Genomic DNA, 57,671 nt, shown 5'->3' with positions numbered 1-57,671 from the left:
TCTAAGAAAGGTTGGAATTCACGGAGCTTAGGCTCATCTGACTGAAACTGCTTCAGATTATCGTTGCTTATCGAGCTAATCTCTGCGGAAATAAAGGACACTGCCGTCGATATGCTTGAAGTCATATCCAGAGCGCGGCTGTTGTTTGCTTGATTAGTCGCATTTGTGCTGTCCTCCGATATCTTCAATCTGGAGTAAGCGGAGCAGATCATCGCTCTCTGTTGAATAACTTCCATCGCTTCCAGACAGCTGAGCAAGGTGGTTGGTCCTTCGTACAGTTTACCTTTGTAGCAAGTAACGGTGACTAGATCAGCCAATATCGACTCCATTTCTTGACGCCACGCGGTTTCATGTTCAAACAGATCCTCTAATCGCCAAGTCGCCTCAAGCGGCACTTCAGAACGAAGCAAGCGTTGTGACATGTGAACATCCCCTCTCTTCCTGATTTAACCAACTTCTATCATAATCGGAAATGGCCAATAAGGACAACCTATACTACATAAAATCGTGCATGAATGACCACAATAACCATGATATTCATGCTGTCGAGATTATACAGCAGCCAAGGAGAACACCAGATGAAACGAATAATTCTAACTATAACTCTTATCATTGCGATGACGATGGTAACAGGAGTCCAGCCAACAGACGCGAACGGGGGTACATATCACTTCGGCTTCAAGAAAAGCCGCAATGGTCAGCTTCCCTCCATTGATGAAGAAGGCTTTAAGCCGATTATCCAGAAATACGGCGCCGTCTTTATGGGGGACAATCAGCAGAAGACACTGTTTCTTACATTTGACAATGGATATGAAAATGGCTTCACCTCCTCGATCCTGGACACGTTAAGGGATAAGAAAGTGCCTGCTATCTTTTTCGTAACAGGCCACTATGCCAAGACGCAGCATGACCTGCTGAAACGGATGAAGTCAGAGGGACATCTGATCGGCAACCATTCCTGGAGTCATCCGGATATGACGACCGTTTCTGATGAGCGAATGAAAGAGGAATTAGATAAAGTATCCGCTGAAGTTTCACAGATTACTGGACAGAAGCAGATGAGATACTTGCGTCCGCCGCGAGGAATATTCAGTGCGCGAACGCTTGATGTCAGCAGCAAGCTCGGGTATACGAATGTATTCTGGTCCTTAGCTTACAAGGATTGGGATGTTCATGACCAGAAAGGCTGGAGATACGCATACGATAACGTGACAGCACAGTTTCATCCCGGCGCGGTCATTCTGCTTCACTCCATCTCGAAGGATAATACGCTCGCTCTCGGAGCCATCATTGATGAAGCGCATAAGCAGGGCTATGAGTTCGCATCTCTAGATCAACTGTCTGCTGGTCATCAATTAACTCCATCCACTCCTTAAAATGAAGTTCAAACCAAGAAAACGGATGATGTCCCACGCCTTGAAGGGCTGGTCAATCATCCGTTTCGTCATGTGAAGCTGCTTAGTACGTCTCTAGAAGTCGACGCTCTCGTGTTCCGTCAGTTACTATAGCTTCGCTATAGGAATAACTAATCTCAAGCATATCGGATATCCGTTCAGGTTTCTGGTTAGATTGAACTGGAATGTTGACTGGAATATGCAGCTGCTGATCCCCAGGCATCACTTGCTGTTGATCTAGCGTCACCTTTTCCAGGTCAGACCTCTGGAACCCCCCCGTTTGCATTACAAGCGTGATTTGCATATCTACTGGCTTGTTGCTATAGTTCTTCACACTCATTGAGCATTCTCCCAACCACGCGGAATCAGCTTCTGAATACTTATACTGACAGGAAGCAATCTGTTTATCGAATCTTAACGCATTAATACCAGATGCGAAATTCTCTTGATAAGCGGTCACGAGCTGTGCCGGAAGGTACGTGATGACTAGGAATGCTAGGAATGTGATAAGACCTCGACTGCGATCCAATGACTGATACAGCATGCGCAGAAACACAATGATTCCTATGAGTATCGGTAATCCAGTCAGCATGATCTGCCCATTTCCAATATCAAACACAGTCTTGATTCCTAATGTCTGATACACCATTTCCAACCAAGAATATCTGTGCGGAAAGCGAATCATCAGGAGCATCAGCACTGTAAGCCCAATCAGTGCATTTCTAAGCTTGCGCTTGTCGCGAATAAAAGTCTGTTTACGCGGAATTAAAGATTCAGGATAATGATTCATCATATAGACTATTCTCCTTTCGTAAGGATGGATATACGTAATCGTCAATTATCTTTATTAGAATAATAGCAATTTATATGATATATTACATCATTTTCCACACGAAATCCCATAACTTATTCAGCAGGATGAATTGCCATGTAATCGGCAAAATGTTGTACTGAATACAACAATACTTACAATAATCCGCGATAATAGGAATATAGTTGTACGTTATACAACATAGTTGATCATATAGTATTCACAATTACATACTGCTTGGAGAAATGAAAGTTATGCATTAATTAACAAATATCTATTTATTTCTTTTAAACTGTCATTTGGCTGATCGATGTGAAGTTATGCTTTATACGAAATAAGAGTTGTAGACACACCCAGAACGTATTACACTCGAACATAACAGCATGTCAGTCTAGCTTTAGATAATAAGCACTAATCTCGTAGTTCAACCACTACATAGAATCGTACTATTATTGCGAAGGGATGGTATGTTAATTGAATCAAGATGCGTTAGCTTATCTCAAGCGAATTGGATACATAGGACCAGTCGACAACAGTATCGCTGCACTACAACAGCTTCAAGAATGTCATGTGCAGGCCGTGCCGTATGAGAATTTTGATATCATAAATCGTGTCCCGCTATCACTTGAGGTCACTGATCTATTCAATAAAATTGTGGTTCGCGGCCGCGGCGGATACTGCTTCGAGCTGAATGCCCTCTTCGGCTGGCTGCTGCAGGAGCTTGGCTTCAAGGTGACGAATTATTTCGCGCGATTCTGGCGTGATGAACCGAATACACCTCCTAAGCGCAGACACCATGTGCTCCAGGTTGAAGCAGATGGACAGCTGTTTCTATGCGACGTAGGCGTAGGAGGAGTTGTTCCGCGCAAGCCGATACAACTGACCGAGCGTCTCGTTCATGAACAGGGCGATGAGCTGTACCAAATGGAACACGATGATTACTTCGGATGGGTACTGTGTGAGTATAAACATGACGAATGGAAATGGCTCTACTCCTTTACAGAAGAGCCGCAGCTCCCGAAGGATTACATCATGGCATCCTATTGGTGCGAAAACGCGCCGGATTCGATATTTACGATGGACGCGATGGCAGCGATTCGCACACCAGATGGAAGAAAGTCGTTGGCAGGCCGTGAGTTTCGTCTATTTACGGCTGAGGGAGTGCAAGTGTTTACACCAGAGACAGAGGAAGAATACCAGGAAGCGCTGCGCGAACATTTCGGCATCCATTTATAATAACGATAATAAGCCAATCTATCCGCTCTACTAGAGAGATTGATTGGCTTATCTTGTGTCAAACATATTCTAATTGCAGTTTGTCACTCGTCTACCCACGATAACAAGATCACGCTCGATCCCGTCTAACACCGCAACGCGCGGCAATAACCCCCACTGCTCGAATCCAAACTTCGAGAGCAACGCTAAACTCGGTTCATTATGTCCAAACACGAAGCCCAGCATCGTCTGTATACCGATTCGCGGGCATTCCTCCAGAGCATGACGCATTAACATGCTGCCGATCCCCATCCCACGGTGAACCTCGCTAATGTAGATGCTGATCTCCGCAGTCGCATTATAGGCTGGTCGTCCGTAAAATGGCTGATAGCTGAACCAAGCTGCAATCACTCCATTCGACTCTACCACCCATAGCGGGTGCTTGTCCGACGAATGCGCGTCAAACCACGCTAAGCGATCGTTCGTCGTGATCGGCTCCAGATCTGCCGTTACCATACGACTCGCAATCGTTGAATTATAGATATCGACGATTGCAGGCAGATCGTCAAGCATAGCGTCTCGTATAACAAGCTTGTCTGTCATGTCAAGCAACCCCCTCTGACTGTAAATGATGTGTATTACATTGTAATCAGTTATTAGCATTATGCATTAGTCATTTATTCGAATCTATCGTATTCCCACTATCTCAACCTTAATTCGATCTGGATCCTCAAAGAATACAGCATAATGCCCTTCTCCTCCAGCATGAGGATATCGGTCTTGATACAACAGTGTAACACCTCTAGCTTCAAGCTTCTTTGCGATAGTGTCTACCTGCTCCTTGGATTCCACTTGAAAGGCCAGATGATTAAGCCCTGTACGTTTGCGGTGATACGGAATGTCTAGGTATTCGCTCTCTGTCTGAACAAACACAATATATGTACTGCCGTACTTCCAGCTTATCCCTAGCGGCCACTGCTGGTAAGAGGTATAACCGAGCTCTGAAAGCAACCATCCCCAGAACTCAGTTGTACACTGCAGGTCTGATACGTTAATCTCAACATGATGCAGCATTGCTCCCCCAACTTTCCTGTGTCATTATTTTTGCTGCAATCCATTCTCCACGCTCTTGTAATCGCTGCATCCATATCATCGACTTCCATCACGACCTATAGGGTGCTCTTCCGGCGAATGCGCGTCAAACTTATTAGCATTATACGTTAGTCATGAATTAAAATACTGCATTCATCCCCTGCTTGTAAATCGATACTGAAACTTTCGCCTGCCTGACAGGTGATTTCATATGTACGTTCTCCAATGATCATTAACAGTCTTTCGGATCCAAAATCGTTTTGGACTCGGAATGAACCGTCCCTCTCAGCCCGCAGTTTAATGTACTCTAGCTTATGTTCACTTACCCTAGCCGATACGAGTACACCCATCTCGCCTCTGAAATCGCGGAACTCAGCTGTACGATCGGCCCATGCCGCTGGGATCGCTGGAAATACGCATATCGTTCCGTCATCCACCTGGAGCAGCATATCTTGCAGAGCACATATAGCGGCGAAGTTGCCTTCTAACGTAAATGGACGGTAATGGAACATGCACACACCCGCATGCTTATAATCGCCATTTAAATGGAACCCGTTCGGTGAACATGTATACCGCCACATTTGCTGCAAATGGTAGAGTGCGGCTTCCCCATTGCCTTGCCATGCGTACATAGCTGCCGCCCATGCAAATGAATAACCTACCCATTGTCCCTTGCCGAGCGCCTCCAAATTGGAGATCGTCTTATCCGCAATCTCGCGATCCCACTTCGAACCTTTCCGATTGAACAGCTTCAACGGATATATAGCCATCATATGTGAAAAATGACGATGGCTTGCGGTAAGAGCTTCCTTGGGGTTAATCATCAGCACGCCGTCAGTGGATACAGCGAGGTCCGGAAGCTTCTCTATCACATTCGCCCATTGCTCTGCTTCAGCCAAGTATCCAAGACGTTTAGCCATATCATGCAGACGTCGGAACAGATACATAAGTAAGGACAAATCAAAGTTACTGATCGGGTCGAGCCATGCTTTCAGGCTATTATCATGGAACTCAGGCGAGCTCGAAAGCGGAAGCTTGAGCTTGCCGTCCTCCCCTAGCTTAAGCCAATGCTGAACGCATTCCGCCGTTTCCTTAAAGTACACATAAGCTTTATCACGAAGAAATTCTGGATCTCCCGTGCTGAGCCAGTAATGGTCGAATGCTTGGCATAACCATATCTGATTCGTGATGCTCAAGCTATACATCGGCCATCCACCCATAGCTCCGCCGGCAATCGTCATCACCGATGGGAGATTGATGCCTGGCGCATCATAGAAGCGTTCCGCAAAACGTTTAGCTTCAGGACGTAAATTCCAGAGGAAATCGATGAAGCTCTCCCCTTCTTCGAGATGGTTCGCTTTCGAATAATGCCAATAGCTGAGCTGGGTATTTAAGTCATGATGGTAATCACCCTTCCACGGCGGGAGCTCCCCTTCATCAGCAGTCCACACACCTTGGAGGGGCATCGGCGAAGCTCCTTTTCGTGAACATGAACCGAACAGATAGTTGTTCAGTACCCACATGTTCTCAGCTTCCGCATCCGGAAGCGTGATCGAACTCTTGCTCCAGTAGCGGGCCCACCAAGCGGCATGCTCTTCGAACGCTGTGTCATACCCTGCCTCCAAGGCGGATACAACCTTCCGTTTCGCCTTCTCAAGCCAATCATCTCCATCATGATTTGCAGCAATAGTATACACGATAGTTCGTTCCCCTGATGTCGCGTTGGACTCTGCAACCACGATCGCATATTCAAGCTCGTGGACCGTTCGTTGGTGGAACCATCGCACGTGCCCGTCAGCATGCATGGTGGCAGCCGAATAGCCAAGACGAGTGAGACTCGAATGAAACACGGGATTACCGTCGTCATCCTTCAGCTCTCCATCATATTCCGGAGGTGTAATATCAAGCCTTCCGGCGACTTCCGAATCGCCAACAATCCGGATATAGCCAAGGCCGTTCATGGCATGCATATAGCTGGATACCTTCACATTGAGATCCCCGAACTTCAACTCGATGTGTGCACATGCTTCCTTTAGAGAAAGACGGCTTACCAACCGATCAGCGGATTGTCCAAAGTTCAGCTCTATCCTTCCAGCAGGCAGTTTAGTGGGGTATGGATATTTCTGATAGATGTCGTCAAATCGCTTCAACAGCCCCTCTTGGTCGCCACGCTTCACGCAATCGATCATTTCTGCATACGTAAAACCATCATCCAGCACCTCCGGAGCTAACCGGAGATCCCATAGATCGCCGCGGTCCAGACTAAAGCGCAATGGCGAGCCGTTCCCCCATAACAGACACCCGGTGAATCCGTTGCCAAGCGGTAGTGCCTCGTCCCATCTTCCAATCGGTTGATCGAATAGAAGATCATATTTGTTGTCCATTCGTATATCCCCCGCATTCGTCTTAATAACAGAAAAGGGCAAACCATCCCAAAAATATTAGGAGGCGCCCGTTCTGTGTTATTTTATCATTCGAACAATATTCTTGTCTTCCGACAATTATAAGTTCTTAATTTACAACTTCTTCGCATTCGCCCCAAGTCGTCACTCTGACGCTGACTAGAGGCTTTGGATCACCTTCGAACTTGCAGCTAAACGATAGCTGGTGTCCGCCAGTCCGCAAGATGGGAGCATCGGCAGAAGCCTGTACGGTTTTTAGTAGATTCCAGTTCTGATCGTAAATTTTACCGATGCTGTCGCTATCACAAACGAGATACTGATTCGCGAAGACCTCCGTATCGAATGTCATATATACACCGTTCGTATAGAAAGTAGGTCGTATAATTGAAGCTTCGTCGTTACCATGCGAAGGAATGACGCGCAGCGTAAACTTTAAGGGTTGATCCGCATATCGGTTAAAATAAGTCCAATCTGCACCCCCTGGTTGCCCTGGTTGCAGCTCAGCTGGGTTGCATACGAGCGGTTTAGAAATATGAACTGGATATAAGCTCCACTTATCTTCACCCGCTGATTCCAAATGCCAGTCGCCTTTCGGATCCTTCAGCCGTTCCCGCTGTTCTGGAGTGAAGGCGCCTAATTGTCTAGCTCTCTCCCACTCGCGCACGGCCGTAAATATCGACTCGATGTTCCCGTTCCGCTTCAGCACAGCCACATCAGCAACTAAAGCAAAGCCTGCATTAAATCCTGCAGCTTTGGATAATACCCATTCGATTTCGTCCGGTGATGTCGCCTCGAACTGATCAGAAGCAGAACGAACAAGAAACCAACCAAGCATAGGAGGAATGAAGTTCCTGGCAAAAAATCGTTGGTTACTAAGCCTCCATTCAAGCTGCCCTTCCCGTGTTGCGGCACCCCAAGGCTCGCCCCAATTAAACCTCGTGAATACATGCCACAGGTAATTTGGAACAACGATACTAGCATCATTAATGACTTCATCGCCCCAGCCGTCATAGCACATTTTCACAAAACGATTAACTCCGTAACCGTCTTGCCCTGTTGCATAGCAGCCTTCCAAACCATCGAATGATATTTGCTTCAAGCCCGTTGTCGTGAACAGATCGCTAATGCGTGCGCAATATTCGTCCTGCAGCTCGATGTTCGGGAAGAATACATCGTACGGGTGATCCCATAATCGACCTATGATCGTTCCCGCTTCATGCACTGCTATGGTCGTTCCATTAACACCACGCTTAACGCCGGTCAGTATCCAAGGCGCACGATCTGTAACTGCACTATATTCAATTAGCTCACTGCCGAGTTGTGCAGTATGTCGGAATAAATTGAACTGGAACGGTGCAGGGTCGTCGACCTCTATGCAATCTGCTTCTAAGTTAACTGTTGCAACAAGCCGCGACGTGCCCGCGAATTGCAGTCTTGCATCCGGTACCGGTGTTACATATGAATCATTCCGGGTCGTAAAGTTAGACAGTGTATGAACACCGACATGAACGCCCTCTCTCTCTGCCATTGCCACAGAAGACTTTAACCCTTCATCCCCGTTCGGGAAGCTCTTCGGTTTTAGAGTGAAATGTCCCCAATTGCTGAAAGGATCGGGATGATATACGTATTGGAGACCAGCTAGTTTGGTATAACGTATAGCTTCGGACATGGTGGCTTCGGAGAAATCCGTAATCAAATAGGATTGGTTCGCTGCGGGCGATATTTTACCCCAAATTCCTTCGATCATCGGGTGAGGCAATCCCTCTCCAAGCTCGATCGCTTCAATTGTCTCAAGCACTTGCTGAAAATCGCAGCCGAACAAGGCAATGCGTGATCCGACAATATTAGCGTCTTCCTCACGAATTGGTTCTACATCAACCACCGGTAAGTTCCATACTGGACGACGTGAGCTTTTCGAACGATTTCTAGCAAATGCCTGCAGCATGCTTCCTTCGCTTGTCGGCCACGCCGCGCAAACATCATATTCGAACTTATTGTCGGATATTTGCTGGTTGTCAGGATCAGGTTTTACGTTCCCATTGCCTGAATAACTTTGCTGCACACCATCCAATCGATCGAGCTCGATTGGCCAGCCTCCTACAGTCTTGATGTTCAAAGCCTGAAGGCCGATCGCGAACTGTCCGTTATGCACGACACCAACCGATTCACCGACTGAACCAACAACCGTTGTAAAATAAGGCCCCCATATGATCGCATCCACATGATCGCCTGCAATACTTTGAATCTCAAATGTCGCATACTGCGACTTTTCTCTCACCAACACATCGACTATAGCACCGCTTTCAGAAAATTCGAAAGTTAATAGACCCTCTACCGTATTGTACGATACTTTCGAAGGCTCCTCCATTCGACCTTCGATGATAGTGCGAATAAGCACTGTAGTGTATGTCGATGATGCATAATTATGATTGCTGGTATCATTCATCCCCATGATGTGACCTTTTTCGTTCAAGTGTACCTTCAAGGCTCCAGCATGTATGGTATACATGGTTTTCCTCTCCCTGTCACATATTTTCTCATTAAAGTGTTCCTCTATGATTGATATGCTTCTTTTCAACAAAACCACACTATTTACTAGATAAATTCAAACATCCTTTCCAATTCCAATAAAATTGGGAAGGATGCTTGATCAAGTCATATGATTACTATTTTAAATTTTCATCATATATTTTTTGTGCTTCGTCTAGTACTTGATCTCCCCCCATCTTCTTCCATTCCTCAACGAAACTATCAAATTCGTCCAGAGGTTTGCGACCCGTAATAAAATCAATATAGTTTTGCAATGTATACTGTTTCAGCTTATCTTGTGTTTCATTGTAGATTGGCTTGTTGAATGGTGCTAATATATCGATGTTTCTCGTTCCCTTGGCGCGTGTATCTTTCGCTAACTGACGCAAGCTTTCTTCTGATGTATACGATGTTTGGAAATCGTAATCATTGAACGAGCCTGCCATTGAGTAACTGCCAATCCCCGCTTTTTTGCGTTCTTTCTCGTCCGTGTATGGAGGGTTGAATGCAATCGTTCCTTTATCACTCTTATTCCAATGAACACCTTTCTCTCCAAAGTTCAGTTTTTCATAAATTTCAGGATCAAATTGGGTAGCTTCGAATATTTGCATGTATTTGATCATTTTGTCGCGATCCTCTTCTAATTGCTTCCCAAACATGACCCCCGAAGCATAGGCTGGATTGTACTGCGACATTCCGTATTTACCATCTGGCCCCTTTATGCCGCCTTCGATTGCAAAATTAAAGCCTGGATGCTTCTTCGCTAACTTATCGTACCACTGTTCTCCACCAAGAAATGCATTACCCGGCAAAAACGCCCACCAGTAAAACTCGATGGCTCCGATTTTGTCCGTAAGTACTTTATCTTCCACGTTCGCTCCCTTATTGACGACAAATTCTGGGTCGATCAATTCGTTTTTATACCAACGGTTCAGAACTTCAAGCGCTTGTTTCGCGCCTGGTTCAATTTCTCCACGGACGATCTTACCATCTTTCTCACGGAAAATATTCGGATAGGCGTCATATGCGCCAAACACAGAACTGAACAAGTTTTCGACATTATCACCTGATGCAGTGATTCCATAAGTATCTTTTTGACCATTGCCGTCAGGATCCTCGTTCCGGAATTTCGTCAAAGCAGCTTCCATTTCATCAAGCGTTTCCGGAGTTTTGGTAATACCTACTTTTTTCAACCAATCTTCCCGAAAAGCGAGCTGCATCCCATCGATACCGATATCCCAGATGACAGGTAATCCGTAGATCTTCCCATCTCTTCTAATATACTTAAATGGGTCCTCGCCAAGATATCGTTTAAGCCATTCCATATATTTCGGCATATTTTGTTCAATTAACTCTTGTGGAATTTCTGCTGCAACGTCCTGTTCGAGGAACTTATTATATTCTGTGAACGATGGCTCTTTCCACCAATCTGGAATTTCACCTGAGGAAATGAGAAGATTCAGTTTTTCTTTCATAGCTTCTCTGGATGTCGCAGTAAATTCCAGATCGACGCCGAACTTCTCTTTCAGTGCATTTAGCCCGACAGAGCCCTCCGTTTGATTTTCATCTAAGTTCCAAAACATCAATTTCATTTTTGGTTTCGATGCTTCTCCATTGTCTGTCGATTGTTTCTTCCCATTCTCGGCCTGACTACTTGAGGAATTGCTGCTGCTACATCCCGCCATGATCGACATCAGCATGACTGAAGACAGCACTCCAAGCAATATACGCTTTTTCATCATTTCAACCATCCCTCTCTATTTTTGAACAATTTTCTATTTTGGGGGGTTACCCTTTAATAGCACCGACCATAACACCTTTGACAAAATACTTCTGAATGAATGGATAGACGATAAGCATTGGAATGATCGAGAACATGACAACCGTGGCTTGCAGCTGCCTTCCAGAAAAGACTGTTTTATTACCGATATTTTGAATGACGCTGTTGATGTCCGCCATGCTGTTCTGAATAATAATTTTGCGTAAAACAATCTGCAGCACTTGTTTATTAGGATCTGAAATGTAGATCATGCTGTCAAACCATGCGTTCCAGTGGCCGACACCTACCCATAGAGCAATCGTAGCTAATACCGGCTTCGATATTGGTATGACGATCAACGTGAATATCCGCAAGTAACCTGCTCCATCAACCCGGGCCGAGTCTTCCAGTTCTTCAGGAATCGAACGGAAAAAGTTACGCATAATCAATACGTTAAACGCACCAATCATACCTGGAATAACAAGCGACCACATTGTGTTAAGCATATGCAGTTCCTTAATAAGCAGATACGAAGGGATCGTCCCCCCAGCAAACAGCATCGTGAACAAAATCATGCTCGTAAACGTCCGGTTGAAAGGTAAGTCTTTTTTTGATAATGGATAGGCGGTTATCGCCGTGAAAAATATAGAAATGATAACACCAATCACGGTTCTCATAATGGTATTCCCGTATCCCGTCCATAGAGCGTCAAACTTGAAGGCCAATTTATAGCTCTCGAACGTGAGTTGCGTCGGGAACAGTATGATCCCTGATGAATAGGCAGCACTGTCAGCTCCTGCACCATCTAATGAAATAACGACCTGCGTCCAAAAGGGGTACAACGTAATAACGACAACACCTAGTAGAATGAGATATAAAAAGACATCGATTATTTTGTCACCCGTTGATTTTTTTACGTTAATCATCTTTCTCACTCCTTCGTCCACCCAGGCGAATTACCATATGGCATGCTCCTTGCCGCCGATCCATTTCACAATCTGATTAACGACAACGATCAGGATCAGAGCAACCACGGATTTGAACAATCCAACGGCCGTTGCATAGCTATAGTTCATCTCAATCAAACCTTTGCGATACACATAGGTGTCAATAATGTCTGCGACATTATAGACTTTAACATTGTACATATTGAATATTTGATCGAATCCCGCGTCCAATATACCGGACATTGATAAAATAAGCATAATGGCTATAACGGGGGCAAGCATGGGGATCGATATATATAACATCCGTTTAAACCGGCCCGCTCCATCGAGTACAGCAGCTTCATACAACTGCGGATCGATGCTCGAAATGGCCGCAAAATAGATAATTGAACCCCACCCGAAGCCTTGAAAAATACTCGTCACCACAAGAATGGTTCGGAAGTACCGATCGTCAGCTAAAAATAACATCGGGTCGCCGCCAAATAGTTTGACAATACCATTGATTGGACCGTCTAGAGAAAATAACGTAAAGAATATCCCAGCCATGACAACCCACGATATAAAATGCGGTAAATACGATACCGTTTGAACCATCTTCTTGAATTTCACATTTGAAACCTCACTCAATAACAGGGCAAAAATGATGGGTACTGGGAAACCAAACACCAGCTTGCTTAAACTGATAACTATCGTATTTTTCAATACGGTAAAGAAATATGTGTCGTTTAAGATTTTTTCGAAATGATGAAGTCCTACCCAAGGACTGCTGATGATACCCTTTGTAATTTTAAAATCTTTGAATGCCAACAGTACGCCATACATCGGGAGATAATGAAATATAATATAATAGAGTAATGCCGGTATTAACATAATCAGCAGCACGCGGTATTGTTTAAACTTCTTACTCCTTTCCCCTCTAAGCGCACGTTTCGTGGTAACTGCCATCATCCTATCGCTCATAGCTCCATTCCCCTCCTCTCTGCAAACGCTTTCTTTCTGATATACAAACTATATCACAGGAAACTTATGGAATAATTATCAAATATTTTAGAAATGATTCGATTTTTTACGAAGTTAAAAAGCCCGTCCGGCTAACCGGCGGGCGAAGTTGAGCATTGGAACATAAGTTTCTTTTGATGCGTTACTATTCAAAATTTTGTGGAATAACGAGGGTCATAACCGTACCATATCCCAGTCGACTCTGGATCGAGATGCCGTACTTAGTTCCGAACCGCAGCTGCAGCCGCTCGTTGACATTTTTGAGACCATAGCCGGCCGATTGCATCGTAAGGATCATATCGATTGTCTCCTGATTCATACCTGGACCGTTGTCTTCGATCGCGAAATTGACCGTCCCTTTATCAAGCCAGGCGCTAACACGTAGAAGCCCCCTTCCTGTCTCCCTCTGTCTGATTCCATGCTTGATCGCATTTTCCGCGAGCGGTTGAAGAATTAAATTAATGGTTGAGTAATCGTGAACCTCATCATCGATCTGATAATCGACATCGAAGCTATACTCGTCCATAACCTGAATAATCTCAATATATGATTTGATATTCTCTAATTCCTTACGCACAGTAATAATATTGTTGCCTTGATTAAGAGCCGTCCGATAAAATTTCGACATCGATGTAACCACATGACTAATTTCAAGCGCATCGTTTTTAAGTGCATTCCAATTGATAAACGAGAGGGTATTGTATAGGAAGTGAGGATTGATCTGCGATTGCAGCGCTTTGAGCTCTGCCTCCTTCTGGATGATTTTACTGCGATAGGATTCATCAATCTGCTCATTTAGTCGATTAAGCATTTTACCGAACCGATTGGTCAGTTCGCCGATTTCATCTCTGGACTCACTTCGAACCTGTAAATCCAGCTCGCCCCTTTCAACCCGCTTCATCATTGTATTGAGTGAGAATATTCGTTTGATAAACGTTTTGGAAAAGATCGAAATAATGATCAGAAGACTGACAATACAAGCAAGGATCACGATTAACGTTGCATTAATAATTGAACCCGCGTTTGGGGATAAATGCGCTGTAGGTACGAAACAATAGATCGTCCAATTAGCCTGTGGTATCTCCTTCTTGACAAGAAACATCTTCGTCTGACCGATGCGAACCGTCCCTTCATCGAGTTTCATAATTTCCTTGGAGTCGAAAACGGTCTGCATTGCACTTTGATTCGCATATATGATCCGGTTATTTACATCCGAGATGACGACACCATACTCATGCGCGAGATCAGTAATACTATTGAAGAAACTGCTCTCATTTATTTGCAAATAGACAATATTCGTGTAGGGCTCTTTTATAAAGCTTGGGAATTTATAAGTGACGAACAGTTTGTTGTCTTCATATTGCCATAGCGGTTCTATCTCCTTGATCGCTTCGTTATACCATGGCTCCTCATAAACACGTTTGTATGAAACTACTGAATCGCCGAATTCCGGTACAGTGCTTTGCGTGTAGAAAGTTATTTTCTGAATCTCCTTGTCTAGGTTCCTCATCATGATGAAATACGGATCTAAGTAATCTCTCAAATCTCGTGAAAGATTGACTAGGTCGATATAATCATTTCTTACGATCTTCTGAAACATCTTATTGTATACAATGGATCGAACCAAATGATTGTAGCGTTCAACTGATTGATCAATACTCTCAGTAACTGTATTCACATTCTTATCAATTCCCTGCAGTCCCTGCATATTGAGCATTTCCTTTGATTGATTGTACGCGTATATACCAAGCACCATAATCGGGATGATAATAATGATTAAATAGGATAGAAATAGCTTTTGATTGAACCTCAAACGATTAAACAGTCCATAGATTAGCCGTTTCATCATTTAGGTCTCTTCTCTGAATTGGGATGGCGTACGACCGAAATGATTTTTGAATAACGAACTGAAGTACGGAAAGTTGCTATAGCCAACATCTTGTCCGATATCGATTATTTTACGGTTTGTTGTGATAAGCAGCTCTTTCGCTTTTTCCATTCGGTGCAAGGTCATGAATTTATTAATACTTATCCCTTTCTGTTTCTTGAATAGATGGCTCAAATAACTAGGAGATAAATAAACCCGCTTCGCCAATATCTCCAATGACAAGTCAGTCTGATATTCATTCTCGATCATTCGGACGACTTCTTCGATAGCTCTGGGTAGCGCTTCTGCATTCGTTTCGCCGAAAGTCTCATTAACCTTCAAAATGCTCAATACGACTTTACGCAAATCACTCAGCTTCACAGTTTTATATATGGCCTCCAAATGCAGCTTGAAGCTATCATTATCCTTTTTCTTAGAGTTATTGAATATGGTTTTGACAATTTCGGTGCACACGTATTTTACATAGGTAACTGTAAAGTGCTCGTAATTTTGTAAAACGTCAAACAATTGCTCGACATGCAGCTGCGCGATATCATATCGGTTGTGCTGGATATTCTGCGTCAGCTCCGTTAGCACCTCATTCACTGCTACAGTCTTATCACCCACAACGAAAGACGTGCGGTTCGCCAGCAGCACCGTACCCTCATCGAAAAAAAATTTGTTTTCCAGCATCGTTTCCATCTCTTGAAATTCTTTGTAGAGCTGCTTCGCATCGTCCACCAGTTTACTAACTACAACACAGATATCACTACCGTACATTTCTTTGAATATCCGGACCAAATGCTGGCCAAATTCCGATATAACTTCCAGCGATTCGTCAGGAAAGGTTTCCAAGAGCAACAGCCCTTGAAATTCATTCAAATGAATAAAATCGACGTTGCGATGAATTAAATCTCCGAGCTGCTGTTCGAAGTCCAGATCAAGCCGATCGAAAAAGCGCTTACGGGAATCCAGCATCAGCATCCGCATGTAGGGATAACTACAATATCCACTGATAGGCAACTTCTGATCTAGTTCTTCCTCCGTCACATCTGTCTTGCTGAATATGATGTCGGTCAGCTGCTTCTGCTTTTCGTATCTGACTTCCTTTATATAGGCAGCTTCCAGCCTTTCCTGCTGAACCTTCAATTTCTGAGCTTCCTCACACAGCTGGATGACCTCGTTCATATTCTTAATAAACTCGCTAACCTGCACTGGTTTTAATATATAATGGATCGCCTTCAAATCGATTGCCCTTTGTGCATATTCGAACTCACCATAGGCGCTCATAAACATCATTTTGATAGGCTTACCAAGCTCACGAACCTTCTCTGCGAGCTGTAATCCGTCCATCCCATTCATCCGGATGTCGGAGAGCAAGATGTCTACATCATGGCTTTCGATAAATGAGAGAGCGTTTTCACCACTATCAGCTTCAAAGATCTCCAAATTCAATCCATATTTATCGACGAGAAACTTTACTCCATCCCGTTCGAACTTATCATCATCGACGACAAGCATTTTTAACATCGAACCTCACCGCCTTCCGCCAGAAATGTATTCACAAAATGAGTCTACCACAAACTAAATCATGGTAAAAAGCGCCAATTTACAATAGGCGATCGTGGAACAAGAACCCTCAGGCTCCCTTAAATATGCAACAAGCCTCCTTTACATTACCACTATACGAAGACTTGGGTTCCCCTAGTCCTCTTGCAGTAACATGTTGGAGGCTTATTATTATGAATAGGCTATTTCTTCTGTTGAGTCAGTCCGAATCCGATTCCAACCGGATCAACCAGGTAGGCTAGATAGAATGTATCGAATTCCATCTTGTCACGGACGATCATCGCCCCATTCTCCACACTCTTGCGAATCGCTGCATCCATATCATCGACTTCCATTACGACTCTTGTGCCATGCGGGAAATCATGTGGAGCTTGAGCTATACCGCCATTGATGCCAGTCTGGTTATCTCCCCCTGTTGTAACAGGATGGTAACCCCAGTTTGGCTCTGCAAAGGTCCATCCAAATACCTCAGAATAGAAACTCTTAGCGCGTTCAGGATCTGAGATGTTCATTTCAAACAATACGACTCTTCCCATCATACAGCCTCCACTAAAAATGGTATTTGTTACCTTATCATTATAAAGAATGTATGTTCCCATCGTCAACTAGCAGCTTTTTCTCAGCTCATGCGCTCTGTACGACTGGGTGAAGATTTACTTCTACTGTTGGAGTCAGACCCGCTCCAAGTCGAACAAACAGCTGCTTCTGTGAGTTAGGTTATTTCGCTCTAGCCTCTCCATCTCTGCAGTGCCTCGTCTCTGTAACACGGTTTTTCCCCTTTATCTCACCTAAACTGCGAGTCTAGCCCGCTGTAACGGGGTAAAAACCTGTTATCTCGCTCTGGCCTCTCCATCCCTGCAGTGTCTCGACTCTGTAACACGGTTTTTCCCCGTTATCTCACCTAAACTGCGAGTTTCGCCCGCTGTAACGGGGTAAAAACCTGTTATCTCGCTCTGGCCTCTCCATCCCTGCAATGTCTCGACTCTGTAACACGGTTTCCCCCCCGTTATCTCACCTAAACTGCGAGTTTCGCCCGCCGTAACGGGGGAAAACTATAAATGCTAACTTAAAGATGTACACTGAAAGTGAATGACGTTTGTTCGATCAAAACTGTACATTTGGATTCAATCATTTACAGTTGAGTATTGTCGAACTGGGGGGGCTTGTGCAATAAAAAAGGGACAAACGGTTAGTTTGCCCCTTTTTATATCAAATCTCTTGTAAGACAAAGAGGAGACTTCTGAAATCCCCCTCTAAATGTGGAATAGAGAGTCCGAAGTACATCAATTCATCTCCTCTGTACACCTTGCCGTTATGCTGGAGACGATACGACTTATTCGGGTCGAGTCCTGTCAGACGTAATCTACGTAGTGGTGCATTCGGCTCGGCAAGGACCTTAAAGTAAGCAGCAAAGGCTTCTTTTCTATCCTCAGATACAAACATCCACGCCGTCTCATTCCCTTCAAAAGGACTGAGCAGCCGATAGAAATCTCCATAATGGATTAGCTTTCGGAGTTCTTTGTACTGGGCAACTTGCTGCCGGATGTCTTCGCACTCGGATTCGCTTAGCTTTGTCAGATCCAACTGATATCCAAAATTTCCGGACATCGCGACATGACCTCGCGTTTCCAAAGGGGTATTGCGGTGTACCTGGTGATTTGGAATGGCTGAAACATTAGACCCCATTGAGCTTGCGGGATACACCATACTTGTTCCATATTGAATCTTCAATCTTTCAACCGCATCCGTATTATCGCTAGTCCAGGTCTGAGGCATATAATACAGCATACCCGGATCAAATCTTCCGCCACCGCCGGAACAACTCTCGAATAAAATATGTGGGAAACTAGAGACAATTCGCTCCATCACTTCATAAAGTCCAAGGATGTAACGGTGCTCCGTTTCGCGTTGACGTTCTGGAGGGAGCTGAGCGGAACCAATCTCCGTCATATTCCGGTTCATATCCCATTTTACATAAGTGATTGGCGCCGATGACAGCACGGCACTGACCGAATCCACAATATAATCCTGTACATCCTTGCGCGATAAATCGAGAATCAACTGGTGCCTAGCTAATGTTCGTGTATGTCCTGGCACATGCAAACACCAGTCCGGATGCTCACGGTACAGATTACTGTCTGGAGATACCATTTCCGGCTCAAACCAAAGGCCAAATCGCATCCCCATTGCTGTGATATCCTCTCCCAGCTTACCGAGTCCTTCTGGAAGCTTGCGCTGATCCTCAACCCAATCTCCTAATGAGCAATTGTCATTGTCGCGCTTCCCAAACCAGCCATCATCCAAGACAAACAGCTCCAAACCAAGCTCTTTGCCTGCATGAGCGATTTCTTTTAATTTGTCTGCGTTAAAATTAAAGTAAGTCGCTTCCCAATTATTTATGAGAATCGGTCTTTGCTGATCACGAAATTTACCTCTGCTTAAACGGGTTTGATATAGCTTGTGATAGGTTCGTGACATTCCACCTAATCCTTCAGCCGACCGTACAAGTACGACTTCTGGAGTCTGAAATGTATCTTCAGGTTCTAACAACCACTGAAAATTAAATGGCTGAATACCCATGCCAACTCTGGTCATCCCATATTGATCCACTTCCGCCTGTGCTAGAAAACTACCACTGTATACAAGACTGAACCCGTATACTTCACCATGATTCTCCGTCGCATTTTTAGCCAGCAAGGCAATAAACGGATTTTGCTGATGACTGCTGGAGCCACGTTTGCTGTCAATCCGATGAATCCCAGGTACAAGCGGTCTCTTATGGATATGGCGTTCTCTCACCCAAGTGCCTGACAGCTGCAGCATATCAAATTCGGAATGATGGAAATCAACATTAGCGCTTAATACTCGGTTCAGTATAACCTTGTCCTGTCCTAAGTTCTCGATACGTACGGAACGTGTGATTGCGTCAAAATTGTTAAATACGGTGTACAATAGAGTCGCCTTTAATCCACTTTTCGCATCTCGCAGAACAATTTCCAGCGTATCTGCTTCATCATCACTCTCAACATATGTGGAAGGTAGGCCCTGCAAACGCGGTTTACCTTTGCTTATCGTATAACCTTCATAACGGAAATCGGTAACTGTTGTACCATCCTGCAAGTGGACCTCGAGCGCTGGCTCTCGGAAATCACCATTGCCGTACGACGGAAATTCGTTTGGAAGAGTATCCAAAGAGTAGGCTTTATCCTCTAGCAGAAAATTTGGACTGAACGAGCATCTTTCTACTAAATCTAATGAAGGCTGAAATTGGATCCCTCCCAGTTTCGGACCCCAATAGAGATGTGCCGGAACTTCACCCTTAACGATTTGAATAATATAGCTGGAGTTACTGGATCGTAAATGAAACACTCGATTGCTGTTATCATAGTAAATGGACATGATATCCTCCTAATCTATACTAGATTTACATATTTGCTCTGAACTGAGGAGACGGCTACCGGTTCCATTCTTCGAGAACTATTTTAGAGGTATCCGAAAACGGAATCAATCTGAATATAACAACATCTAGTAGTAAAACACTTACTATTTTCGCATCAGATCACCTCGAATCATAAAGATCATCGATCACATTTGCTGCATTTCACGGATCCAGAGCAGCACTTCTCGGCTGCAGCGTAAATGTCGAAGTACGCTGTTCACTCGCTGAGATTTCCTGACTGACCACATAGCCTTCGCCATTAATCTTGCAGTTATAGTCGATTAAGGAGCAAAGCAGCATCACATCTCGCAGTGATTTCCCTTCCATCAACGGAAGTTCCGTCTCCGATGGATTGTCCGTAAACAGATATAGCGGTTCGCCGATGTATGCCGTTTTCTCATCATACGCTGGATACTGAGACATAACTTGATCACCGCTGCCCAATGCGACATATGGCGCGCCAATTTCCGATAGCTTCGTTTTAGCCTCTTGAATCGACGAGCCTACTAATTGCGGAATTCTCCGCTTTACCGTCTCCTTGACACTCGAGGGTTCAACATCGTGAGTCGGTACTCGCATATATTGCAGCGACTTCTTCATAATAGACTTAAACAATTCTGAGCTTATCCGGCTCCCGCCTGCGTATTGCTTCGGATTATCTATAATCACGTATGTAATCAGCTTAGGATCATTCATTGGAGCGTATCCGATGAAGGAATACATGTTAATGTCTTCATCATACTTTCCGTTAGCTGCTTTAATCGTAGTTCCTGTCTTGCCTGCTACACGGTAACCATCCAGATGGGCATATCTGCCAGTGCCTATTTCCTGATCGGAAACCACTTGCTCTAAATATTCACTAACCTTCCTGGAAGCATCCTTAGATATCACTTGACGTAAACTTTCTATTGGAGTAATGCTCTCTTCACCTGTGGCTGGATCTACTGTTTTATGAAGCAAGTTCGCTCTGTATAGCTGCCCGCCGTTAGCAACTGTCGCAACCCCTGTTGCTTGTTGAATCGGAGTAATCCATATCTGACCGTGCCCATATGACGCTGCAGCGTAATCCGCAGGATATCGCAATTGGATCTGCTTCACCGTCTCTCCAGGGAGCTGGATACCTGTTGCTTGACCGAATCCAAAGCTGCGAATATAGTTTTTCAGCCGTTCTTCTCCCAGCAGCTCATAGCCCAGCTTTACGAACCCTACATTGCTCGAGCGCTTTAGACCTTCCAGATAAGAGATCGGACCCCATCCATCTCGCTTAATATCATGAATCGTCTTCCCACCGACTGTGATCTTCCCTGACAGGAAAGAATCATTCGGTTGAAACACCTGCTCCTGAACTGCTGCCGCTAGTGTAATGATCTTAAACGTAGAGCCCGGCTCATAGACAGATTTTATCGCATGATTATAGTGCGCCCCTATGTCATCCTCCCAATAACGATTAGGATCATAGTTTGGTAGATTGGCCATTGCTAGAACGTCTCCAGAGTTTGGATCCATCGTAATAACGGTCATACTATCTGGTGTATATTCTTTATATATTTGCCTCATTGACTCCTCTACGATCGCTTGGAGATTCGCGTCAATAGTTAGATACACATCCTGACCATCCCTTGGCGGCTCGTATATTTGTTCGGAATTCGGCAGTTTGTTGCCTTGGCGATCTTTATCATATTGAATCCAACCGTCACTGCCCTTTAGCGATGTATCGAAATAAGCTTCTGCCCCAGTAACAGCTTTGCCGTCACGATCAATGTAGCCTAGTACATGAGATGCCAGATTGCCGTTTGGATAATACCTCTTCGTATCATCTATCAGATAGACACCGATATCCTTTAATTCCGTCTTAGCTTTAATCCTGTTTACCAACGCTTTCAGATCATCACCAAGCACGAAATCTACCTTGTATCCTTCACTTCTAACTTCACGGTACGCAAAATACTCTCCGTTGCTCCGCTTGTCCGACACGAGCTTAAACAGCTCGTCCTTAGGCTTCTGTAAAATGGTAGACAATCCTTCGACTATGTCCTTTTCCACATTAATTCGTTTCTCGACTAAATCATCACTTTTTTTCAGCTGTTGAATCAATGCCGGATTAACGACTACCGTGTAGGCGGCGCCTTCAATGGCTAATAACGTACCGTTACGGTCGTATATTTTACCTCTGTTGGCTGGGAGCTCCTTCTTAGTTGACCATGTCTTGAGTGCTTCGTTCATCCAAAATGGTTGATTGATCACCTGATACCATACGAGACGCGAGAGCAGCACGATAAATAAAAACAAGAATAGACTCATAATCGTTATCGTTCTGACTTTAATACGTTTCTCCATACTCAACCCTCTTATCTTTCAGAGATAATGGAATCCGTAGTCGAGGCTACTTACTGAATTAAATGCTTGTGAGGGTCTATCAAGTTGAGGTTCGATGTGCTTATAGAAGCTGTTGCTGTGAGGTTGCTCTTGATGAGCTCTTGATGGGATTATCATGTCGATTCCAATGCCCAACATGAAACTGTATAACTGATTACATAGGCATCCTACCTTTATTTCCTAGTCGTGTCAATCGCATCGCAAAATCAGTGCTTGAATGCCTTCGTAGGCTGCACACGGAATATATCATTTCTTCCCTTTCTGTTTGTTAAGCTCATCCTTAAGCGCGAAGCACTCCTCAAGATTAATCTCATATACGTTAGCTAACGCTAAAGTATAATATAATACGTCCGCAAGCTCCTCCTCGATTGTCCCTTTAATCGTCTTGGACCTCGATAATCTCTTATCCTTGCGGACCACATCCGCCAATTCTCCAACTTCCTCCACTAATTTCAGAAAATAACCTATCTTTTCGTGCGGGCGATGATCCGTTTGCTTAATGTAGTTCTGCAATTGCGCTAGTGTTAATCCATTATCCATATGTCTTCCCCCCAGGTTATGTTGTTCTTCGATGCAGCAGATTAACTGCTGCCCATGATGGAATGATTCAGATCCTCATTCATGCCATTATATGATGCAATCGTGAATACGACTTTATATTGGGCGCTTAATCTTCTATGGTATCGACTACTTTACCATATTTTCTCGAAATAAGTACAGGCTGCCTGAAGGCAGCCTGCGCGCGGTACACACTATCACTTATACTTATTCCAGTCCATCTTGCTATTCTTAAGCAGGTACTCGAAGTCGTTCTCTCGACGCTTCTGTTCCGCTTTGCGTTCTGCCTCTGCTTGCAATCTCTCTTGTTCCTTCCGCTGATCTTCCGCAGCCTGAAGCTCATTAGCTTGAGCCTTCAGCTTGCTCAACACATCTGCACCGAGCAGATCCTTCAGCGTAGCAGGCTTATCTCCCGCAGCAGCTTGCGGGGCAGGTGCGGAATGTCTCTTCTTCGCCATGATGATCACCTCAATTTCCCCATCATTATAGCAGGAATAGCCATTATTCGCTATATAAGCTATGTTAAATCATCCACGATGATCGCGTATACCACTCCCGGCCCGTGAACACCAATAGTAAGATCGTTCTCAATATCAGCGGATCGGCTTGGCCCTGAAATGAAATGAACACCTGCAGGCAGCTGCTGCAGCGGGAGCGCATCCAATGGGCGCAGCATTTCACCAAGGCGAGTCAGCAAGCGCTCAGCGGGAATCAGGATGACGAGCGCAGTCGGCAGCAAGCTGACCGTGCGGCCTTGACGGGAGGCAGACATCGTCACGACTGAGCCTGTGTAAGCGACAGCCTGCTCAGCAACGATGAATCCGATATCAGCCCCCGCGGCCACTGCCTGAAGCTGCTCTCTGCCGTATTCATCGATATCCGCCGCATCCCAATACGTTGATTCCACGTCTGCACACGTTTCCACTGCTAATTGATTCAGCAATGCATGATCATGCAGCAGCAAATGGGTTGCTTGCAGCTCCACGATCAGCTGATGGATATATTCCCTAGCAGCCTCCATATGAGGAACTCGAACGGAGTGACCGCCGGCCAGCTTCCAATTGCTCATGAACAATTCGGCTCGTTCCGCGAGCGATAATTCGAATTCATTCCAATACGCGGGAGCACCCTTCACCGCTCTTGGAGGAGGCGCTGCAAGAGGCACTTTCCTACCTAATCGCGCCGCAATGTTACGCATGAATTGATCCTGCTTAGCCAAGGCTCGACGGTGCAGCTGTTCCTGAACATCCTTTGTCTGCTCACTCATCCATACTGCCCCCCTTCTGGCGTCGTTCGTTCAAGATCCGCTCCATTCGCTGCAATTGCTCCGCTTGCATCGGTTGGATCTCTTGCCTTATATCCGCCATCTGTTCCTTCCACGCTTCCCTGAACGTCTGCTGCGGCAGACTCGGCAGATGGCGATAGGCGTTCCAGCCCTTCAACGGGCCGATTCTCGCCTTGATCACACCTTGGCGCACAACCGCTCGCTGCCCAAGGCGACCCAATCTCACGAGCTTGCTCATGCGGCCAGCGCTTCCCATCGCATATCCGAACATGGACATGCCAAGCTGCTCCAGCTTGTCGGTATGTCCATGTTCCACCTTACGGCGGCGCAGATGAACGAGCATATCGTGCAGCGGTATCTTGACCGGGCACGCTTCATAGCAGGCGCCGCACAGGCTTGATGCGTTGGCAATGTCGTCCCATTCCGCGACATTGCGATTCAGCGCGGGCGTCAACACCGCGCCGATTGGACCGCTGTATACGCCCCCATACGCATGTCCGCCGATGTGGCGATATACGGGACATGCATTCAAACAGGCGCCGCAGCGAATACAATTCAATAGCTCTTGGAATTGGGGGTCGCCCAGCTGCTCGGAGCGCCCATTGTCCAATATGATGATGTGCATCTCTTCTGGACCATCGCCGTCCTGTGTGCGACGTGGCCCCGAGATGATCGACATGTACACCGTCAGTTTCTGTCCGGTCGCTGACCTTGGCAGCAGCGTCGCCATCACCTCTAGATCATCCAGTGTCGGGATGATTCGTTCCATGCCCATGAACGTAATCTGCGTCTTCGGAACGGTGCTGACCATGCGGGCATTGCCTTCATTTTCAAACAACACCATCGACCCTGTCTCTGCAATCGCGAAGTTGCACCCCGTCATCCCGATATCGGCCTCCAGAAACTTCTCACGCAGCTTCCTGCGCACGAAACCTGCCAATATGCCGGTGTCCGGCGGCAGCGTCTCACCCGCTTCCTTCGACAGCAGCTCGGCGATCTGATGCCTGTTCTTATGAATAGCCGGAATAATAATGTGCGAAGGTGCTTCCCCCGCAAGCTGAATAATGTATTCACCTAGATCCGTTTCAATTGTTTCGATATCGGCTTGCTCAAGCGCATGATTGATATGCAGCTCTTCGGACACCATCGACTTCGATTTCACTACACTCGCGGCTTGCTTCTGCTTGGCTATTGACAGCGCGATCTGAACCGCTTCGGCACCCGTGGTAGCAAAGTGAACATGCGTCCCGTGGCTCCTCGCATTTTCAGCAAACACGCTCAAGTAATAATCCAGATGCGCAATCGTGTGGAGTCGAATCTGACGCCCCCGCTCTCTCCACTCTTCCCAGTGCCCATGCTCCTCAGCCGCAGTAAGCTTCCCATTTTTCAAGCGTTCAGTTGTATACTTGACCGCTTGACGCAGAAAGTCGTTATTGAGCGCGATATCGGCACGTTTCTTCACTGACTGCTTCTGTTCAGACACGCTCATACTTGCCGCTCACTCCTTCCGCCAACAGCTCCGCCAGATGCATGACGCGAAGCTTCTGTCCGCGATGCATCAGATTGCCTGAGATGTTCATCAGGCAGCCAAGATCCAAGCCAACCAGCACTTCAGCTTCTGTTTCCAGCACATGATCCGCCTTCTCAGTGACCATCGCGCCCGAGATCACAGCCATCTTGACGGCGAACGTGCCGCCGAAGCCGCAGCAATCCTCCGCATGCGGGAGCGGAACCAGCTCTATTCCTCGCACATGCCGCATCAGCAGCTGTGGCTCTTGCTGTATCCCTAGCAGCCTGCTGCCGTGACAGGATGGATGATACGCGACCTTATGCGGAAATGCCGCACCCATATCCGTCACGCCTAGCACATGAACCATAAACTGTGTAAATTCATAGGTCTTAGATTGCAATTGTTCCGCCTTGCTCAGCCATTCAGGTTCATCCTTAAACAGCTCAGGATAATAGTGATGAATCATCCCTGCACAAGAACCGGAAGGAGTCACGACGTAATCGCTTTCATCAAATGCCGTAAGCAGTGTCTTCGCCGATTGACGAGCCTCCTTCCAGTATCCGCTGTTGAACGCAGGCTGACCGCAGCATGTCTGAACTTCCGGAACATCCAGCTCAATGCCGTACCGCGCTAGTATACGCGCAACGGCTATCCCTACCTGCGGATACATCATGTCGCTTAGACAAGTTATAAAGTAAGAGACCTTCAACATGACACCTGCTTTCATCGTCAACTTTTCGTATAAATCATAATAGAGAGACACACAACAATTTCACACGGATGTTCAAGCGTTAGAAGCATGTAATATGACTATATTCAAGAGATCTATCGGTAACTCTAATTCCATAGAATTATGCACATTGTACATTTATCACCCAGTATATGACAATACCTCAGCTGAAATTTATGGTATTTGATGGCATTGAATATGCTGGCAACTGCAATCGAACTACTTTATTAATAAAAGATATGGTGCTATATTCATCTACGTATATATTTATTTAACATTTGGAGGTGCATACCGTATGAATCATGCTCAGCAAAATATTGAACTGGCTCAGGTTTATCTGAATTCCGTCGTAAGTAAATTTCAAGAGCTTAAAGTGTTGGCTGAGAAAGGCATGAAGCAATTAGAGCGAGCCGAGGACTGGCATTGGGTACCTGAACCGGAATCCAACAGTATCGCGGTAATCGTGAAGCATATGAGCGGCAATATGATCTCGCGATGGACGGATTTTCTGACAACGGACGGAGAGAAGAACTCCCGGCAACGGGATGAAGAGTTTGAAGATAATATGGACTCGCCTGAACACATATGGAGCATATGGGAGCAAGGGTGGGACGTTTTTCTAACTACCTTGAATGAATTGAAGCCCGACGATCTGCTGCGCACGGTTACTATTCGCCAGGAACCGCTTCTCGTGGTCGATGCTATTGAACGTCAGATGTCGCACTATTCCTATCATGTAGGACAGATTGTGTATCTGGCCAAATGCATCGCCTCCTCATCCTGGACGACACTTTCGATACCGAAGCGCAAATCACTCTAGTAAATATACCTGCATAATATTAGCCCGCCTTCCCATGCGAGAGAAGAGCGGGCTATATGATATGTATCTGATGTGATCATGCCTATCAACTTTCTGAAGCGATAACCTTTTTCGTAAAATAGAGATTCAGATCATCATCAACCCTTACCGTACTGCCCGGCTCAACGGATTGGTGTTGATAGATGAGGCCTTTGCCGTCTAACGTGTACCCTCTGCGGCAGTATATGCGCTGCGCTTGACCGTAATCAGCATACAATCCAACGCCTATTCCGACTTCTGGACTGAATGCCGCAGCAGCTTCCTCTAACTGTCGGATTAATTCGTTGGCAATCCCTTGTCGCCGATATTGCGGGAACACGACAAGGTCGTTGATCTCCGGTATCCCTCTCTCCCGAAAATGCGGATAGTCCGAAAGCAGCTTTAAATGGGTGCAGCCTGCAATTTGTTGATCCACAAACGCAACGACTGTTATTCGTGTTCCATTTAAATTTTGTTCCAAGCAATCAGCGAAGTAGCTCTCTGCTCGTATCGACCCTTCACGCCTGTAAGCATCCTCCAACTGATGCTGGAGCTCCTTAGTCAGCAATCGCTCGTATATGACCTTCACGCTTCCACTTCCTCTCATTACTCACTATGTCAATTCACACACTAAGCATGCAGCACTGCGGAGGTTATATCTTGCTAAATAATTGAGTCAGATCTCCTACAGCTGGAGCAAAATAAGTTGGCCGGCTGCCCTGCAATTCTTCCTCGCTACCATACCCAAACCCTACTGCGATCGAGTCAATCTCATTTTTACGAGCGCCAATTATATCATGCTTGCGGTCGCCTATCATAATGACTGACGAAAGATCACAATTATAGGTATCTAATATATGCTTTATGACAAGAGCCTTGTCTGTTCGAGTACCATCGAGCTCACTCCCGACAATCTCGTCAAAGTATTGGTCAATCTGAAAATGCTTTACTATCGGTTCAGCAAATACGGTTGGCTTAGAAGTCGCTACGAATAATTTACGTTTCTGTTGTTTTAATAGAACTAGCAGCTCGCGAATACCAGGATAGATTTCATTTTCCAACATACCGCGTTCTCTAAAATACTCACGATACGCCTCGATCGCGCGAGTACTTTCCGCTTCATTGAAATTGTAATAGATCTTAAAGGATTCCATTAGCGGCGGCCCGATAAACGGTTCAAGCTGGTCGAGATCTTCGACGTAAATATCAAATTTTCGTAATGCATGCTGAACGGACTTTGTAATTCCTACTTTCGGATCTGTTAAAGTTCCGTCTAGATCAAAGCAAATCGTTGTGTATCGCATCGTTGCCTTCCTTTCTATACTGTGTTAATAAACCCTGCCCAGCAAAGGAGCCGCATTCGCGAAGCGATGCGTGCTAAAGCCTTGAAATGTTGAGTTAAGTATAGCATCACTTACAATCGACAAAAAGAACAATAGACCGCAGATCTCTGCACAGTCTATTGTTCTTCTAGATGTGTGTAGCATGGAATCGTTCGTCTACTAGTTACGCTTAACGGGTCACGATCTTATCGATGAGGCCGTAAGCAAGCGCATCCTCCGCGTTCATAAAGAAATCCCGGTCGCTGTCTTTGGCAATGCGCTCCAGAGATTGCCCTGTGCGATCAGCCAACAGCTGATTGATCTTCTCACGTGTCTTAAGAATCCACTCTGCATGTATACGGATGTCTGATGCTTGCCCGCGCGCTCCACCTAGAGGTTGGTGAATCATAACCTCACAGTTAGGTAGCCCGAGGCGCTTCCCTTTAGCTCCACCGGCCAACAATATCGCGCCAAAGCTTGCAGCCATCCCGATGCAGATCGTGGAGACGTCCGGCTTAATATGCTGCATCGTATCGTAGATTGCGAAGCCTGCCGTTACCGAGCCGCCTGGTGAATTAATGTACATCTGGATGTCCCGCTCCGAATCGTCTGCGGCTAGAAATAACAGCTGGGCGATAATGGAGTTGGCTAACGCATCATTAATCTCATCTCCGACCATAATGATTCGATCCCTCAATAAGCGTGAGTAAATATCATAGCTCCGCTCACCGCCCTTTGTCTGTTCGATGACATAAGGAATAACATTCATCTCATCATTAACCTCCCTTTAAGCTGCAGCAAAATGGTATTTCGAAAGTAAGCACGTTGGACCGTTTGACGCTCTGCGCGCTGGCTTTTGGGCAGCCATCACATGCAGATGGCTGATCGCTTGAACTTGATCGATCGAGTCGGTCTGCAGCAAACGAACTACTGCAGCTGCATCGCCAATACGCAGCGCCTGCGCATATTGAAGCAGAGCTTGCCTGTCGTCCCCGCTAAGCTGCTCAGAGTAACTGTGCAGATCAGCTGCCGCACTCACCGCCTTGCGGGCGCGATTCAATACCGACTTGACTGCGCCTTCAGTCGTCTGAAGAAGCCGCGCTACATCAGCATTGGAGAAGTTAAAGCCTTCTCGCAGCAAGAACACCGCACGTTGAAGTGGAGATAAGCAAGTGATAAGCAGTCGGAGCGCTTCATCGAGCTCAACACCTTGTTCAATCGGCACAGTGGCTGCTTGAGTCAATTCCATCGCCTTACGCTGAGCTGTTTCTTCTCGCCTCTTCTGATCCAGCCACCTATTTTTGGCGATGTGCAACATAAATGCTTGTGGTGCAGGATGCTGTTCCCACTCCTGCTGCATCGGCAGCAGTCTAAGTATCGTATCCTGTGCCAAATCTTCCGCGTCCCAACGAGTATGTGTCAAGCTTGTGCAATATTGTATGAGGTCGGAGCGTACTTCTTCCCATACGAAGCCCGCTTGCCGAGATGCTGAGGGATGTTCGTTAAGCTGTTGTTTAGCCATATGGAGCCTCCTCTTGCTGATCATTCATTAGATAAACGAATGAGCGCTCCGAAAGGATACGCTGTTTCTTTATTATTATACTCTGTTAATAAATGGAAACCGCACCTGCGTAGATGTGCAAGATGCGGCCAGACGTTTATATTCTTGCAGGAAATGTAGAAAAACACAACCTGAGTTCCCTCTTCGATTGCCGAAGCGGACACACGAGACGTTATTTGTACCTAAAGTGGCCAAATTGCCCTGTTCGCGGACCGTAGAGACGTTATTCCTGCAATATCACCGGATAATCAATCATTTCCAAGCAAATAACGGCTTCTGTGTCCGCAAAACCCTAACTGACCCTGAAAAGTTCACAAATAGCGGCTCCTGAGTCCACATAAACGAGCTAGCAAGCAGTATGTAGATTAGTATACTGATGCGGTAGTCAAATCAGTGTTATTTTGTACCATTTCAAGGTAATTAATGCTAAATGTAAAGTTCATGCTCTACGTCAGACCAACCGGTCATAATCCTAGATAGACTTAAATATAACTTCCAAACCTGCCTGCAACTCTTCTTTCCAATATAAATAGATGAAACTCGAATCCCCTAATGAAAGCAAGCTAGCATTCAAGAAGGGATTATCGAGTTTAGATCATACGAATAGGCTCACCAAATAGACAAGGAAGCATATAGTAATAGCATATTACCAGAACTTTTTGCTAGGTGCAGGTATCATCATAGGTTTCTTGGCTTGTTGAACATTTCTTCTGTTGGGATAATCGGCCGATACCTTACGCGGTCCATTGTTCCACCAAGTCATGTTTGGTTTTTTGGCATTAGCTTCTTTATCAGAACGGCAGAAACACATTGTACATCACCTCCTATCGAATGATCTGCTGTTAGTATATGAAATATTCGCTAGCAGGATTGGACGAACATAGGGGGTGTACGAATAGGTATGCTTCTGTCATATCAAAGGAGGAATCTTGCAATGGAGAACTTTACTTGGCTGTACTTCATCATGTTGGCGTTTGCTAGCTTTCGCCTGACTCATCTGATTGTCTATGACGATATTACGGAGAAGCTGCGTAATATCTTTATCGTGAGAACAGAACAATATGATGATGATCAGCAGCTAATCGTCATGCATGATGCACGCGGCACTGGGCTGCGCAGATGGATTGGACGAATCTTGATGTGCCATTGGTGCACAGGAGTATGGTCTTCAATTATTTTGACCCTTCTATTTCTATTCGTTCCAGGCGCCATATGGCTTATCGTTATATTAGCAGCCGCCGGTGTGGCTGCAATAATCGAATCAATCGCACTTCGCTTATAGAATATTGCCGAATTATGTACGCAGCAGTTCCGTTTGACGTTGGTTGATCAGATCTTCAAATATCGGTCGTTGGACAGTACTGATATCTTGAAGATCGATTGACATCAAGTCTTTAAATACAAGCTGCTGCGTCTCATTTTCGGAATCTCGATAGATTAAGGTTACACCGTCCGGCTCAACTCTATTGCTTAGATCCGCTTCTGCTTCAAATAGAAACATGACGAATACAACTTCATTGCCATCTGGATATTGATACTGCATTCGAGGACCCGAATATATCGAATATAAGTGATATTGAGATACGGTTAATCCTGTCTCTTCAGAGACTTCCCTCAACATTGTCTCTTCGATCGTCTCACCAGGCTCCATGCCTCCGCCTGGAAGTCCCCAATTTCCATAATCGGAGCGCTTCTGCAGCAGCACTCTGCCGCGTCTATCCCGAATGATCGCTCCGCCTGTTACGATTATCGTTTGTTTCATATTGTGTTCTCCTTCTCTGTGGCCGCAATATTTACACTCGCTTAACGATTCAAATATCTAGATGTGCTTGTATAACCTTAGAAAGCTCTTGCTTGCAGCGATAGCGGTCATAATCAGAATTATTAACTTTCACCTTAGGAATTGTCAGCTGTTCATAGATGTTCATTTCCACTTGATAACGTTCCTTCAACACTTGAATGGTACCTTCAATTCCTTCATAATTGCGGCTTTGACCATACCAATTCTCCGTATAGTAGTGGATGAAACCTTCAGACCATTCCTTAGGCCGCTCCAACACAGCCTTCCTGAAAGATGCCTCCACATCATCCTGATCAATATAAATGACTAATGGATTCAGCTTGACAATGGTGTTAGCCAATTGATTTACATATCGAGTGACTATCTTCTCGGAAGCTCCATACTTGATCATCCCGATCGTTACCGGGTTTTGAATAAAACAGCAATCAAAAATGTACGTCTTCTCTTCCAGAAGCGCACGATCTGCGAACTGCTGCCAACGGCTTGTAATGAGCTGTATATTCTGATGTAAGAGCAATTCATAAACATCATGCTCAAAGATCTGCTTATATAAGTCATCTGGGAAGTCGGAACCATATTTCTGGATCATCTTGCGATAAGGAAGCTCGTAGTGCTTCCCCTGTTGGATTACGCTGTTCATGATGAGTGAATGAAGATCACTGTCTTTTACATCAAGATTAAACAACTGTTCCTTTGTAAAATAAGCAACACCATCATAGTCTGCTGGATGATCAAGGTCCCCTTCCAGCACTAGTTCAGGCTGCGCATTTGTCTCTTTCAGTACTTCGCTCGCTAGCCGCGCCGCTGTAGATTTACCGAAGCCTGGCAAGCCTTCGATGAGAATCAACTTCGATTTCATAGAGCATCCTTCCTCTATATAAAGGTTGTCATAATCATAACATAGCATGTTTCTGCTCGTGTATCACATATTACATAATATATATTCGTACAAATAAAAACACCATCCGATAGCTCGGACAGTGTCGAATTAGACTACGTAAGCCCAATGAATTCAAAGATTCCAAGAACATAAAACAGCACGATCACCCCTATTGCAAACATCAGCAAGGCTGTACCTCTTCCCCGTTTGTCAGGGTCATCACTAAATACGTAAATACCACCTACGATTAAGCCAATTAGAGGGATAAAGAGGGTGACAATATACAGCAATATGACACCAAGCCCAATTCCTTCTTCTTCACTAGGATAGTATTGTCGAGCATCCGTCGTTTGTTTAACCAATGTGCTGCCGCAATATTTGCACTTAATCGTATCGCGGTCAGAAAGCTCATTGCAATGCCAACAAGCAATCTTCGTTTGGGCCCCGTTGAGCAAGGTATATTCTTTGCTGTCGTTAGGTGTCCCCTCGGCCTGAATATCTCGTAATGAGCTGCTGCATACGGTACATATAAGAGCATGCTCCGCATTGGACTCTCCACAATGTTTGCAGGTTTTAACCGCCATTAAGCAATAGCACCTCCGCAGGTTTACGCTTATTTAGTGACGTTAATGATCATATCTATCACTTTATGGATCGCTTGATCTTGATCGTGATGCGACATCTTATCAATCATGGAGCTCTTATGTGCTTCCAACTGTTGGATTGCATCTAATAGTGAGGAATCTGTCAAATGTTCTTCCAGCAGTACATCACAGTAACCTGCCGCCTTGAAGGATTCCGCATTCAAGATCTGATCCCCTCTGCTTGCTTCACGCGACAATGGAATGAGCAGCATTGGCTTGCGCAATGACAGAAACTCGAAAATAGAATTGGAGCCCGCTCTAGATATCACCATATCTGTTATCGCCAACAAGTCTGGAAGCTCATCCTGAATATATTCGACCTGCAAGTAACCATATCGTTGAATAGCTGTATCCATCTGTCCTTTTCCGCAAATATGGATGATCTGATACTTCTGTAATAAATGATCTAGATTATTCCGAATCGCCTGATTAATGCGCTGTGCCCCCAAGCTTCCGCCCATGATGAGAATGACGGGCTTACTGTTCGTGAATCCGCAATAAGCATATCCTCTGCTTGGTTGTCCATGACGAAGCTGTTCACGGATAATAGCCCCTACATGAACGGCCTTATCCTTATGTATAGACGCGGCAACCTCTGGAAAAGTAGCGCATACTTTGGCTGCAAACGGAATGGAGATTCGATTGGCGAGCCCTGGCGTAATATCCGACTCGTGAATAATGACAGGGACTCGGTTTAACCATGCTCCCAGCACGACGGGTACGGCGACGAATCCACCTTTAGAAAATACGACATCTGGCCGAATTTCCCTAATGCGGCGATATGCCTCCATTATACCCTTCACTACGCGAAAGGGATCTTTGATATTCTCCATATCCTTATAACGGCGCCATTTTCCTGTTGATATCCCAACATATCTGACCTGCTCCTGCTGCTTCATTAATTGAGCCTCGATCCCTTGGTGGGAGCCCATATAAGTAACCTGCCAACCTCTATTCATAAAATGAGGAATGAGTGCCTGATTCACCGTCACGTGACCTGCAGATCCGCCTCCTGTGAACAGAATTCGCTTCGTCAATTCGTCTTCCTCCGTTCAATCGATTGATGTCATAATTATCTATTATATATAATAATTCACTTTTGGGTATCTATGTTAAACACAAAAAAAGAAGGAGCCTTAGCGGCTCCCTTGCATTCAGCTTCTATTCCGTCCTAATCTGAACATAATGCTCTTCAACTGGCATCGGGTCATAATAATGATGCAGCAGCGCTTTCCATTCCTCATACTCAGGTGATTGCCCGAAGCCAACTGTATGATCCTTGATGGAATTCCACTTGACGAGAAGAATGTATTTCAGATCTTCCTGAACGCATTTATACAGCTCGTGATGAATATACCCTCTCGTGCCAGCTAAGATCTTCGACGCCTTTCTGAAGCTGCTCTCAAATTCATTTATCGAACCGGGCTTTACCCTCAAGACAGCAACCTCAAGAATCATATACCTCAACTCCGTATTCGTTTTACTCTAATATCTATGAATATCTATTTAACAAATGCCGAAGTTGATACAAGATTCTCGCTCAATATGGTGTCGTTCATCCAGCCAGCAATTCGATTTAAGCGCTCCACGCGCAGTTCAGGATGACCGCTGCGTGACAGATCATGGCTAGCGCCAGGGAATCGAACAAACTGAGTTTTCTTGCCTTGACGTTTTAAAGCTATAAATAATTGCTCTCCTTGCTCGATCGGACAACGCAGGTCTTCTTCTCCATGCAAAATGAGCAGCGGTGTTTCAATCTTATTCACATAGGCCAGCGGTGAGTGCTTCCACAGCTTCTCTAGATCATCCCACGCATTTCCGCCAATCTGATCCTCTGTGAAGAAATAGCCGATATCACTTACGCCATAGAAAGAGATCCAGTTGCTGATCGAACGCTGCGTCACGGCTGCCTTAAATCGATTGGTATGACCTACAATCCAGTTCGTCATAAATCCGCCGTAGCTGCCGCCCGTTACGCCGAGCTTATCAGCATCTACATAATTATAGTGAGCTGTTACATAATCCACGAGCTCCATTACATCCATGTAATCGCGACCGCCATAATCTCCGCGGCAAGCATTCACGAATTGTTGACCGTAGCCATGGCTCCCGCGAGGATTGCAGTACATAACGGCATATCCTTGTGCCGCAAGCAGTTGGAATTCGTGCATGAACGAATTGACATACATCGCATGCGGCCCGCCATGTATTTCGACTATCGCTGGCACTTTATCACCTGGCTGCAAGCCTACTGGCGGAATGATCCATCCCTGTACCGTGCCGCCATCCGAAGCTTCAAACCAGAACGATTCCGGCTTGCTGAGCTCCAGCTCATCCCATAACAAAGCATTGGCTCTCGTTAATTGAACTTCGTCCAAGCTTGCGGTATCGAGCCGATACAGTTCACCTGGCATCAGGTCATTAGCCGCAACTATGATCAGCTCTTGTTCGTTATTCGTACTAGCGAACTGAATAACTTCACGTCCGCCAGTTGCGACCATTTCACAGCCGCCCTCGATACTGAACTTACCAATATGTACACTGCCTTCTGTTGTGATTAGGCTGTATATGGAAGCTCCATCGCTGCTGAACACAGGTGTCGCAGAAGGACCCATCTTCATATCCGTAACAGCGGAATTGCCGAGATGCAGATCCAATCCCCCCATCAGGCATGCCACTTCACCGGTATTGCAATTTACCGAATATAGTTTGGTTGTAGTTGCATTGAAATAGCTGTGATCGCTTGCTAAGAAAGCAATCTTGCTGCCATCTGGCGAATAGACTGGCTTCCCTATATTATATTGCGAGTCGGTGACTCGACGATGCTTATTACCATCACGATCAACGATGAACAGATCATTCTTCAAGGTTAAGTCCGGATCAATCGTCTCATCTTCTAACAACTTCGTTGTATATGCGACCGAAGCGCAGTCTGGAGACCATGCGAAGTCCAAAACATCATATTCGCCTGAAGTGATGGACGTTGTGCATCCATTACCGATCTCATATACGAACAAATGCGACCGCAGCGTGCTATCCAGTAAACCTGCTCCATCAGCCTTAGAGCGGAGACGATCCACAACTACTGCCTGTTTGCCAGGCTTAGCAGGCTGTTCTTGTTCCTCCGTGTCAGCAGCAGAGGTTGACTCGCCAAGCTTCACCTTTGAGGAATAGAGCAGCATGCCGCCATCTGGCGACCAAGCAAATGAATTTACACCTTGCTCTGCAGAAGTAACCGCGTAGGCCTCTCCGCCGTCCGCAGGAATAAACCACACTTGACTCTTCTGATCCACTTTACGCAGAAATGCCAGCTTGCTGCCATCTGGTGACCAGCTCGGAGCGGAATCCTGCTCACCTTGTGTAAATGCGTTATGGCTGCTGCCGTTCACATCCGTTACATAAATACGAGATTGGTACCCGCTCTTATCACTCTTCACTGTTCTGAAAACGTAAGCAATACGATCATTAACCGGATTAACTGTTGGATCGCTAATCCAAGTGAAACGATACAGATCTTCAGCTGTGATGCGTCTTTTATTCATGCGGTGCTGCCTCCTATTTATGAAATGCAGTTCATAGCCCATATATTACCATGATTAATCGGACAGTGGTTACAAGAAGTTGAGCACTGTTCATTTTTCAAACGTCACATACTCGAGCTATGTAAGGATTAAATCTCTAAGTATTCCACGTCTTTTCCCATTAAATGGGCGAACTCTATTTCTCTTTGCGTACTCTCTCCTATGTATCCACCTGGATTGATTACATATATGGCATCAGACATGTTGATCTTATGAAAATGAAGCCTGCCGAACAACTCAACCTGCTCATCCGTAACCGATATACCCTCGCTCTTCTCAAAGAATGCCAGACTTAATACGATATTCCCCTGTAACGTCAACATTTTATTGGCTTCCTCGAACTGAGACTTGAATCGGGTTGAGCCGCACAAGGTTATCACTTTCGGTTTAGGTCCTGCCAGCATATTGCTTTCACTCTCCTAATACATAAAATAGACCTTCAAGCTGAGTTGAAGGTCTGTTTATTCCTATTATACTAGATCCATCTCAGAAATGGTCGATTGCTTATCTTAACTTGATTCAGATTCGCCCATTGACGAATCGCCTTAAGCGCATCATCCTCACGCTCCAAGAATCTGCAGCATTGATTGGAAGAAAGGATCTTCGTGCCTTTCAAGCGGATTCCAACCACAGGCTTCCAATACCCTTGGATGATAATCTCGTCAATATTTTCAACCGGAACGATCTTATCCATTAGCGTAATTGTGTTATGTCCTAACCTTATATCGCCAGGCTTCTTGAGGGTGCGCAATCCAGCAATGAGCAGCACGATAACATTAATAACCGTTAAGCCTATGAACAAGTACGTCGTGCCGCGCAATAAACCATGCAATGAGATATAGGTGTACATGATCGTTAACACGCTTAGATAAGCGAAATAGACAAGACCTGATGGGCCTTTGGCTTTAAATATGGATTGGGTTTTCATCAAAATGTACTCCTCTCAGTTTGATATGAGAATATATGCGCTCACGACTCAACATTTGCCACATATTCGCCATATTTGCAATCGCTTACAATCATAAAGGTTATGTATATGCGTAAGTTAGAAGCTGCGCCCCCTTTATTCCGCTGTTCTAAACATCTAATTTTGTTCCATTATATACCATTCTATTCCAAACTGCCACACATTGTTCTTATTTTTGATGATTTTTTGTCATAATTATTTACGAAATAATATTGACTTTATGCTAAGTAAGTGGTTTGTAACCGTAAATTAAACTGCAATCCTGATCAATACCTCTTCTATGTGCGCGAACACAAAGAAGAGGCCGTCCCAGAAGTCATTTTTCACATGACTTTTGGGACAACCCCTTTATTGTTAACGGTAATAAATTGACAAACTTGAACTCGACATCTTGGAACGGTCTATCTCAGTTGAGACGTTAAAAAACTACATCTCAGCTCCAAAATCAGCTCGAAAAAGGGCTGAGATGCATAAAATTGACGTCTCAGACGGCAGAAACGCCTTAGCGAGCCGGAAAACATAGCTGAGACGTCGAAAAACTACATCTCAGCTCCAAAATCAGCTCGAAAAAGGGCTGAGATGCACAAAATTGACGTCTCAGACGGCAGAAACGCCTCGGCGAGCCGGAAAACATAGCTGAGACGTCGAAAAACTACATCTCAGCTCCAAAATCAGCCCGAAAAAGGGCTGAGATGCACAAAATTGACGTCTCAGATGGCAGAAACGCCTCAGCGAACCGGAAAACATAGCTGAGACGTCGAAAAACTACATCTCAGCTCCAAAATCAGCTCGAAAAAGGGCTGAGATGCACAAAATTGACGTCTCAGCTTTCCTAACCGTCTCCCGAGCTTAAAACAGGGGCTTTCCCATTTACTTATGAGTCAGCCCCTTATGTCTGAACTGAAATCTATCTACACATTATAGGCACGTTATTCGTACATGTTGCTCAGCAGAGAGCCTAACAGCATCCAATACCTACTGAACTCGATGCCCATCCTCAAACGTCGCCAAGGAAGGCATATATGTTCCATTCATGATTGACGTATGCAGTGCGTTCATCATTTGGTGGAATCCGTTGTAATAATCCTTGGCTGGGGAGTTCAATGTCGATGGCGGCTCCATATTCTCCACTTCAACGGCTTGAAACTCACCGCCATAGCTGACTTTTATTTCTCGATCATTTGCATGATCAGCGTCCCTTGAGTTCCATAGATTTCAAGCAGCCAGCCGGTTCCACGAACCGCGGGATAATACAGTTCAGCCGAAAACGAAGCACCCTCTGCAAAATGGCCCACTACATGAAATGCATCATCCGCATCTCGTACTTCTGCATCGAGTTCCCCTATCTGATGAGGTACTTTCGTCTCCATCATCGCGTACACATCACGAATCGGTTGATCCATCCACCACATCAGCGAATCGAGCATGTGAGATCCAATCGCGAACAGCATCCCTCCGCCTTGTTCTTTCCTGCCTTCCCATCCAAGATGAGTTGACGTCAACGCTTGATATCCCGAGAAGCTTCCTTGATAACGAATATGTTGAACAGTTCCCAACCGCTTCTGATCGAGTATCGATCTGATCGCTTGCCTTACGGGAAGCCATCTCCATTGAAAGTTGACGAAGCCAAGCTTATTGGAATGCCCCAGTGATTCAACCATGCGACTGGATTGCTCGCTATTATAAGCCATCGGTTTCTCACATAGGACGTGGAGTCCTTTCGACAGCGCATAGTGCGCCATATCCTGATGAAGTGCCGGCAGCGATGTAATCGATACTAGGTCTATATCTTCATGATTAAGCATCTCTTTCCAATCTGAATATTCACGAGTTCCGGAGAATGTATTATACTCGATCAACTTATCTTTTCGATATACACTAGCAATTGCACGCACTTCAAACCCTTTATGGAGATTGAATAGCGGAGCATGGACTGACGATCCAAACCCCGTGCCTATGATTCCGACTCGAACAATTGACATTGTGCAGCACCTCTATTGGGTCAATGAGATTAATAGGTTAATTCAGTCCATGTCGCACGCACGTATCCGATCCTCATCCCGACATGCTCCATATTGCGATGACTCTGAGACAAGAGAGCACATTGACCGACCACCATCGAGCACCGATGCTGATAGGCCTCTTCAATTCTTTGCATCAATAACCGCCGCTGCAATCCCTTATTGCGGTATTGGGGCAGCGTTGCCGCAGACGTTAAGGAGGCAATTCCATTGTTTATGTACATTACGCCAACCGCAGCAGGCTCACCGTTCCATTCCGCGACATAATACTTCCATTGATCTTGAAGAAACAGCACGATATTGTTCTGTGCAACGCTAGCGATTCCGTCATCCCCTAGCCCAAACCCTTTGCAATGAATGGCCGCGTACAGCTCGAGCTCATCTTCATGCAATTCTCGAATCGTAATATATTCATCCGGTTCGAGTGCGAATTCGATAGGCTCGATATATAAAGACGCGTGAAATCCAGATTGGTAAAATCCTTGGTCTGCAAGCGACTTTAGTACGTAATGATCAGCTAGAGCAGGTACGATCTCAAATTGTATCTTGCGATTGCGAGAGCGATAGAATTCTATAATCGAATCCAAATGCTCCAGATCCGCACTACACAGCCCCTTGACTGTATTAAATGCCGGCCATGGCATCGTTCTACTGTACAAACAGATCGTGTGCCCGAATCGTTCAACCTCAACACCTTCTGGGTTGCCATTTCGACTCTTAATGGCATGCATGCGGTTGTTCATATAGTCAATTTCGGAATCTTCAATATGTTGAAGCTGTTGTATAGAAGGGATCAATTCACTCATAGAGTACCTCGATATGAAGAATTGTGTTCCATCCATTTTCGCAATATCGCGGCATGACGAGGAAATGCAAACTCTTCAAACGGAATGTGGTCAATCGAAAACCACGCCAGCTCGAGCGACTCTTCAGACTTTCGAATGCTGCCGTCGACAACTCTCGCCTCATACCCAACGATACAGGCTTGCATGCCTCCGAGTACATCTAGTAATGAAATCACTTCGATCTGCAGTCCTGTTTCCTCATAAACTTCTCGGATGATGCATTTCTCAATCGATTCTCCTTGCTCTGCCATACCTCCCGGCAATCCCCATAAGCCATATCCCGGCTCTATACCTCTGCGCTCTAATAGGATCTTGCCTTCGTGATGTACAACCCCGATTGCACCAACTACTTGATTCGGATAATACGTATAATGACCTGAAGAACAATGTATATAACTCTTTCCTATCACATATGTACCTGTTAGCTTATCTCCACACAACGGACAGAATATGAACGGTTCCACATGTAAGCACCTCCCTAGCTGCTAGATTAATCTAAATGATCCTTATCGAATTTATTTTGAAGTTCTTCAGGAACTATGAATTCTTTATGTCGCGCCAGATTCGGCTCACCAATGTTCAAGAACAGTTGAGTTTAACGTAGCTTTTGGAAAAAGTCATTATAAATCAAAACGATTTCTCGCATAACCAACAAAGAATGACTGACGGTATCAACTTCCAGAGCGTGTGAAGCTTCCCGAATCGGAAATACTTCAATATCCTGAAGACCCTTGATTGTACGAATACTGTCCTCACTGAATGAGTCATCTTTCGTGCCGTAAATTACAGCCCCTCTATTGTTCTGGATGTATGGAACGGATGCATTAATCGGTGTTAAAAATAGATGACAAATGGGCAAATGATCAATAGCAGCGGCAACTTCACCAGCCACAAGTGTGCCCAAGCTCTTGCTCACAAATATGATCTGCTCATATGAGGAGGCTGCCTGCAATATCGCCTCCTTACATTCCTGTACAATCTGATCCATGTCATCTCGGTTAAACGGTACTCTAGCACTTTGATAGCCATATTCCAGCAGCAATGCGTCGTGATTAAACTCCACTGCGCTCTTCGCAGCATAATACAATACCGGCAAATCGCATGAATAGCTAAGCCCTGGAAAACAAACCACAAGAGAAGATGAACCATTGGAAATGTGTCGATGCTTCACATCTCTCCCCCATGCTGAAGGGAGTGTAATAGAATTAATGTTCATAACTCATCATCCTTTCCTGTATACAGCAAGACCCAGCCATCGATATTTGCGATTCTAGGCCGGGTCATATGCGGTCGTTGTATTGTATTTATAGGAACGGCTCCCTGGTTGTTATAAGATTTCGATAGTGTGAAGTCGATCCATTAAGGCAGCTGCCGCTTCCATAAGAGTCTTGCGCACACCCATCACATCGTTCAGGACATCGAACCTCAGATTATCCGGTATCATTAGCCAAGCAACAACAATTTGCTCCTGTACCGTAATGTCACTTAACAATAGCTCATGGTAACTGAATGGAAATTGGTCGGTCGCTAATAATCGTTCTACACGCAAGGCCACACATAAAGACTTAATAACCAAATTACGCAATTTTCCATCTGAAAGTAGTCCCGCTGGTTCAATATTGGATAAGTGATTACGGAGATTCATCACAGAATCAGCCAGCAATCTCTTGCTGAAGCTCAAGAGAGCTTGGTTAGAGGGTTTTATCAGGAGCTCATGACCATAGATGAGCTGTCCTTCATAATATAATAATGGATTGATATAACGATTGAACCCAAGATTCATATACTCGTTTAAAGTCAAGCACTTTGGCTTCAGCTCGAATTTGCTATCGGAATCGTTTAATCCGTTAATAAGCTTCCCCACAATCGACATACTTTCTATCGATAGTGAATGAAAGAAGCAAATTACATCTACATCTGATTCTGCTGTCTGCTCTCCTCTGACAAAACTCCCAGTGAGATATATCGCGAGAAGATTATTACCGCAATGCACTACCATTTCTTCAGTAAAGCGATTCATTAACTTGCGGACCATTCACGACACGTCTCCTTAACAGCATTATATCCGTAATACAGCGTTGCTTACTCTCAGGAGAGAAATATTGCCCCTATATACTCATCATGCGACTTAACATAATGTTGGAGTATATTCCAATTATGAGTATAAGCTCATTGTTACATAACTGCTAGGCAAGTCGCAAGCCATTATCTATGAATTGATTGACTTAGAGGCTTTTGGACTTCGGACAATAAATAAGAGGCATCTATATATAACGTAACCTATGAATACTCCCAACGTATTCAGAATGATATCGTCGATATCAAAACTTCCACGTCTGCTTAGCATTTGCAATAGTTCCACGATCGTAATGCTTGTTATAAACATCAGAATGAATTTCCAAAGCCGCACCTTGATGATGATTGGGATCAAGACACCGAACGGAACGAATACTCCGATATTTCCAACTAAATTAATAAACCAGATCTTGAAGTTAAAGTTATCCACTTGCAGGAACTGCTTGATCGTAACAAAAGGGGTCAAATTGTACCTTAACTCTTCGCCTTGAATATATGATCTTCCAAATCCAAACAGCATCAAGTAAAGCACACATAGTGAATACAAGATAATGACTGTTGTTGCTGAATATCGAATCCATTTTATGCCCTTCATCGCATATGTCTCCTATATCATCTTGATCTCCTTCATGATACTAACTGCTGCAGTCTCTAATTGCGCCAACTGTTCAACGGAGCGCGGCTTAAAACCAAGATCGTTCAACGCAGCTTGAATAGATGCAGGCAGCTGGTGAATATGCTGTTCCAAGGTCATGCCTTCTTTCGCTATTGAAAGGTAGCACCAGAATGCTTCTCCTGCTAGTTGCCAATGGATATTGTGCCAGTCTCCATTTTGCATATATCGAGCGGCTTTTCGTCTGACGAGAGTATCTTGGGTGCTATCTAATGCGAAGTTCGTTCCATATCGTTCACGCACATAGGTGCTGTACATGCTCAAAGCTTTAAGCCATCGATCGACCTCTGACGGGTGTGAGCACGCTGGAAATACAATCTGTTTCAGCAGTTCGTATGAATCGAGTTCGCTCAGACATCTTAACAATCCCCCTGTAGACACCTCTCCGTCAGTAAAATAAGCGTATGCAAACGCTGCGTCGATCACGGCAGAATGTGCTGCCAGCCCCGCGGTTATCCACTGCTCTCCTTGTATGCTGTGATGCAGCCATTGAATTCGAGACTGTACAACTTCACTAGCCTGCTTTAGCATAAGCTGACGGCCCTCACGCGAGTTCAGATAAGATATTGCTTCATCTCGCAATTGTTTGAACTTGCCGACAGGATCATATATAACCTTTGCTTCCAGCATAAATCGATAATCCCAAGGATTCTGTTCGATGTCTGATCGTTGAGGCATCGTATGAATATCCAGTTGGATCGCCTGATTGTTGTGTATGATATTGTAGCTGTCACTTCTATTCGATTCTAATACATAATAAATCAGATCCAGATCACTGTACTCATCCGCTTCTCCTCGGCCTACTGAACCGCCAGCAAATGCACATACTAGATCTGCCGGTATTGAATCCTGCAGGTAGTCGGCTCCTAATTGCAATAGCCTCTCATTATAGTTCATCGATTCACACCTTCTTCCATGTACGATTGAACGGCCTAACATATATGTAGAAGTTTAACATCTATCAATTGTTTTGTGAAATTGTAAGACATTATCAAATTAGGTACTTGTCAACATGTAAAAATGGGGCTCCTCCCACAAGTAATCAAATCTACTTACGGGACAGCCCCATATATTCATAAACTTTTTCTATGCGCCCAGATCCTCGTGGCGAGCGACGCCTGAACTGCAGGCGGCATGAATGACAGCCTCTTTTACTTTTTCCGCAACATGAGGATTGAACACACTCGGAATAATATTATACTCGTTCAATTCATCCTCGGTAATGACGGATGCGATCGCTTTAGCAACTGCAAGCTTCATCTCTTCCGTAATCTGCGATGCTCGGCAATCGAGCAAGCCTCGGAATAAGCCCGGGAAGCAGAGCACATTGTTAATCTGGTTCGGATAGTCCGAGCGACCAGTTGCCATAACGCGTACAAGCCCTTCTGCTTCTTCAGGGAGTATCTCAGGTGTAGGATTAGCCATCGCGAACACGATAGGATCCTTCGCCATCTTGCTAATATGCTCGCGTTTCAATACGCCAGGACCGGAAACACCGATGAAGATGTCTGCGCCTTCAATGACCTCGGACAATGATCCAGTCTCGCGCTCCGGATTCGTATTCTCCGCATACCATTGCCAAGTTTCATTTTCATAGTTCTGACCTTTAACGAGAGTACCCATGCGATCCACACCGATAATGCGCGTCACGCCCGCTGCAAGCAATATCTTGGTACAAGCCGTTCCCGCTGCGCCGATACCGCAAAGTACGACCTTGCAGTCTTCAAGACGCTTGCCTACTACTTTCACTGCATTATATAATCCTGCCAACAGGACAACCGCTGTTCCATGCTGATCATCATGGAATACAGGAATGTCAATTTCTTCACTTAGTCTCTTCTCAATTTCAAAGCATCGAGGTGATGAGATATCTTCAAGGTTGATCCCGCCGAAGGCTGGAGCAATCCGTTTAATCGTTTCAATAATTTCTTCCGTATCTTGAGTATTCAAACAGATAGGGAACGCATCAACATCAGCAAACTGCTTGAATAGCATCGCCTTGCCTTCCATAACAGGCATTGCGGCAAGTGGGCCAATATCACCTAAGCCCAATACTGCTGTACCATCTGAAACGACAGCAATGGTGTTGCGCTTAATCGTTAACGTATGAGCTTTATCAGGATCTTCGTGAATAGACATGCATACATTGGCTACACCAGGCGTGTAGACGCGTGATAGATCATCTCGAGACTTAATGGCCACTTTAGGTGTAACTTCAATCTTCCCGCCTAAGTGCATAAAGAAGGTTTGATCCGTCACCTCCAGAACCTTAACACCATTAAGCTTATTCAACTGCTCCGCAATGAGGTTCCTTCCATTCGCATCATTCAAATTAACCGTAATATCACGAATTGTTGTGTTCTGATCAGATTTACCGACATCTATTGCCACGATATCGCCGCCTGCTTCACCGATAGCAGTAGCTACTCGTCCAAATGCTTCTGTATCTTTGATCATTTCTACGCGAATTACAATTTTAGTTTTAGATGTTTTTGGCAACTCCACCATAGTCACTCTCCTATATTTCTCTACCTGCCAACCTTTAATATTACGGGATTATGACTCTTTTGACTATGATGGTAATCATGGGAAATTTGCTACTTTTGGTCATTTTGATTATTCTGCATCAGGAAACGGTCTTCACAAACTCTACTTCTCCGTAGTTTATCAATCAATGCCCTATCATCATACAATTCTTATTCAGGTTGAGAGTTATGCCCAAGCTAGTCACTTTTACAAACAATACGTCATCTAACTCGAACAGCTCTACTCCTTCATAATACGTATAGTGACTATTTAGAATAACCGCTTCTCTCTCAGGGAACGCGAAGGTATATTCGTTCTCGTCATGAACCATATATTCATGAAATAGACTTGCACGAATGTACTGCTCGCCTTCTAACAGAACCAGCGGGTACTCCTTCCTGCCATCCGAATATAGCTTCAGATCATTGGAGATAAATTGATATCGCGTGGAGTGCCTAATTATGGTTCTCACCTGCTGCTTACTAAGCGGCAATTCCAGTGAATGACGGTTCCTCATATCTTCGAAGACATCGACAAATTGGCCAAGCGCCATTAGCACACACCCACCTATAATACTCACAATTACGGTGATGGGTTCTGCCACATTCACTCCCAGCATAGCGCCCCATCCAAGCATGACAATCCCGATTACTTTTAAAAATAACCCCATACCTTCACCTCTCTCGCTAAAATATATCCCTTATTATTCCATTATATTAGATGAAACAGACAGTCAGCATCTATAATACATCTTAAAATTCAAACACTTGACTTCAGCAACTAACCAATGGTAAGTTATAAACGAAATATCATTTGATCCATCTAGGAGGAAATCATCAGTGTCACACTTAGAACAAGTTATGAATGAACGTCATTCTGTTCGTGTCTACGACCCATCATTTACAATAGATCAAGAAGAAATTAAGGATATGCTGAAGCAAGCCGCTTCTGCTCCATCATCCAGCAATCTGCAGCCTTGGCGCTTTCTTGTCATTCAGGATCAAGAAGTAAAGAAGGAATTGCGTGCGATTGCCAACAATCAAGCTCAAGTAGAAACTTGTTCTGCTGTTATTGCGGTAATAGGCGATTATGAAATGTATAAAAAAGTAGAACAAATATATTCTCAAAATGTGGCGGAAGGCTTCATGGATGAGGTAAGTAAAGAGCGTATGGTTGCTTCAACGAATGCAATATATTCAAATGCGCCGCAAGCGGCATTGCGCAATATCGCCAGCTTTGATGCAGGATTAATCTCCATGCAGTTGATGCTGATTGCGAAAGATCGCGGCTACGATACGGTAGCGATGGGCGGATTCGATAAGGCGAAATTTGCACAACGCTTCGAGCTGCCGGATCATCAATTCCCTATCATATTAATAGCTCTAGGCAAAGCAGCAGCCCCTGCATACGGTTCTTCCCGACTGCCAATGGATGAGATAACTTCGTTTATGTAATCTATATCAACTACAAAACGTCCAAATGGTGTGCGGTAGTCACAGCCATTTGGACGTTTTCATGTTAATGCTTCAGCTTCTCAGCTACAGATTGAAGCTTCTGCGCTCTAGAGCTCGGCTTATCGCGACGGTCGTCAATCTTAATGGAAGTCGACACGCGGCCAACTCCTTGCTCAAAAGGTACTTCGTGCAGCACGCGTATGACCTCAAACAGACGGTCTATGGGACCCTCAATAATCGTGCTCATTGGCGTAAGCTCATGAGAAACACCTTCCAGACCCGCTAACACATGTTCAATGCGAGCAACATACTCACTGACACTCGTTGTACCTGTCCCAAGAGGGATAATCGTAATCTCGGCAATCGCCATTATCTAGTAGTCTCCTTCCAATTTGCGCATATTCACTTATCCCTTATACATACATCAACAGCTCGGATAGCTCGCTAATTTCGTAATTCGGAACGATTCCAGTTGAATTGGCATTCCGCTGCGGGTTATACCAGCACGTATCGATTCCATAATTGATTCCACCCTGAATATCAGAGCTAAGTGAGTCGCCTACCATCAGAACCCCCTGCTTATCCCGTATACCCATTTTGTCGAACGCATAATCAAAGATGCCGGTCTGCGGCTTCTGATAGCCCGTCACTTCAGAAATGATGATGTGCTCGAACGTATGTTGAAGTAAGGATCTGCTGATTCTGCCAAGTTGAACTTCCTTAATGCCATTTGTAATGATCGACAGACGGTAGCCAGCGCTTAATAATTGTTCGCACAGCTCAACCGCGCCGTCAATTAAGAACGCGCCCTCAGCCAAATATTTAATATAAGCAGAGCTTACTCCTTCAGCATCGAACTCCGACTGCCAATTGTGGGCGGCAAACCATCTTCTGAACCTTTCCGTTCTCAACACTTGAGAGGTGATAAGCCCCTTCTCCAGCTCATTCCACAACTGCTTATTAATGCTCTTATAAGTTGCTATCTGTGCTTCATCGCACTCGATTCCGATCTCTTTGCATGTTTGCGTTAATGCGAATGATTCTGTAGCCGCGAAGTCAAACAAAGTTTCATCAGCGTCAAATAATATAATCGGGTATTTCATGTCAGTCCTCCTTGGCTCAATACGAAAAGAATCCTCAATCAATACGATCCCCTCGGACCGTTATTTCCAATAATCGTAAACAGCATTACTCATGTTGTGCTAAATATTGATAGATAGTCGCGAATAACAAACTCTGCTCCGCACCCCGAATATTGTGGTTCGAGTGTTCGAACTCCTTGACCGTAAGGTGCTGAATCATATTCCTATATCGGCAGAGATCGGCATCGTTGATTAAGGATCCTGGCAGCAAGCCTCTCATAATAAGTGCGGGCAGCTCCAGCTTGTATGCGAGATCAATCTGAGTGGAATCTGCCTGTATTCCTCTGACAGCATCCTCTCGTATATAGAGTTCACGATGATAAGGGATTAAATAATCATGTATGTATTCATCTGCCCATTCGAGCTGCATTTCCTTATGCTCCGGCGGATAATCCTCCAGCAATAACGATCGAATGCTGTCCGCATGTTTATGAGCGAAACCGAGCGCATAAGATGCCCCTCGTGAATACCCGAAGAGATGGAATTGTTCAATTCCAGCATCTGATCGCACACATTCGATATCTCTAATATGCTCCTCGAGGTCGTAGCCTCTCGAAGGAGTGCCGCTATTGCCTCTCCCTCTAAATGACAGCACTACGCATCTTCTCGGCAGCAGATATTCGAGTACGTCAACGTATTCTTCCGCCGTTTCGGACAGACCAGGACAGATGATTAATGGGACAAGCGCTGGATTCGCAACCGTCGCGGAATCTAGGTAGTGTATGGATACACCATTATTGTTCACATACTTTGACTCGAATCTCATGTTTATCACCCCTCAACCGCAACTCAGATAACAGATTAACCTAGCTTTTAACTAGCATAAATTTTACACATCCATTTTACAACCCTAATATTGATTGCAACATAACAGTATATATTCCGTCTGATGTAGTGAGGAGGGATTATATGGGATTAAATAAAGTGTTATTGGGGTTGGTGATACTTAGCGTAATATTAACAACTGCATGCTCAAACAGCACTCCCACAAAAGATATGGGAGAGCTGTATAGTTTGGCATTAGATTCATACATGCCAATTGATAAAGCTCTAAATAGTGGTATGAAGTATATTGCAATTGACATGAGTAATTTTAAGGATATAGATGAAACAGATAAGAATCAAATACTAAATTATTTTGAAAAATATAACGTCGAGGTCATGGAAGCGACATATGAGCAACTAATAGAAAAGGGTTTAAATGACCCCCAGTCATTGGTGCTTCATGGCGTGTTATTACGTGTCGAGAAGACTGACATTTCAAAGAATCGAATTGTTATCGAAGGTTCCAAGTACAGATCTGGCACCGGGGCAATTGGAACGAAGATCGTTATTGATTACAAAAACGGAAAATGGCAGATTACAAAAACAGAGGGAACCTGGGAAAGTTAATTTGTAGTTATTTTCATTCGCTCTAGTTGCTGTGCTTGTTGTATGATACTCTCGATGAACGAGGACTTGGCGTCGGTATATAAACGTCGATCATGCTGGTATTTCTGCTCCAGGTGCTTCTTGAGGTCGTAATATTCCTTCACAGCCTCCGGATGGCTTCTCATATAGTCGCGAAATAAGAGCTGATTATTCCATTGATCGCTTTCATGCCGATAGATATGCAGATGATGCGTTCCAGCACGCCATAGCCCTCTTCTGAAAAATAACCGCTCAGGGAATTCCTGCTTCGGTACATATTTAAAATCAATTGCTGCAAGACGATCAATGTGAGCCTGCCCCACATGCTCCAGTTCTCGCACCCCCGCCATGATATCTATGATTGGCTTAGCTCCCAGGCCTGGAACCGAGGTGCTCCCGATATGCTCAATCTCGACGCATATGTCTTGCAGAGCAGATTGTATCTTAACACGCTCCGTATCATACTCTTGCTGCCATTCCGTTCTATATTCTGAGATGATCACTTGTATGTTCATACAGATTGTTCTTATTCCTCTCTAGATTGTGTGATACGATCCAGGTGATCTAACATAATTGATGACTTCATGTTGGCTATTGAGTCGGCTTTCCAGGCATCTTCAATAGAAGCTGGTTGATTGATTCTTCTTCTTTCCATTCGATTCGGATGACTGAATTGCTTATGAAGTCATTCACATCATCCATATTGCTAAACGTGTAGTAGCGATACATCCGATACTGCTCCCCTTGATCCAAATATCCATGTCCAGGTTCATCTGTCCCGCTTCCGTGTGTATATCGATACGGAACTGCTTCATTAAATGTATAATGAATAGACTCAGCGCGCATCTCGCCTCTATTCATAAGATCCACCATAATATTGACCAGGATCGAGCCAGGCTCAGCCGATGGCTCTACTTGTTTGATAAGACTTTCGTCCGTAATTAACTCATAATGAATGGAACTCCATATGTCTACCCTCTTTGCAGAATTCTCGAAAGAATCTATTAGCGGTTGACTGACTGATTCCGAACTGCAGCCTACTAAAATGATGGAACAGATAACAGCACAAGCAAGTTTATTTATCGCTTTCATCGCTATCTCCTTCACTATGCTAAGTTCTCATTTACATATGAACATTGATTTATTGATTACATGTTACCACATTACGCATTCGAAATAATACATATTATCCTTATTTTACTAATATACTCTTGAGATAATTGACTGAATGATCTATACTAAACGACTCATTTTACCTATATTAGTTATATATCGGAAGTTTTATTTCGTTGAAGCATTGCACATTTCCGAAAAGGAGAATGAATCATGGGACCGTTCTCAAACGACTTGCTGAAGGATAAAGTTGTCCTGATCACCGGAGGAGCAACAGGGCTGGGACGCGCTATGGGAGAGAAGTTTCTTGGGCTTGGCGCTCGCTTAGCAATTACTAGCCGACGTGAAGAAGTGTTGAAGAAGGCTTCTGAGGAAATGAGCACCAGCGACAATACCGTGTTCTATAAGCCATGCGATGTTCGAGACCCCGTTCAGATTCAAGATCTAGTTGAAGCTGTTGAACAGCATTTCGGACGTATCGATGTGCTGATTAACAATGCGGCGGGCAATTTCATCAGCCCAACAGAGCGGCTGTCCCCGCGCGCCGTAGACGCAGTGCTCAACATTGTGCTTCATGGTACATTTTATACGACATTAGAAGTTGGCAAACGCTGGATCGAGCGCGGGCATTCCGGTACGATGCTGAACATTGTGACTACATATGCATCGACAGGCTCAGGATTTGTCGTGCCGTCCGCAGCCGCGAAAGCCGGTGTACTGGCGCTTACCCGATCTCTCGCAGTAGAATGGGCGAGACATGGAATACGCCAAGTTGCGATTGCACCGGGACCATTCCCGACGGATGGAGCATGGTCGCGGCTTATGCCTACGCCAGAATTAGAGCAGCGGATGATGAACCGCATTCCGATGCGGCGTGTTGGCGATAAAGAAGAGTTGGCTAATCTTGCAGCCTACCTCATATCTGACTACGCCAGCTATATTAATGGTGAAGTGATCACGATTGATGGCGGCGAGTGGCTGCAGGGCGCCGGTCAATTCAATGACCTGCTCGAGGTTAACGACGAGCAGTGGGATATGCTGGCGCAATTGACCCGCAAGGGCAAGTAGTCGTAGTCACAACAAAACAGGCTGCCGCGGCAGCCTGTTTCATTAGCTCGTATACGATTTCAATATTTCCTGCAGCTTTAAGGCAAGCCCTACCTTGCCATCAATCTTGAGCGTGCGCATCATGAACGCCATCGTGGTATTGAGCTCATCCTTCAACAGCTTGCGCAGATTGTCAGCTGATAGAGTCAGCGTACAATCCGCAGTCAAGGCATCTCCGTCGACGACTTCGACATTCCCCTCTTGAAACTTGACCTGATAGGTCTCGCTATCTCCCAGATTGAACTGATATACAGCATTCAGCGTACGTATGGCTTCCGGCTCCGCGTGCATCAGATCTGCTAATTGCTGCAATTCATCGCGTATGGCCATCGGTATCACCTCCGCTGTCGGATGAAGTAACCGGTCTATCGATGACTCGGAATGTTCCGGTACCGGTAGCGCACAGATCACCGTTTTCTTTACGCGCATAAGCCTGCGCCGTCATCATCTTCCGTGAACTATGCACCATTTCTGCGGTTACATAGATACGGCCCTCAGACATCGGTGCTAAATAGTTCAAGTTTAAGTTCGTCGTGACTACACTTTCATTCGGACGAACCAGCATCACAATCAGCCCCATGGCGGAATCAATCAAGGTAGCATGTACGCCGCCATGCAGAATACCGATCAGATTCAGATGATGCTGCTTAATATCCAGTGAAACGACGACATGCTTGTCGCTTATTTCCTCGATATTGCAGCCAAGATATTCCCAGAACGTATTTTTAGCTGCAAATGCGAGTTTAGAATAATACGGATGGTTCATAATAGCTTCCATTTCCATAGTAGACGCTCTCCTGTTCCTGATGTGTGATATCTACCCGAGTTTACTTACTGTTTACCTGTACTGGCGGATCCGACTTCTGCTGCTTGCTCATCTTCTCGGCATCTTCCTCGATCAGCTTGCGGCGCAGCACTTTACCAACCAATGTCTTCGGCAGTGACTCACGGTATTCGTAAACTTGCGGTACTTTGTACGCCGATAATCTTTCCTTGCACCAACGCTTCAACCCATCCGGATCCTGCTTGCAACCATTTTTCAGCACGATATACGCCTTAACGGTCTCACCGCGATATGGATCATAGATGCCGGCAACAACAGCTTCCTCGATATCGGGATGCTCGAACAGCACCTCTTCGATTTCTCGCGGGTAGATGTTATAGCCGCTTGCGATGATCAGATCCTTGCGACGATCTAAAATGTATACATACCCTTCACTATCGACTTTACCCAGATCACCCGTAAACAGCCAACCGTTCCGCAGCGTCTGTGACGTTTCTTCAGGACGCTTCCAGTACCCCTTCATAACCTGCGGGCCGCGAATCACGAGTTCTCCTATTTCCCCAAGCGGCAATTCCTCGCCTGTTTCCGGATTCACGATGCGGGATTCGGTATCCGGAATTGGAATGCCGATCGAGCCGCTCTTACGCTTCTCCCATATGTTGTTTACATGTGTAACTGGTGAAGCTTCGGTTAGTCCATAGCCTTCAATCAGCTTGCCTCCGGTAATCAGTTCAAACTGCTCCTGTACCTCTAACGGCAGCGGCGCAGCTCCGCTAATACAGATATTGACCGAGGATAAATCATACTTCTTCACATCCGGATGATTTATTAAGCCAATATACATGGTCGGTGCTCCTGGAAATACAGACGGCTTTTGCTTATCGATCACCTTCAGCACTTGACTCGCATCAAAGCGCGGCAGCAGAATCAAGGTTCCCGCCAAGTAGACAGCCTGATTCAGCAGCACCGTCATTCCAAATACATGGAAGAAAGGAAGCGCTGCCAAATATTTTTCTTCGCCAACCCTGGCACGGTAGAACCATAACTTGGTCTGTATCGTGTTCGCAATCATATTGTGATGCGTGAGCATGACGCCCTTGGCATAGCCTGTTGTTCCGCCAGTATATTGAATCAGCGCCAGATCCTCTTCAGAATCAACAGGAACGGATATCGGCTGAGCCGTTGAATCCTTGAGAAACTGGACAAAGGACCGAACTTTCTCGTCATACCCTACGGTAACCGCCATGCCGTCTTTTTTAGCTTTAATCGGATACAGCAAGTTCTTTGGAAATGGCAAGTAGTCCTTAATTGAAGTAACCAAGATGTAATCCAGAGGTGAGGTTTCCGTCGATTTCTTCACGCGAGCAACGAGTGCGTCGAGCGTTACAATGATGCGAGCGCCGGCATCCTTTAACTGGTGCTCAAGCTCACGCGGCATGTAGAGCGGATTCGTCATCACGACGGTACAGCCTGCTAGGAGTGTGCCGTAATAAGCGATCACGCACTGCGGGCTGTTCGGCAGCATGACGGCGACTCGGTCACCCTTGCGAATGCCAAGCCGAAGCAAGGCATTCGCAAAACGGTAAGCCGAATCTAGCAATGTCTGATAGGATAACTTCTTTCCCATAAAGTCTAGAGCTGTCTTATGAGGATACTTTGCTGCTGTGTCAATTAACAGTTGCGCCAAATTATGCTTAGGATATGGATATTCCGCAGGGACCTCGACTGGATAACTCTCTAACCAAGGTTTATTGGGCATGACTACAGCTCCAATCTCGGGACATGATTTAGACTATATATTTCTCTGCTTCGATAACTTTGGCAGCGATTTGACGTTTCATAGCAATGGTATTTTCCGTTGTTCTTCTTGCCAGCTTCTTCAAGATCGAGAGTTGAGTGCGAAGCGTATCCCCTGATTCCATATGTGCAAGAACCTCTCTCGCCCATTGTTCAATCTTCTCGAACTCGTCATGGATAAACACAATCGTCATATCGATCGCATTCTGCGACTTTGCTTCTCCTGCTCGATCAATCATCTTGCAAGTGCGCAGCAAGGCGCTTTCCATCGCAAACACCGAGATCATCATATCAGCCAGATGGCTCAGCACTTCCTGTTCCTGTTCAAGCTTCATTTGATATTTCTGTACGGCTTGCGCTCCAGCCATCAAGAAAATCTTCTTCGCCATCGACAACAGATGAGTTTCCTGTGCAAGCGTACCCTCGAATAATTGACCTGGCATGAAGCTCAGAAGCTCCGACTGCAGCGCCATGGCCTTCTGCATCAGCGGCAGCTCGCCCTTCATCGCGCGCTTAATCAATGAACCCGGAATCAGCAAGCGGTTGATTTCGTTTGTGCCTTCGAATATGCGGTTTATGCGGGAATCTCTGTAATTGCGCTCAACGCGATACTCTTGAATGAACCCGTAACCGCCGTGAATCTGAACAGCTTCGTCTACGATGAAATCTAGCGTTTCGGAGCCAAATACTTTGTTGATAGAGCATTCTAACTGGTACTCGGCTATTGCCTTGGCTGACTGGTAGCCGACATTTGGACTTCCATGATCCACTTCAGCCAAGCCGACATCGAATAAACCAGCCGTACGATAAACCATGCTCTCCAGCACATATGACTTAATATTCATCTCTGCAAGTTTCTTCCCAATCAGCGGGAAGGATGAGATCTTGCGTCCGAATTGAGTGCGTTCATTCGCGTACTTCGCCGCATATTCGATCGAATCCTTGGAGCCGCCAACACAACCTGCGGCCAGCTTGAAACGGCCGATGTTCAAGATGTTAAATGCGATCAGGTGACCCTTGCCAACCTCCCACAGCAGGTTCTCCACCGGCACCTTCACATCTTCCAGAATCAATGGACAAGTGGATGAACCCTTGATGCCCATCTTCTTCTCTTCCGGTCCGATACTGAAACCTTCCATCGTGCGCTCCACGATGAAGGTGCTGAAGTCGGTTCCATTTACCTTCGCATATACAATAAAGATGTCTGCGAATCCTGCATTCGTAATAAATTGCTTCGTGCCATTCAGCACATAATGGGAACCGTCCTCTGTCAGAACTGCAGTCGTCTTCGCGCCCTGCGCATCAGAGCCGGATGATGGCTCAGTCAAGCAGTAAGCGGCTATCTTCTCGCCTGTGACGAGCGTTGGCAGGTACTTCTGCTTCTGCTCTTCTGTACCAAAGTAGACGATAGGCAGTGTGCCGATGCCGACATGAGCACCGACAGAAAGCGCGAAGGCAGACGCTTTGGTCAGATTCTCGTTGATCAGCGTTGAGCTGACCTTATCAAGCCCCAAGCCGCCGTATGCTTCAGGAACATCAGCACCGAGCAGTCCCAATTCTCCTGCCTTGCGCATCAGATCAACCGTCAATTCGTAATTCAGCTTCTCGATCGCTTCATCATGCGGAACAACATCTCCCGCAACGAAATCGGCTGTTGTCTCCGCAATCATGCGATGCTCTTCCGTGAAATCCTCTGGTGTAACTACATTTTGATATTCTACATCTTCAATAATAAAGCTCCCGCCCAACACCTTGCTCATCGTTTGACTCATACTTTTCATCTCCTTATATTTTATTAGGAATGAACCTCAAACACGCCTGCCGCACCCATCCCGCCGCCGATGCACATGGATACGACTCCGTAGCCACCCCCGCGTCGGCGAAGCTCATTGATCAACGTCGTCGTCAACTTGGTGCCTGTGCAGCCCAGCGGATGTCCAAGCGCGATCGCTCCGCCATTCACGTTCACCTTTTCTTCATCGATGCCCAGCTCACGAATGACATGTACACATTGGGAGGCGAACGCTTCATTGATTTCAAACAAGCTAACGTCTTCAAGCGTGATCCCTGCCATCTGCAGCGCTTTCGGAATCGCTTTAACAGGACCAACACCCATAATCTCAGGCTCTACGCCTGCGAGTGCAAAGGATCGGAATGTGGCAAGCGGCTTCAAGCCGAGCTCTTCAGCTTTCTCCTTGCTCATGATCACGACCGCTGCAGCGCCGTCGCTAGTCTGCGACGCGTTACCGGCAGTCACACTGCCGCCCAGCTTAAACGCCGGCTTCAGCTTGGCAAGTCCTTCGAGCGAAGTGTCGGCGCGTACGCCTTCATCCGTGTCGAATACGAATGATTTCGTATTCACCTTGCCATCATCTGATACACTCTTCAGCTCCACTTGAAATGGCACGATCTCATCCACGAACTTGCCTTCAGCAATTGCTTGTGCCGCTAAACGATGCGAGCGAACCGCAAAGCGGTCTTGATCCTCGCGGGATACACCGAAGCGCTCAGCGACATGCTCCGCTGTATGCCCCATCCCGATGTAAACTTCCGGCATCTTCTCCACGATCTTCGTATTAGGCGATATCTTAAAGCCCGTCATCGGGACGTGACTCATGCTCTCTACGCCGCCTGCGATCAGCACATC

The 57,671-nt window shown here is 45.4% G+C and carries 57 protein-coding genes (2 of these 57 cut by a window edge); 7 read left to right on the top strand and 50 right to left on the bottom strand.

Annotation, left to right across the window (positions count from 1 at the left end; translation table 11 throughout):
- A protein-coding gene (gene pepF, locus AC3WTP_RS12980; protein ID WP_492395038.1) for an oligoendopeptidase F crosses the window boundary here: on the bottom strand, nt 1-422 show its start. 1,381 nt of this gene lie to the left of the window's left edge; 422 of the gene's 1,803 nt are visible here — the first part of the coding sequence; it begins with the start codon at nt 420-422; its stop codon lies off the left edge, out of view.
- A gap of 195 nt (nt 423-617) precedes the next feature.
- On the opposite strand from pepF, the gene pdaA reads away from it, so the two are divergent.
- On the top strand, nt 618-1,376 hold the full coding sequence (gene pdaA / locus AC3WTP_RS12975) for a delta-lactam-biosynthetic de-N-acetylase (RefSeq protein WP_492395134.1): 759 nt from the start codon (nt 618-620) through the stop codon (nt 1,374-1,376).
- 82 nt (nt 1,377-1,458) lie between these two features.
- Here pdaA and AC3WTP_RS12970 read toward each other — a convergent pair whose 3' ends face one another.
- Nucleotides 1,459-2,187, bottom strand: coding sequence for a hypothetical protein (locus AC3WTP_RS12970; RefSeq protein WP_492395037.1), 729 nt, complete (start codon nt 2,185-2,187; stop codon nt 1,459-1,461).
- 492 nt (nt 2,188-2,679) lie between these two features.
- Here AC3WTP_RS12970 and AC3WTP_RS12965 point away from each other — a divergent pair, with 492 nt between their 5' ends.
- Nucleotides 2,680-3,441: an arylamine N-acetyltransferase family protein gene (locus AC3WTP_RS12965; RefSeq protein ID WP_492395036.1), complete on the top strand. Its 762-nt coding sequence runs from the start codon at nt 2,680-2,682 to the stop codon at nt 3,439-3,441.
- A gap of 69 nt (nt 3,442-3,510) precedes the next feature.
- Here AC3WTP_RS12965 and AC3WTP_RS12960 read toward each other — a convergent pair whose 3' ends face one another.
- From AC3WTP_RS12960 to AC3WTP_RS12880, 17 genes are all read right to left on the bottom strand, one after another.
- Entirely contained in the window at nt 3,511-4,023 is a 513-nt protein-coding gene (locus AC3WTP_RS12960; protein WP_492395035.1) for a GNAT family N-acetyltransferase, read from the bottom strand.
- Nucleotides 4,024-4,107: 84 nt separating this feature from the next.
- On the bottom strand, nt 4,108-4,494 hold the full coding sequence (locus tag AC3WTP_RS12955) for a VOC family protein (RefSeq protein ID WP_492395034.1): 387 nt from the start codon (nt 4,492-4,494) through the stop codon (nt 4,108-4,110).
- 146 nt (nt 4,495-4,640) lie between these two features.
- Entirely contained in the window at nt 4,641-6,896 is a 2,256-nt protein-coding gene (locus tag AC3WTP_RS12950; protein ID WP_492395033.1) for a glycosyl hydrolase family 95 catalytic domain-containing protein, read from the bottom strand.
- A 127-nt stretch (nt 6,897-7,023) separates the two neighbouring features.
- Nucleotides 7,024-9,423, bottom strand: coding sequence for a hypothetical protein (locus tag AC3WTP_RS12945; RefSeq protein ID WP_492395032.1), 2,400 nt, complete (start codon nt 9,421-9,423; stop codon nt 7,024-7,026).
- A 157-nt stretch (nt 9,424-9,580) separates the two neighbouring features.
- On the bottom strand, nt 9,581-11,185 hold the full coding sequence (locus tag AC3WTP_RS12940) for an extracellular solute-binding protein (protein WP_492395031.1): 1,605 nt from the start codon (nt 11,183-11,185) through the stop codon (nt 9,581-9,583).
- A 46-nt stretch (nt 11,186-11,231) separates the two neighbouring features.
- Entirely contained in the window at nt 11,232-12,128 is an 897-nt protein-coding gene (locus AC3WTP_RS12935; protein ID WP_458568074.1) for a carbohydrate ABC transporter permease, read from the bottom strand.
- 30 nt (nt 12,129-12,158) lie between these two features.
- On the bottom strand, nt 12,159-13,109 hold the full coding sequence (locus tag AC3WTP_RS12930) for an ABC transporter permease (protein ID WP_492395030.1): 951 nt from the start codon (nt 13,107-13,109) through the stop codon (nt 12,159-12,161).
- A 184-nt stretch (nt 13,110-13,293) separates the two neighbouring features.
- Nucleotides 13,294-14,997: a sensor histidine kinase gene (locus tag AC3WTP_RS12925; protein ID WP_492395029.1), complete on the bottom strand. Its 1,704-nt coding sequence runs from the start codon at nt 14,995-14,997 to the stop codon at nt 13,294-13,296.
- Nucleotides 14,998-16,545 (bottom strand): response regulator transcription factor, encoded by a 1,548-nt coding sequence (locus AC3WTP_RS12920; protein ID WP_492395028.1) that lies wholly within the window; start codon nt 16,543-16,545, stop codon nt 14,998-15,000.
- A gap of 221 nt (nt 16,546-16,766) precedes the next feature.
- Complete coding sequence (locus AC3WTP_RS12915; RefSeq protein WP_492395027.1) at nt 16,767-17,120, bottom strand: VOC family protein; 354 nt, start codon at nt 17,118-17,120, stop codon at nt 16,767-16,769.
- A 673-nt stretch (nt 17,121-17,793) separates the two neighbouring features.
- Nucleotides 17,794-19,983 (bottom strand): alpha-galactosidase, encoded by a 2,190-nt coding sequence (locus AC3WTP_RS12910; RefSeq protein WP_492395026.1) that lies wholly within the window; start codon nt 19,981-19,983, stop codon nt 17,794-17,796.
- A 202-nt stretch (nt 19,984-20,185) separates the two neighbouring features.
- Entirely contained in the window at nt 20,186-22,360 is a 2,175-nt protein-coding gene (locus tag AC3WTP_RS12905; protein WP_492395025.1) for a penicillin-binding transpeptidase domain-containing protein, read from the bottom strand.
- 285 nt (nt 22,361-22,645) lie between these two features.
- Nucleotides 22,646-22,939 (bottom strand): MazG nucleotide pyrophosphohydrolase domain-containing protein, encoded by a 294-nt coding sequence (locus AC3WTP_RS12900; protein WP_492395024.1) that lies wholly within the window; start codon nt 22,937-22,939, stop codon nt 22,646-22,648.
- 215 nt (nt 22,940-23,154) lie between these two features.
- Complete coding sequence (locus tag AC3WTP_RS12895) at nt 23,155-23,415, bottom strand: YqkE family protein (RefSeq protein WP_492395023.1); 261 nt, start codon at nt 23,413-23,415, stop codon at nt 23,155-23,157.
- 59 nt (nt 23,416-23,474) lie between these two features.
- Nucleotides 23,475-24,224 carry a LutC/YkgG family protein gene (locus tag AC3WTP_RS12890; protein WP_492395022.1) on the bottom strand — a complete coding sequence of 250 codons (750 nt, stop codon included), beginning with the start codon at nt 24,222-24,224 and terminating at the stop codon, nt 23,475-23,477.
- Nucleotides 24,217-25,731, bottom strand: coding sequence for a LutB/LldF family L-lactate oxidation iron-sulfur protein (locus AC3WTP_RS12885; protein WP_492395021.1), 1,515 nt, complete (start codon nt 25,729-25,731; stop codon nt 24,217-24,219). Before AC3WTP_RS12885 ends, AC3WTP_RS12890 begins: the two co-directional genes overlap by 8 nt.
- Nucleotides 25,718-26,461, bottom strand: coding sequence for a (Fe-S)-binding protein (locus tag AC3WTP_RS12880; protein WP_492395133.1), 744 nt, complete (start codon nt 26,459-26,461; stop codon nt 25,718-25,720). The genes AC3WTP_RS12885 and AC3WTP_RS12880 overlap by 14 nt, the downstream gene beginning before the upstream one ends.
- Nucleotides 26,462-26,777: 316 nt before the next feature.
- Here AC3WTP_RS12880 and AC3WTP_RS12875 point away from each other — a divergent pair, with 316 nt between their 5' ends.
- On the top strand, nt 26,778-27,302 hold the full coding sequence (locus tag AC3WTP_RS12875; protein ID WP_492395020.1) for a DUF1572 family protein: 525 nt from the start codon (nt 26,778-26,780) through the stop codon (nt 27,300-27,302).
- Nucleotides 27,303-27,387: 85 nt separating this feature from the next.
- Here AC3WTP_RS12875 and AC3WTP_RS12870 read toward each other — a convergent pair whose 3' ends face one another.
- The 4 genes from AC3WTP_RS12870 to AC3WTP_RS12855 all read right to left on the bottom strand — a co-directional run bounded on the left by AC3WTP_RS12870 (nt 27,388) and on the right by AC3WTP_RS12855 (nt 30,164).
- Nucleotides 27,388-27,909 (bottom strand): GNAT family N-acetyltransferase, encoded by a 522-nt coding sequence (locus AC3WTP_RS12870; protein WP_492395019.1) that lies wholly within the window; start codon nt 27,907-27,909, stop codon nt 27,388-27,390.
- A gap of 64 nt (nt 27,910-27,973) precedes the next feature.
- Nucleotides 27,974-28,624, bottom strand: a complete 651-nt coding sequence (locus tag AC3WTP_RS12865; protein ID WP_492395018.1) for an HAD family hydrolase — start codon at nt 28,622-28,624, stop codon at nt 27,974-27,976.
- A gap of 208 nt (nt 28,625-28,832) precedes the next feature.
- Entirely contained in the window at nt 28,833-29,411 is a 579-nt protein-coding gene (clpP, locus tag AC3WTP_RS12860) for an ATP-dependent Clp endopeptidase proteolytic subunit ClpP (RefSeq protein WP_492395017.1), read from the bottom strand.
- An 18-nt stretch (nt 29,412-29,429) separates the two neighbouring features.
- A complete protein-coding gene (locus AC3WTP_RS12855) occupies nt 29,430-30,164 on the bottom strand; it encodes an RNA polymerase sigma factor (protein WP_492395016.1) in 735 nt (244 codons plus the stop codon).
- A gap of 973 nt (nt 30,165-31,137) precedes the next feature.
- Here AC3WTP_RS12855 and AC3WTP_RS12850 point away from each other — a divergent pair.
- A complete protein-coding gene (locus tag AC3WTP_RS12850; protein WP_492395015.1) occupies nt 31,138-31,485 on the top strand; it encodes a DUF1360 domain-containing protein in 348 nt (115 codons plus the stop codon).
- Between the two features lie 12 nt (nt 31,486-31,497).
- Here AC3WTP_RS12850 and AC3WTP_RS12845 read toward each other — a convergent pair whose 3' ends face one another.
- From AC3WTP_RS12845 to AC3WTP_RS12765, 17 genes are all read right to left on the bottom strand, one after another.
- On the bottom strand, nt 31,498-31,965 hold the full coding sequence (locus AC3WTP_RS12845) for an NUDIX domain-containing protein (RefSeq protein WP_492395014.1): 468 nt from the start codon (nt 31,963-31,965) through the stop codon (nt 31,498-31,500).
- Nucleotides 31,966-32,014: 49 nt separating this feature from the next.
- Nucleotides 32,015-32,863, bottom strand: coding sequence for a P-loop NTPase family protein (locus tag AC3WTP_RS12840; protein ID WP_492395013.1), 849 nt, complete (start codon nt 32,861-32,863; stop codon nt 32,015-32,017).
- Between the two features lie 134 nt (nt 32,864-32,997).
- Entirely contained in the window at nt 32,998-33,468 is a 471-nt protein-coding gene (locus AC3WTP_RS12835; RefSeq protein ID WP_492395012.1) for a double zinc ribbon domain-containing protein, read from the bottom strand.
- A 29-nt stretch (nt 33,469-33,497) separates the two neighbouring features.
- Nucleotides 33,498-34,565, bottom strand: a complete 1,068-nt coding sequence (murG, locus tag AC3WTP_RS12830) for an undecaprenyldiphospho-muramoylpentapeptide beta-N-acetylglucosaminyltransferase (protein WP_492395011.1) — start codon at nt 34,563-34,565, stop codon at nt 33,498-33,500.
- Between the two features lie 124 nt (nt 34,566-34,689).
- Nucleotides 34,690-34,986 carry an antibiotic biosynthesis monooxygenase family protein gene (locus AC3WTP_RS12825; protein WP_492395010.1) on the bottom strand — a complete coding sequence of 99 codons (297 nt, stop codon included), beginning with the start codon at nt 34,984-34,986 and terminating at the stop codon, nt 34,690-34,692.
- A 44-nt stretch (nt 34,987-35,030) separates the two neighbouring features.
- Nucleotides 35,031-37,070 carry a S9 family peptidase gene (locus AC3WTP_RS12820; protein ID WP_492395009.1) on the bottom strand — a complete coding sequence of 680 codons (2,040 nt, stop codon included), beginning with the start codon at nt 37,068-37,070 and terminating at the stop codon, nt 35,031-35,033.
- 128 nt (nt 37,071-37,198) lie between these two features.
- Nucleotides 37,199-37,513, bottom strand: a complete 315-nt coding sequence (locus AC3WTP_RS12815) for a hypothetical protein (RefSeq protein WP_492395008.1) — start codon at nt 37,511-37,513, stop codon at nt 37,199-37,201.
- Nucleotides 37,514-37,584: 71 nt separating this feature from the next.
- Nucleotides 37,585-38,037, bottom strand: coding sequence for a hypothetical protein (locus AC3WTP_RS12810; protein ID WP_492395007.1), 453 nt, complete (start codon nt 38,035-38,037; stop codon nt 37,585-37,587).
- 1,205 nt (nt 38,038-39,242) lie between these two features.
- The gene (locus tag AC3WTP_RS12805; protein ID WP_492395006.1) at nt 39,243-40,058 is read right to left on the bottom strand and encodes a Gfo/Idh/MocA family protein; all 816 of its coding nucleotides are present in this window, start codon (nt 40,056-40,058) and stop codon (nt 39,243-39,245) included.
- 29 nt (nt 40,059-40,087) lie between these two features.
- Nucleotides 40,088-40,903: a GNAT family N-acetyltransferase gene (locus AC3WTP_RS12800; RefSeq protein ID WP_492395005.1), complete on the bottom strand. Its 816-nt coding sequence runs from the start codon at nt 40,901-40,903 to the stop codon at nt 40,088-40,090.
- Nucleotides 40,900-41,406, bottom strand: coding sequence for an NUDIX hydrolase (locus tag AC3WTP_RS12795; RefSeq protein ID WP_492395004.1), 507 nt, complete (start codon nt 41,404-41,406; stop codon nt 40,900-40,902). The genes AC3WTP_RS12800 and AC3WTP_RS12795 overlap by 4 nt, the downstream gene beginning before the upstream one ends.
- A 131-nt stretch (nt 41,407-41,537) precedes the next feature.
- A complete protein-coding gene (locus AC3WTP_RS12790; RefSeq protein ID WP_492395003.1) occupies nt 41,538-42,158 on the bottom strand; it encodes an alpha/beta hydrolase in 621 nt (206 codons plus the stop codon).
- 111 nt (nt 42,159-42,269) lie between these two features.
- Nucleotides 42,270-42,977, bottom strand: coding sequence for a nucleotidyltransferase domain-containing protein (locus tag AC3WTP_RS12785; RefSeq protein WP_492395002.1), 708 nt, complete (start codon nt 42,975-42,977; stop codon nt 42,270-42,272).
- A 174-nt stretch (nt 42,978-43,151) separates the two neighbouring features.
- Nucleotides 43,152-43,613 (bottom strand): VanZ family protein, encoded by a 462-nt coding sequence (locus AC3WTP_RS12780; RefSeq protein WP_492395001.1) that lies wholly within the window; start codon nt 43,611-43,613, stop codon nt 43,152-43,154.
- Nucleotides 43,614-43,625: 12 nt separating this feature from the next.
- Entirely contained in the window at nt 43,626-44,588 is a 963-nt protein-coding gene (locus AC3WTP_RS12775; protein WP_492395000.1) for a hypothetical protein, read from the bottom strand.
- A gap of 189 nt (nt 44,589-44,777) precedes the next feature.
- Complete coding sequence (locus AC3WTP_RS12770) at nt 44,778-46,199, bottom strand: NAD-dependent malic enzyme (RefSeq protein WP_492394999.1); 1,422 nt, start codon at nt 46,197-46,199, stop codon at nt 44,778-44,780.
- A 163-nt stretch (nt 46,200-46,362) separates the two neighbouring features.
- Nucleotides 46,363-46,887: a hypothetical protein gene (locus AC3WTP_RS12765; RefSeq protein WP_492394998.1), complete on the bottom strand. Its 525-nt coding sequence runs from the start codon at nt 46,885-46,887 to the stop codon at nt 46,363-46,365.
- Nucleotides 46,888-47,077: 190 nt separating this feature from the next.
- Between AC3WTP_RS12765 and AC3WTP_RS12760 the strand changes: the two genes are divergently transcribed.
- Nucleotides 47,078-47,671 (top strand): nitroreductase family protein, encoded by a 594-nt coding sequence (locus tag AC3WTP_RS12760; RefSeq protein WP_492395132.1) that lies wholly within the window; start codon nt 47,078-47,080, stop codon nt 47,669-47,671.
- 64 nt (nt 47,672-47,735) lie between these two features.
- On the opposite strand, the gene AC3WTP_RS12755 is transcribed toward AC3WTP_RS12760, so the two are convergent.
- From AC3WTP_RS12755 to AC3WTP_RS12745, 3 genes are all read right to left on the bottom strand, one after another.
- Nucleotides 47,736-48,041, bottom strand: a complete 306-nt coding sequence (locus tag AC3WTP_RS12755; RefSeq protein WP_492394997.1) for an MTH1187 family thiamine-binding protein — start codon at nt 48,039-48,041, stop codon at nt 47,736-47,738.
- 43 nt (nt 48,042-48,084) lie between these two features.
- A complete protein-coding gene (locus tag AC3WTP_RS12750) occupies nt 48,085-48,774 on the bottom strand; it encodes a YjjG family noncanonical pyrimidine nucleotidase (protein ID WP_492394996.1) in 690 nt (229 codons plus the stop codon).
- 85 nt (nt 48,775-48,859) lie between these two features.
- Nucleotides 48,860-49,579, bottom strand: a complete 720-nt coding sequence (locus tag AC3WTP_RS12745; RefSeq protein ID WP_492394995.1) for an alpha/beta fold hydrolase — start codon at nt 49,577-49,579, stop codon at nt 48,860-48,862.
- A 143-nt stretch (nt 49,580-49,722) separates the two neighbouring features.
- Here AC3WTP_RS12745 and AC3WTP_RS12740 point away from each other — a divergent pair, with 143 nt between their 5' ends.
- Entirely contained in the window at nt 49,723-50,205 is a 483-nt protein-coding gene (locus AC3WTP_RS12740) for a peptide ABC transporter substrate-binding protein (protein WP_492394994.1), read from the top strand.
- Here the strand turns inward: AC3WTP_RS12740 and AC3WTP_RS12735 are convergent.
- Together AC3WTP_RS12735 and AC3WTP_RS12730 are read right to left on the bottom strand one after the other, a co-directional pair.
- Complete coding sequence (locus AC3WTP_RS12735; protein WP_492394993.1) at nt 50,202-50,738, bottom strand: GrpB family protein; 537 nt, start codon at nt 50,736-50,738, stop codon at nt 50,202-50,204. The two genes, AC3WTP_RS12740 and AC3WTP_RS12735, sit on opposite strands and share 4 nt — an antisense overlap.
- A 76-nt stretch (nt 50,739-50,814) precedes the next feature.
- Nucleotides 50,815-51,315, bottom strand: coding sequence for a hypothetical protein (locus AC3WTP_RS12730; RefSeq protein WP_492394992.1), 501 nt, complete (start codon nt 51,313-51,315; stop codon nt 50,815-50,817).
- A 234-nt stretch (nt 51,316-51,549) separates the two neighbouring features.
- Between AC3WTP_RS12730 and AC3WTP_RS12725 the strand changes: the two genes are divergently transcribed.
- Nucleotides 51,550-52,404, top strand: coding sequence for an SDR family oxidoreductase (locus AC3WTP_RS12725; protein ID WP_492394991.1), 855 nt, complete (start codon nt 51,550-51,552; stop codon nt 52,402-52,404).
- Nucleotides 52,405-52,446: 42 nt separating this feature from the next.
- Here the strand turns inward: AC3WTP_RS12725 and AC3WTP_RS12720 are convergent, their stop codons facing one another.
- The 5 genes in view from AC3WTP_RS12720 to AC3WTP_RS12700 are tightly spaced (at most 43 nt apart) and all read right to left on the bottom strand, a layout consistent with a single transcriptional unit that may run on beyond the window.
- Complete coding sequence (locus tag AC3WTP_RS12720) at nt 52,447-52,773, bottom strand: SCP2 sterol-binding domain-containing protein (protein ID WP_492394990.1); 327 nt, start codon at nt 52,771-52,773, stop codon at nt 52,447-52,449.
- The gene (locus AC3WTP_RS12715; RefSeq protein ID WP_492394989.1) at nt 52,757-53,227 is read right to left on the bottom strand and encodes a PaaI family thioesterase; all 471 of its coding nucleotides are present in this window, start codon (nt 53,225-53,227) and stop codon (nt 52,757-52,759) included. The genes AC3WTP_RS12720 and AC3WTP_RS12715 overlap by 17 nt, the downstream gene beginning before the upstream one ends.
- A 43-nt stretch (nt 53,228-53,270) precedes the next feature.
- Nucleotides 53,271-54,986 carry a long-chain-fatty-acid--CoA ligase gene (locus AC3WTP_RS12710; RefSeq protein ID WP_492394988.1) on the bottom strand — a complete coding sequence of 572 codons (1,716 nt, stop codon included), beginning with the start codon at nt 54,984-54,986 and terminating at the stop codon, nt 53,271-53,273.
- Between the two features lie 28 nt (nt 54,987-55,014).
- On the bottom strand, nt 55,015-56,796 hold the full coding sequence (locus AC3WTP_RS12705) for an acyl-CoA dehydrogenase FadE (protein WP_492394987.1): 1,782 nt from the start codon (nt 56,794-56,796) through the stop codon (nt 55,015-55,017).
- Nucleotides 56,797-56,819: 23 nt separating this feature from the next.
- On the bottom strand, nt 56,820-57,671 hold the 3' portion of the coding sequence (locus AC3WTP_RS12700) for an acetyl-CoA C-acetyltransferase (RefSeq protein ID WP_492394986.1). 330 nt of this gene lie beyond the right edge of the window; 852 of the gene's 1,182 nt are visible here — the last part of the coding sequence; the start codon falls outside the window, past its right edge; its stop codon occupies nt 56,820-56,822.

It is taken from the genome of Paenibacillus sp. EB106-04-04-XG159 (assembly GCF_058791835.1).
Note: the sequence above shows the minus strand (reverse complement) of the source record. Positions and strands in the feature narration are given on the sequence as shown.

Coding starts and splice junctions, on each gene's coding strand:
- AC3WTP_RS12835 (WP_492395012.1), bottom strand. CDS start 33,468: ATGGCGGTTAAAACCTGCAAACATTGTGGAGAGTCCAATGCGGAGCAT.
- AC3WTP_RS12905 (WP_492395025.1), bottom strand. CDS start 22,360: ATGGAGAAACGTATTAAAGTCAGAACGATAACGATTATGAGTCTATTC.
- AC3WTP_RS12840 (WP_492395013.1), bottom strand. CDS start 32,863: ATGAAATCGAAGTTGATTCTCATCGAAGGCTTGCCAGGCTTCGGTAAA.
- AC3WTP_RS12820 (WP_492395009.1), bottom strand. CDS start 37,070: ATGAATAAAAGACGCATCACAGCTGAAGATCTGTATCGTTTCACTTGG.
- AC3WTP_RS12740 (WP_492394994.1), top strand. CDS start 49,723: ATGGGATTAAATAAAGTGTTATTGGGGTTGGTGATACTTAGCGTAATA.
- AC3WTP_RS12930 (WP_492395030.1), bottom strand. CDS start 13,109: ATGAGCGATAGGATGATGGCAGTTACCACGAAACGTGCGCTTAGAGGG.
- AC3WTP_RS12760 (WP_492395132.1), top strand. CDS start 47,078: ATGAATGAACGTCATTCTGTTCGTGTCTACGACCCATCATTTACAATA.
- AC3WTP_RS12900 (WP_492395024.1), bottom strand. CDS start 22,939: ATGGATAATGGATTAACACTAGCGCAATTGCAGAACTACATTAAGCAA.
- AC3WTP_RS12750 (WP_492394996.1), bottom strand. CDS start 48,774: ATGAAATACCCGATTATATTATTTGACGCTGATGAAACTTTGTTTGAC.
- AC3WTP_RS12945 (WP_492395032.1), bottom strand. CDS start 9,423: ATGTATACCATACATGCTGGAGCCTTGAAGGTACACTTGAACGAAAAA.
- pdaA (WP_492395134.1), top strand. CDS start 618: ATGACGATGGTAACAGGAGTCCAGCCAACAGACGCGAACGGGGGTACA.
- AC3WTP_RS12915 (WP_492395027.1), bottom strand. CDS start 17,120: ATGGGAAGAGTCGTATTGTTTGAAATGAACATCTCAGATCCTGAACGC.
- AC3WTP_RS12805 (WP_492395006.1), bottom strand. CDS start 40,058: ATGTCAATTGTTCGAGTCGGAATCATAGGCACGGGGTTTGGATCGTCA.
- AC3WTP_RS12825 (WP_492395010.1), bottom strand. CDS start 34,986: ATGATTCTTGAGGTTGCTGTCTTGAGGGTAAAGCCCGGTTCGATAAAT.
- AC3WTP_RS12875 (WP_492395020.1), top strand. CDS start 26,778: ATGAATCATGCTCAGCAAAATATTGAACTGGCTCAGGTTTATCTGAAT.
- AC3WTP_RS12910 (WP_492395026.1), bottom strand. CDS start 19,983: ATGTCCATTTACTATGATAACAGCAATCGAGTGTTTCATTTACGATCC.
- AC3WTP_RS12935 (WP_458568074.1), bottom strand. CDS start 12,128: ATGATTAACGTAAAAAAATCAACGGGTGACAAAATAATCGATGTCTTT.
- AC3WTP_RS12775 (WP_492395000.1), bottom strand. CDS start 44,588: ATGAACTATAATGAGAGGCTATTGCAATTAGGAGCCGACTACCTGCAG.
- AC3WTP_RS12855 (WP_492395016.1), bottom strand. CDS start 30,164: ATGGCTAAACAACAGCTTAACGAACATCCCTCAGCATCTCGGCAAGCG.
- AC3WTP_RS12885 (WP_492395021.1), bottom strand. CDS start 25,731: ATGAGCGTGTCTGAACAGAAGCAGTCAGTGAAGAAACGTGCCGATATC.
- AC3WTP_RS12940 (WP_492395031.1), bottom strand. CDS start 11,185: ATGATGAAAAAGCGTATATTGCTTGGAGTGCTGTCTTCAGTCATGCTG.
- AC3WTP_RS12925 (WP_492395029.1), bottom strand. CDS start 14,997: ATGATGAAACGGCTAATCTATGGACTGTTTAATCGTTTGAGGTTCAAT.
- AC3WTP_RS12765 (WP_492394998.1), bottom strand. CDS start 46,887: ATGGGGTTATTTTTAAAAGTAATCGGGATTGTCATGCTTGGATGGGGC.
- AC3WTP_RS12785 (WP_492395002.1), bottom strand. CDS start 42,977: ATGGTCCGCAAGTTAATGAATCGCTTTACTGAAGAAATGGTAGTGCAT.
- AC3WTP_RS12890 (WP_492395022.1), bottom strand. CDS start 24,224: ATGAGTGAGCAGACAAAGGATGTTCAGGAACAGCTGCACCGTCGAGCC.
- AC3WTP_RS12780 (WP_492395001.1), bottom strand. CDS start 43,613: ATGAAGGGCATAAAATGGATTCGATATTCAGCAACAACAGTCATTATC.
- AC3WTP_RS12725 (WP_492394991.1), top strand. CDS start 51,550: ATGGGACCGTTCTCAAACGACTTGCTGAAGGATAAAGTTGTCCTGATC.
- AC3WTP_RS12730 (WP_492394992.1), bottom strand. CDS start 51,315: ATGAAAGCGATAAATAAACTTGCTTGTGCTGTTATCTGTTCCATCATT.
- AC3WTP_RS12815 (WP_492395008.1), bottom strand. CDS start 37,513: ATGCTGGCAGGACCTAAACCGAAAGTGATAACCTTGTGCGGCTCAACC.
- AC3WTP_RS12970 (WP_492395037.1), bottom strand. CDS start 2,187: ATGATGAATCATTATCCTGAATCTTTAATTCCGCGTAAACAGACTTTT.
- AC3WTP_RS12790 (WP_492395003.1), bottom strand. CDS start 42,158: ATGAACATTAATTCTATTACACTCCCTTCAGCATGGGGGAGAGATGTG.
- AC3WTP_RS12960 (WP_492395035.1), bottom strand. CDS start 4,023: ATGACAGACAAGCTTGTTATACGAGACGCTATGCTTGACGATCTGCCT.
- AC3WTP_RS12705 (WP_492394987.1), bottom strand. CDS start 56,796: ATGAGTCAAACGATGAGCAAGGTGTTGGGCGGGAGCTTTATTATTGAA.
- AC3WTP_RS12845 (WP_492395014.1), bottom strand. CDS start 31,965: ATGAAACAAACGATAATCGTAACAGGCGGAGCGATCATTCGGGATAGA.
- AC3WTP_RS12955 (WP_492395034.1), bottom strand. CDS start 4,494: ATGCTGCATCATGTTGAGATTAACGTATCAGACCTGCAGTGTACAACT.
- AC3WTP_RS12755 (WP_492394997.1), bottom strand. CDS start 48,041: ATGGCGATTGCCGAGATTACGATTATCCCTCTTGGGACAGGTACAACG.
- AC3WTP_RS12950 (WP_492395033.1), bottom strand. CDS start 6,896: ATGGACAACAAATATGATCTTCTATTCGATCAACCGATTGGAAGATGG.
- AC3WTP_RS12720 (WP_492394990.1), bottom strand. CDS start 52,773: ATGGCCATACGCGATGAATTGCAGCAATTAGCAGATCTGATGCACGCG.
- AC3WTP_RS12745 (WP_492394995.1), bottom strand. CDS start 49,579: ATGAGATTCGAGTCAAAGTATGTGAACAATAATGGTGTATCCATACAC.
- AC3WTP_RS12770 (WP_492394999.1), bottom strand. CDS start 46,199: ATGGTGGAGTTGCCAAAAACATCTAAAACTAAAATTGTAATTCGCGTA.
- AC3WTP_RS12710 (WP_492394988.1), bottom strand. CDS start 54,986: ATGCCCAATAAACCTTGGTTAGAGAGTTATCCAGTCGAGGTCCCTGCG.
- AC3WTP_RS12735 (WP_492394993.1), bottom strand. CDS start 50,738: ATGAACATACAAGTGATCATCTCAGAATATAGAACGGAATGGCAGCAA.
- AC3WTP_RS12800 (WP_492395005.1), bottom strand. CDS start 40,903: ATGAGTGAATTGATCCCTTCTATACAACAGCTTCAACATATTGAAGAT.
- AC3WTP_RS12850 (WP_492395015.1), top strand. CDS start 31,138: ATGGAGAACTTTACTTGGCTGTACTTCATCATGTTGGCGTTTGCTAGC.
- AC3WTP_RS12895 (WP_492395023.1), bottom strand. CDS start 23,415: ATGGCGAAGAAGAGACATTCCGCACCTGCCCCGCAAGCTGCTGCGGGA.
- AC3WTP_RS12715 (WP_492394989.1), bottom strand. CDS start 53,227: ATGGAAATGGAAGCTATTATGAACCATCCGTATTATTCTAAACTCGCA.
- AC3WTP_RS12865 (WP_492395018.1), bottom strand. CDS start 28,624: ATGCGATACACAACGATTTGCTTTGATCTAGACGGAACTTTAACAGAT.
- clpP (WP_492395017.1), bottom strand. CDS start 29,411: ATGAATGTTATTCCTTATGTCATCGAACAGACAAAGGGCGGTGAGCGG.
- AC3WTP_RS12810 (WP_492395007.1), bottom strand. CDS start 38,037: ATGAAAACCCAATCCATATTTAAAGCCAAAGGCCCATCAGGTCTTGTC.
- AC3WTP_RS12920 (WP_492395028.1), bottom strand. CDS start 16,545: ATGTTAAAAATGCTTGTCGTCGATGATGATAAGTTCGAACGGGATGGA.